This is a genomic window from Butyrivibrio sp. (assembly GCF_015056685.1).
Lineage (GTDB): Bacteria > Bacillota > Clostridia > Lachnospirales > Lachnospiraceae > Butyrivibrio.
Genome location: NZ_SVFW01000015.1, coordinates 1 through 57,671 on the forward strand (window position 1 = coordinate 1; position 57,671 = coordinate 57,671).

49 protein-coding genes (1 of these 49 running past the window's edge) are annotated in these 57,671 nt (G+C 38.5%); 33 read left to right on the plus strand and 16 right to left on the minus strand.

Going from position 1 to position 57,671, the window contains the following annotated elements:
- The first annotated feature begins 237 nt into the window (after nt 1-237).
- Nucleotides 238-1,221: a phosphate acetyltransferase gene (gene pta / locus E7303_RS06995; protein WP_292144485.1), complete on the plus strand. Its 984-nt coding sequence runs from the start codon at nt 238-240 to the stop codon at nt 1,219-1,221.
- A gap of 82 nt (nt 1,222-1,303) precedes the next feature.
- Here pta and E7303_RS07000 read toward each other — a convergent pair whose 3' ends face one another.
- The 5 genes from E7303_RS07000 to E7303_RS07020 all read right to left on the minus strand — a co-directional run bounded on the left by E7303_RS07000 (nt 1,304) and on the right by E7303_RS07020 (nt 7,297).
- Nucleotides 1,304-2,698 (minus strand): sensor domain-containing diguanylate cyclase, encoded by a 1,395-nt coding sequence (locus E7303_RS07000; protein WP_292144487.1) that lies wholly within the window; start codon nt 2,696-2,698, stop codon nt 1,304-1,306.
- 101 nt (nt 2,699-2,799) lie between these two features.
- Nucleotides 2,800-4,074 (minus strand): nickel pincer cofactor biosynthesis protein LarC, encoded by a 1,275-nt coding sequence (larC, locus tag E7303_RS07005; protein ID WP_292144488.1) that lies wholly within the window; start codon nt 4,072-4,074, stop codon nt 2,800-2,802.
- 66 nt (nt 4,075-4,140) lie between these two features.
- Nucleotides 4,141-4,491, minus strand: a complete 351-nt coding sequence (gene hypA, locus E7303_RS07010; RefSeq protein WP_292144489.1) for a hydrogenase maturation nickel metallochaperone HypA — start codon at nt 4,489-4,491, stop codon at nt 4,141-4,143.
- 299 nt (nt 4,492-4,790) lie between these two features.
- On the minus strand, nt 4,791-6,095 hold the full coding sequence (locus E7303_RS07015; RefSeq protein WP_292144490.1) for an ATP-binding protein: 1,305 nt from the start codon (nt 6,093-6,095) through the stop codon (nt 4,791-4,793).
- 35 nt (nt 6,096-6,130) lie between these two features.
- The gene (locus E7303_RS07020) at nt 6,131-7,297 is read right to left on the minus strand and encodes a replication initiation protein (RefSeq protein ID WP_292144491.1); all 1,167 of its coding nucleotides are present in this window, start codon (nt 7,295-7,297) and stop codon (nt 6,131-6,133) included.
- A 3,283-nt stretch (nt 7,298-10,580) separates the two neighbouring features.
- Here E7303_RS07020 and E7303_RS07025 point away from each other — a divergent pair.
- Nucleotides 10,581-11,405, plus strand: coding sequence for a ParA family protein (locus E7303_RS07025; RefSeq protein ID WP_022773376.1), 825 nt, complete (start codon nt 10,581-10,583; stop codon nt 11,403-11,405).
- Nucleotides 11,406-11,407: 2 nt separating this feature from the next.
- On the plus strand, nt 11,408-12,070 hold the full coding sequence (locus E7303_RS07030; protein WP_292144492.1) for a hypothetical protein: 663 nt from the start codon (nt 11,408-11,410) through the stop codon (nt 12,068-12,070).
- Nucleotides 12,071-12,118: 48 nt separating this feature from the next.
- On the opposite strand, the gene E7303_RS07035 is transcribed toward E7303_RS07030, so the two are convergent.
- Entirely contained in the window at nt 12,119-12,403 is a 285-nt protein-coding gene (locus E7303_RS07035; RefSeq protein WP_013282588.1) for an HU family DNA-binding protein, read from the minus strand.
- A gap of 210 nt (nt 12,404-12,613) precedes the next feature.
- Entirely contained in the window at nt 12,614-13,984 is a 1,371-nt protein-coding gene (locus E7303_RS07040) for an MATE family efflux transporter (protein ID WP_292144493.1), read from the minus strand.
- Nucleotides 13,985-14,159: 175 nt separating this feature from the next.
- Between E7303_RS07040 and E7303_RS07045 the strand changes: the two genes are divergently transcribed.
- The 10 genes from E7303_RS07045 (at nt 14,160) to E7303_RS07090 (ending at nt 25,063) form a co-directional block, all read left to right on the plus strand.
- On the plus strand, nt 14,160-15,779 hold the full coding sequence (locus E7303_RS07045; RefSeq protein WP_292144494.1) for a response regulator transcription factor: 1,620 nt from the start codon (nt 14,160-14,162) through the stop codon (nt 15,777-15,779).
- Nucleotides 15,780-15,781: 2 nt separating this feature from the next.
- A complete protein-coding gene (locus E7303_RS07050; protein ID WP_292144495.1) occupies nt 15,782-17,107 on the plus strand; it encodes a sensor histidine kinase in 1,326 nt (441 codons plus the stop codon).
- A gap of 134 nt (nt 17,108-17,241) precedes the next feature.
- A complete protein-coding gene (locus tag E7303_RS07055) occupies nt 17,242-18,237 on the plus strand; it encodes an ABC transporter substrate-binding protein (protein WP_292144496.1) in 996 nt (331 codons plus the stop codon).
- Nucleotides 18,238-18,317: 80 nt separating this feature from the next.
- Nucleotides 18,318-19,832, plus strand: coding sequence for a sugar ABC transporter ATP-binding protein (locus E7303_RS07060; RefSeq protein WP_292144497.1), 1,515 nt, complete (start codon nt 18,318-18,320; stop codon nt 19,830-19,832).
- Between the two features lie 3 nt (nt 19,833-19,835).
- A complete protein-coding gene (locus E7303_RS07065) occupies nt 19,836-20,903 on the plus strand; it encodes an ABC transporter permease (protein WP_292144498.1) in 1,068 nt (355 codons plus the stop codon).
- Nucleotides 20,904-21,944: an ABC transporter permease subunit gene (locus E7303_RS07070; protein ID WP_103868781.1), complete on the plus strand. Its 1,041-nt coding sequence runs from the start codon at nt 20,904-20,906 to the stop codon at nt 21,942-21,944.
- Nucleotides 21,945-21,971: 27 nt separating this feature from the next.
- Nucleotides 21,972-23,003 (plus strand): ABC transporter substrate-binding protein, encoded by a 1,032-nt coding sequence (locus E7303_RS07075; RefSeq protein ID WP_292144499.1) that lies wholly within the window; start codon nt 21,972-21,974, stop codon nt 23,001-23,003.
- A 91-nt stretch (nt 23,004-23,094) separates the two neighbouring features.
- Nucleotides 23,095-23,469 carry a response regulator gene (locus E7303_RS07080; protein ID WP_022773390.1) on the plus strand — a complete coding sequence of 125 codons (375 nt, stop codon included), beginning with the start codon at nt 23,095-23,097 and terminating at the stop codon, nt 23,467-23,469.
- Nucleotides 23,462-23,866, plus strand: coding sequence for an amino acid-binding protein (locus tag E7303_RS07085; protein ID WP_292144500.1), 405 nt, complete (start codon nt 23,462-23,464; stop codon nt 23,864-23,866). Before E7303_RS07080 ends, E7303_RS07085 begins: the two co-directional genes overlap by 8 nt.
- A gap of 9 nt (nt 23,867-23,875) precedes the next feature.
- Nucleotides 23,876-25,063: a MalY/PatB family protein gene (locus E7303_RS07090; RefSeq protein WP_292144501.1), complete on the plus strand. Its 1,188-nt coding sequence runs from the start codon at nt 23,876-23,878 to the stop codon at nt 25,061-25,063.
- 117 nt (nt 25,064-25,180) lie between these two features.
- Here E7303_RS07090 and E7303_RS07095 read toward each other — a convergent pair whose 3' ends face one another.
- Both E7303_RS07095 and E7303_RS07100 read right to left on the minus strand, forming a co-directional pair.
- The gene (locus tag E7303_RS07095; protein WP_292144502.1) at nt 25,181-26,143 is read right to left on the minus strand and encodes an alpha/beta fold hydrolase; all 963 of its coding nucleotides are present in this window, start codon (nt 26,141-26,143) and stop codon (nt 25,181-25,183) included.
- A gap of 4 nt (nt 26,144-26,147) precedes the next feature.
- The gene (locus E7303_RS07100; RefSeq protein ID WP_292144503.1) at nt 26,148-27,638 is read right to left on the minus strand and encodes an MFS transporter; all 1,491 of its coding nucleotides are present in this window, start codon (nt 27,636-27,638) and stop codon (nt 26,148-26,150) included.
- 159 nt (nt 27,639-27,797) lie between these two features.
- On the opposite strand from E7303_RS07100, the gene E7303_RS07105 reads away from it, so the two are divergent.
- Genes E7303_RS07105 through sdaAA form a run of 3 tightly spaced genes read left to right on the plus strand, consistent with a single transcriptional unit; the run spans nt 27,798 to nt 29,865 of the window.
- Nucleotides 27,798-28,301, plus strand: coding sequence for a CinA family protein (locus E7303_RS07105; RefSeq protein ID WP_074884977.1), 504 nt, complete (start codon nt 27,798-27,800; stop codon nt 28,299-28,301).
- Nucleotides 28,301-28,969, plus strand: coding sequence for an L-serine ammonia-lyase, iron-sulfur-dependent subunit beta (gene sdaAB / locus E7303_RS07110; protein WP_022773400.1), 669 nt, complete (start codon nt 28,301-28,303; stop codon nt 28,967-28,969). Before E7303_RS07105 ends, sdaAB begins: the two co-directional genes overlap by 1 nt.
- Before the next feature lie 17 nt (nt 28,970-28,986).
- Nucleotides 28,987-29,865 (plus strand): L-serine ammonia-lyase, iron-sulfur-dependent, subunit alpha, encoded by an 879-nt coding sequence (gene sdaAA, locus E7303_RS07115; protein ID WP_103868773.1) that lies wholly within the window; start codon nt 28,987-28,989, stop codon nt 29,863-29,865.
- On the opposite strand, the gene E7303_RS07120 is transcribed toward sdaAA, so the two are convergent.
- Nucleotides 29,858-30,769: a NifB/NifX family molybdenum-iron cluster-binding protein gene (locus E7303_RS07120; protein WP_292144505.1), complete on the minus strand. Its 912-nt coding sequence runs from the start codon at nt 30,767-30,769 to the stop codon at nt 29,858-29,860. The two genes, sdaAA and E7303_RS07120, sit on opposite strands and share 8 nt — an antisense overlap.
- A gap of 180 nt (nt 30,770-30,949) precedes the next feature.
- Here E7303_RS07120 and E7303_RS07125 point away from each other — a divergent pair, with 180 nt between their 5' ends.
- Nucleotides 30,950-32,455 (plus strand): flotillin family protein, encoded by a 1,506-nt coding sequence (locus E7303_RS07125; protein WP_292144506.1) that lies wholly within the window; start codon nt 30,950-30,952, stop codon nt 32,453-32,455.
- 163 nt (nt 32,456-32,618) lie between these two features.
- On the plus strand, nt 32,619-34,778 hold the full coding sequence (locus E7303_RS07130; RefSeq protein ID WP_292144507.1) for an ATP-dependent helicase: 2,160 nt from the start codon (nt 32,619-32,621) through the stop codon (nt 34,776-34,778).
- 3 nt (nt 34,779-34,781) lie between these two features.
- Here the strand turns inward: E7303_RS07130 and E7303_RS07135 are convergent, their stop codons facing one another.
- Nucleotides 34,782-36,593 (minus strand): carboxylesterase/lipase family protein, encoded by a 1,812-nt coding sequence (locus E7303_RS07135; RefSeq protein ID WP_292144508.1) that lies wholly within the window; start codon nt 36,591-36,593, stop codon nt 34,782-34,784.
- A gap of 200 nt (nt 36,594-36,793) precedes the next feature.
- Here E7303_RS07135 and E7303_RS07140 point away from each other — a divergent pair, with 200 nt between their 5' ends.
- From E7303_RS07140 to larE, 8 genes are all read left to right on the plus strand, one after another.
- Nucleotides 36,794-37,492: an ABC transporter ATP-binding protein gene (locus E7303_RS07140; RefSeq protein ID WP_292144510.1), complete on the plus strand. Its 699-nt coding sequence runs from the start codon at nt 36,794-36,796 to the stop codon at nt 37,490-37,492.
- 10 nt (nt 37,493-37,502) lie between these two features.
- Nucleotides 37,503-39,824 carry an ABC transporter permease gene (locus E7303_RS07145; RefSeq protein ID WP_292144511.1) on the plus strand — a complete coding sequence of 774 codons (2,322 nt, stop codon included), beginning with the start codon at nt 37,503-37,505 and terminating at the stop codon, nt 39,822-39,824.
- A gap of 111 nt (nt 39,825-39,935) precedes the next feature.
- A complete protein-coding gene (locus tag E7303_RS07150; protein ID WP_292144512.1) occupies nt 39,936-40,760 on the plus strand; it encodes a transporter substrate-binding domain-containing protein in 825 nt (274 codons plus the stop codon).
- A gap of 20 nt (nt 40,761-40,780) precedes the next feature.
- Nucleotides 40,781-41,437, plus strand: a complete 657-nt coding sequence (locus E7303_RS07155; RefSeq protein WP_292144513.1) for an amino acid ABC transporter permease — start codon at nt 40,781-40,783, stop codon at nt 41,435-41,437.
- Between the two features lie 19 nt (nt 41,438-41,456).
- Nucleotides 41,457-42,209: an amino acid ABC transporter ATP-binding protein gene (locus E7303_RS07160; protein ID WP_292144514.1), complete on the plus strand. Its 753-nt coding sequence runs from the start codon at nt 41,457-41,459 to the stop codon at nt 42,207-42,209.
- A 96-nt stretch (nt 42,210-42,305) separates the two neighbouring features.
- Nucleotides 42,306-44,357, plus strand: a complete 2,052-nt coding sequence (locus E7303_RS07165) for a HelD family protein (RefSeq protein ID WP_292144515.1) — start codon at nt 42,306-42,308, stop codon at nt 44,355-44,357.
- A 17-nt stretch (nt 44,358-44,374) separates the two neighbouring features.
- Nucleotides 44,375-45,361 carry a DUF3048 domain-containing protein gene (locus E7303_RS07170; RefSeq protein WP_292144516.1) on the plus strand — a complete coding sequence of 329 codons (987 nt, stop codon included), beginning with the start codon at nt 44,375-44,377 and terminating at the stop codon, nt 45,359-45,361.
- A 15-nt stretch (nt 45,362-45,376) separates the two neighbouring features.
- Nucleotides 45,377-46,219 carry an ATP-dependent sacrificial sulfur transferase LarE gene (gene larE, locus E7303_RS07175; RefSeq protein WP_292144518.1) on the plus strand — a complete coding sequence of 281 codons (843 nt, stop codon included), beginning with the start codon at nt 45,377-45,379 and terminating at the stop codon, nt 46,217-46,219.
- Between the two features lie 63 nt (nt 46,220-46,282).
- On the opposite strand, the gene E7303_RS07180 is transcribed toward larE, so the two are convergent.
- The 3 genes from E7303_RS07180 to E7303_RS07190 all read right to left on the minus strand — a co-directional run bounded on the left by E7303_RS07180 (nt 46,283) and on the right by E7303_RS07190 (nt 48,807).
- Nucleotides 46,283-46,927, minus strand: a complete 645-nt coding sequence (locus E7303_RS07180; RefSeq protein ID WP_022773420.1) for a DUF4867 family protein — start codon at nt 46,925-46,927, stop codon at nt 46,283-46,285.
- A gap of 118 nt (nt 46,928-47,045) precedes the next feature.
- Entirely contained in the window at nt 47,046-47,501 is a 456-nt protein-coding gene (locus tag E7303_RS07185; RefSeq protein ID WP_242973749.1) for a hypothetical protein, read from the minus strand.
- 16 nt (nt 47,502-47,517) lie between these two features.
- Nucleotides 47,518-48,807, minus strand: coding sequence for a Y-family DNA polymerase (locus tag E7303_RS07190; RefSeq protein ID WP_292144519.1), 1,290 nt, complete (start codon nt 48,805-48,807; stop codon nt 47,518-47,520).
- 269 nt (nt 48,808-49,076) lie between these two features.
- On the opposite strand from E7303_RS07190, the gene E7303_RS07195 reads away from it, so the two are divergent.
- On the plus strand, nt 49,077-49,454 hold the full coding sequence (locus E7303_RS07195; RefSeq protein ID WP_292144520.1) for a hypothetical protein: 378 nt from the start codon (nt 49,077-49,079) through the stop codon (nt 49,452-49,454).
- A gap of 85 nt (nt 49,455-49,539) precedes the next feature.
- Nucleotides 49,540-52,194, plus strand: a complete 2,655-nt coding sequence (locus tag E7303_RS07200; protein WP_292144521.1) for a hypothetical protein — start codon at nt 49,540-49,542, stop codon at nt 52,192-52,194.
- Nucleotides 52,195-52,197: 3 nt separating this feature from the next.
- Here E7303_RS07200 and E7303_RS07205 read toward each other — a convergent pair whose 3' ends face one another.
- Entirely contained in the window at nt 52,198-52,359 is a 162-nt protein-coding gene (locus E7303_RS07205) for a hypothetical protein (protein ID WP_292144522.1), read from the minus strand.
- A 175-nt stretch (nt 52,360-52,534) separates the two neighbouring features.
- Here E7303_RS07205 and E7303_RS07210 point away from each other — a divergent pair, with 175 nt between their 5' ends.
- The 5 genes from E7303_RS07210 to E7303_RS07230 all read left to right on the plus strand — a co-directional run bounded on the left by E7303_RS07210 (nt 52,535) and on the right by E7303_RS07230 (nt 56,973).
- Nucleotides 52,535-52,966 (plus strand): hypothetical protein, encoded by a 432-nt coding sequence (locus E7303_RS07210; RefSeq protein WP_292144523.1) that lies wholly within the window; start codon nt 52,535-52,537, stop codon nt 52,964-52,966.
- 158 nt (nt 52,967-53,124) lie between these two features.
- Nucleotides 53,125-54,444 carry an ATP-binding cassette domain-containing protein gene (locus E7303_RS07215; protein WP_292144525.1) on the plus strand — a complete coding sequence of 440 codons (1,320 nt, stop codon included), beginning with the start codon at nt 53,125-53,127 and terminating at the stop codon, nt 54,442-54,444.
- A gap of 6 nt (nt 54,445-54,450) precedes the next feature.
- Nucleotides 54,451-55,395: an ABC transporter permease gene (locus E7303_RS07220; RefSeq protein WP_292144526.1), complete on the plus strand. Its 945-nt coding sequence runs from the start codon at nt 54,451-54,453 to the stop codon at nt 55,393-55,395.
- A gap of 57 nt (nt 55,396-55,452) precedes the next feature.
- The gene (locus E7303_RS07225; RefSeq protein ID WP_292144527.1) at nt 55,453-56,136 is read left to right on the plus strand and encodes a hypothetical protein; all 684 of its coding nucleotides are present in this window, start codon (nt 55,453-55,455) and stop codon (nt 56,134-56,136) included.
- 27 nt (nt 56,137-56,163) lie between these two features.
- Nucleotides 56,164-56,973, plus strand: a complete 810-nt coding sequence (locus E7303_RS07230) for an MBL fold metallo-hydrolase (protein ID WP_292144528.1) — start codon at nt 56,164-56,166, stop codon at nt 56,971-56,973.
- Between the two features lie 16 nt (nt 56,974-56,989).
- Here E7303_RS07230 and E7303_RS07235 read toward each other — a convergent pair whose 3' ends face one another.
- On the minus strand, nt 56,990-57,671 hold the 3' portion of the coding sequence (locus E7303_RS07235) for a magnesium transporter CorA family protein (protein WP_292144529.1). Its footprint extends 236 nt past the window's final position; the window shows 682 of its 918 coding nt (coding positions 237-918); its start codon lies beyond the right edge, outside the window — the gene reads right to left on this strand; it ends in the stop codon at nt 56,990-56,992.

Sequence of the window (57,671 nt, forward strand, 5' to 3'; positions counted from 1 at the left end):
AAATATCTGCGATTTTCAAGGTTCATCTGAGCCTATTTTTTTGACTCAGTTTTTTCATAGATCATTTGACACTATCATAAATATACATAATAATATATAAGTAAGTTAAATAATTATCAACCTTTTTTGGTGAATTTTTAGTAAACTTGAGTTAAATCAAGTTTTTTGCACCTCAGAAGTATTATAATCGCAATCGTCGATTAAAAATATATCTGATACATACAAGGAGGATAAATAATGTACGGATTTGGTGATATGATACAAAAGCTTAAAGCTAACCCAAAAACAATCGTTTTCCCTGAAGGATCTGATCCAAGAATTCTTGAGGCAGCTTCAAGATTACTTGCTGGTAACTTCCTTAAGCCTATTCTTTTAGGAAACCCAGATGAGATCAATAAATCAGCTGAGGATGCCGGCTACAACATCAGAGGCGCTCAGATTATTGATCCTGAGAATTTCGATAAATTTGATGAGATGGTAGATATGTTCTGCGAACTTAGAAAGAGCAAGGGAATGACACCTGAAAAAGCTATTCCTATCCTTAAGCAGACAAACTACTTCGGTACAATGCTCGTAAAGATGGGTCTTGGTGACTGTCTTCTCGGCGGTGCTACATATTCAACAGCTGATACAGTTCGTCCAGCACTTCAGATCATTAAGACAAAGCCAGAGAACACAATCGTTTCTTCATGCTTTATCCTTGTTCGTCCTTCAGCAACAGGCGAAAATGAAGTTATCGCAATGGCTGACTGTGGAATCAATATCAATCCTAACGAGGATGAGCTCGTAGAGATCTGTGGCGAGACAGTTAGCTGTGCACAGAGATTCGGTGTTGATCCTAAGGTTGCATTTCTTTCATTCTCAACAAAGGGATCTGCAAAAGACGACACTGTAACAAAGATGCAGAACGCTACTAAGAAGGCTCAGGAGAGATATCCTGAAATCCCTATCGATGGTGAGCTTCAGTTTGACGCTGCTGTATCTCCACGTGTTGCAAAGCAGAAGGCTCCTGGTTCAAAGGTTGCCGGACATGCAAACACATTCATCTTCCCAGATATCAATGCTGGTAACCTTGGTTATAAGATTGCTCAGCGTATGGGTAACTTTGAAGCATATGGCCCTATCCTTTTAGGTCTTAATGCACCTATCAACGATCTTTCTCGTGGATGCAATGCTCTTGAAGTATACTCAATGTCAATCATCACAGCTTCATTAGCTTGATATATGTATTATTGATGTTATATAACAACAGCCCATCGCAATTATTGCGGTGGGCTGTTTGCTTTCTTTAAGGTCTTTGGTCTTAAGATTTGCCATGGCGCCTTTCATGATCCTTATAGTATTTCATCTTATCGTCATACATGGCTTCATCGGCCTGTTTTACTGCTTTATTGATCTCACTGGAATTCTTACTCCATACTGCTCCTATTGCAGCATTTATCTTCTTATTCCTTAGTTTTTCAATCATCTCATTGAATTTTGCTTTTTCAATTTCCGGTATAATTGAGATAAATTCGTCTCCGCCTATCCTATAACAGAATTTTTTCTTAAAGATGCTTCCAAAAACATTTGCAACCTGTTTTATCAGTTCATCGCCTGCTTCATGTCCTTTTTCGTCGTTTATCTCTTTTAAACCATTTATATCCACATAACAAACTCCAACATTTACAGACAAGCCGCTGAGAAGTACCAGTGTCTGATTAAGAGAGTATCTGTTCCCAAGCCCCGTTAGAGGATCATGGCTTCCAAGGTACATCATTTCATTAGTCAATGCCCTATTTCGTAACTCGTATGAAATAAACACTGCCGCAGATTCGATTACATCGGTGACATTTAAGGGAACGTCATTGGCAAAATTATCAGCGATGAGGTATCCTAAAATGTTTTTCTTGTCCTTTACAGCAGCTATTATGAATCTATGGACATGTCCTGCTAAGAACTTATCATAGAACTCCTCATTACGCTCTTTTAGCTTATGGGTATCGTTTACCACCGTAATATCTTTATTCTTGAGCAGTCCTTGCCAAAGAGAAACAAAATCATTACTTTCAAAGTCTTTTTTTGTAGGGAGCTTTGCTGGCGCTGAGCCACTAACCCATTCATGTATAGCTTTTATCTCTTTATCCTGAGTCTCAACTATAAATACTCTGTCAGCCTCGATCGCAGTACCAAGGATTCTTAAGACTTTCTTTATACCTTTTCCAAATTCAGCAGAAGAGAGCTCTTTTGCGCATTCTATTACCAGATTATTACTGTTTCTCTTAAGAATTTTATCGTCTTCATCTCTTTTAGCTGCAGTAACATCGTGGATGATGAAGGCACAGAATCCCTTTTGATAAACAGGTACTGCCCAGAATTCGAACCATTTATCATAATCACTGTTATACGTTCTAATAATTGAAGACTGACGCAAAATCGCAGCCTGATAGCTGTATTTGATCCAGTCTTCATCCCTGTTCGTCACCGTTTCAAAATATGTACTTCCTATCAGTTCTGCTGATGGTTTTTTAACCAACTGTGCATATTTTTCATTTGCAAACAGGAAAAGCATATCCTTAACTGTTCCAAAAGGATCTGTTAAAACCTTGAAAATGCAGCATGCATCCGGCAAATCCTTGAGCATATATAGAATATCATTTGAGGTGAAATTAGTTGTAGAATAATACTCGATTTTCCCATGACTCTCTAATTCTGACATTGTGCATCCCCCATTTAATGTTAGAAATAATACTTTATAACGTTGATTATACAATATATGCTTAAATTATGCACTATATAATTGCTCATAAAAAGGAAGTATCAAAATGATACTTCCAATTCTTTTCTTATCTCCATGATGCTTTTTCCAGTTCTTCTTGCAATTCCTGCGATATCATCATATTCAAGTTTTTTTCGCTTTACGTCATACCCAGTTGCCTCTTTTACTCGTACCTTGCCATATGGCGTCTCAAGCATATCTATTTTCCTGGATAAAACATATCTGTTGCAAATGTTCTCTCGCACACCAATTGTGGTGGTGTTCTTGAATAATTCCTTTAATATATTCTCTCTATCATCAAGTCTGCACATGCAAGTTAATATGACTCCCGGCCTGTTCTTTTTCATACCAACCGGTATTGTATAAACCTCCACTGCACCTACCTCGAAGAGCCTTTCAGTTGCAAAACCAATCTCTTCAGAAGTCATATCATCGATGTTACATGACAGCTCTACTATTCTATCATTCTCATATTCATCGCTGCTTTCGCCATATATAGCCCTTACAAAATTCCCCTGAGGAAAATCCTTTTTCCCCATACCATAGCCTATTTTTTTAACATTCATAACAGGCTGAGAGGCGAAATCAAAGGCAAAATATCTAGCCAAAGCTGCACCTGTAGGAGTACACAGCTCTGATCTTATACTATCGCTCTCATAGCTTGGAATTCCTTCCAGTAAAAGAGCTGTAGCAGGCGCTGGAACCGGTAATATACCGTGTGCACATTTCACTGTGCCTCCACCAACATTTATTGGTGACACAACGATTCTGTCTGGATCAAGCTCATGCATCAAATAGCAAACCGCAGTAATATCAGCTATAGCATCCAAATTGCCAACTTCATGGAAATGTATCTCCGAAACAGGTACTCCATGAACTTTGCTTTCCGCCTGCGCTAGAAGCTCATAAACTTCCCTGACATCACTCTTTATCTCTTTTGAGACATTTAAACTCTCAATGATATCCTCTATGTCATAGAGTTTATTGTGATGATGGTGCCCTTCATGCTCATGGATGTGCTCATCATCATGGCTATGAGTAAACTCATGAGAATGTGCATGGTCATGTTCATATTCATGTGCATGATGATGCTCTTCTTCAGAATCAGGTTCTTCCTGGCCCTTCACAAGAACTCTCATATGCTTACCGACTACGCCGCATTTCGTAGAGTCTTCAAGCACAAATTCTACATTAGGTATTCCTATCTCATTCAGCTCTTTTTCTTTCTTTTTTACATCGTCAAAAAGTGAGATCAGCGCTGCTGTAAGCATGTCGCCCGCTATACCCATCTTGCACTCAATAAATAATGTGTTCAAAACTACCTCCCTGCATTGTGTAAGTCAATAGTTCGGATAATATTCACATTGTATATTATATAAATGTTATATATCTTCTATAACTATATTTTTTAATGTGACGCCTTTTCCTTCGATTATATGTGCTTTTCTTCCTCCGCACGCAGTGCAAAGATATCTGTTCTCACTAGTAGGATAGTACTCACTTCCACACTCTTCACAAAGAGCTTTCACAGGAACTTCCTCGCATACAAGCTCTGCGCCCTCAAGTATTGTTCCCTTTGCTGCTTCCGGGTAATACTTATACATATAGTAAGGCATTACACCACTTGTTTTTCCAATTTGAACTACGATACTTTTTACACTTTTAGCATTGTTTTCTTTTGCTACATCTATAGCCAGAGCTACCATTCGTGAAATATAGCTCATTTCATGCATGATTTATATCCTCTTTATTTTCATTTAATTACAATTTAATTGATTATATAACAAATTGCTAGATAATTATATATAAAGGAGGAAATTATGGCTCATAATGTTGTTCAAACATGCATGGGATGTGGTCGAACATTTGTCGCTAGAAATAGTGGCACTCCTTTTTGTTGCCGTGCTTGCAAGATCCGCTACTCTTACCACTATTCTTTCAGGTGCAGAGACTGCAGAAACGCATCCTGTACTGTTCGAAACGAGTACCTGCAAGGCTGCGCTCCTGATTGTCCTAACCTTAAATGGGATCCTTAATTATTTCCTGATAGATGATTTATGAATTGCTGTGCGCATCTTCCAGAAACACCGCCGTGATTTAGCTCCCATCTGTCAGCTTCAAGCAAAAGCTCGCTTTCATCCATCTTTATTCCATTTCTCTTGGCAAGTTCTTTCACTATATTGTAATATTCCTGTCTCGAAGGCTTATAATATCCTATATTCACACCAAATCTGTTAGCAAGGGACAGTTTTTCTTCCATTGTGTCAGATCTATGTATATCACCGTCCTGCTCAACATCTCTTCTATCTTTCCATGTTTCTTTTATCAGATGTCTTCGATTGGAAGTAGCATAGATAAGAATATTATCCGGCTTAGTTTCAACGCCGCCTTCTATGACTGCCTTCAAGAACTTGTAATCAGATTCATCCTCTTCAAAAGAAAGGTCATCCATATAGATAATAAACTTATAATTTCTGTTTTTTATCTGAGAGATAAGCTGTGATAAAAGCCTGAACTGATATTTATATATCTCTATCATTCTAAGGCCATCACCATAATACTCATTAACAATTGCCTTAATGCTTGTTGATTTTCCTGTGCCACTATCACCAAATAAGAGCACGTTGTTAGCTTTTTTACCTTCTACAAATGCTTTGGTGTTATCAACAAGCTTCTTTTTCTGGATTTCATAGCCTACAAGATCGCTTAAAACGACCTTATCCATATTATTTATAGGATTAAATTCTATTTTCCCGTTTGTAAGCTCTCTTATCCTGAATGCCTTATTTAGTCCAAATTCACCAACACCGATCTTTTTGTAAAAATCAGTAACTATATCAAAAAAGTCCTGGTCAGAATCTGCATTCTCAAGCCTCGAGGATAGATTCCTTACCTTCTCGCTTACATTAGAATTGTACATAAGCTCAGGCTTCTCAATAGCCTTATAATTCGTTATACAGCTAAAACAGTCAATTCCGAGCTTCTCTTCCATTTCCTTGAAATCATACTCAAACAACTGCTTAAAGGCATGAAAATCCGCGGTCGCAAAATGATTAACACTGCCTTTCTTACTTCCAACCTTCTCACAAGTAAGGCTAAATGGATTCTCATCCATTATAAGTAAATAAGTAAGATAGTTATGCCATAGATTATCATCAAAAGCATTAGCTGTACCAAGTTCAAGTAATCTTTTCACCTGCTTGTAAATTCTTGCTATCAGATCCTCTTTGTCATATTCCGGCTTATGCAAATCTTTTGAAACCTTTGCAAGCTGCATCAATATTGATTCTTCAGGCATATCCCCATAGATCAGTAATTTTGCTACAATTTTCTCCATAATCCCCCAATGTTATATAACATATATTTATTATATCAATTATCCAACAGTTGCTTTTCTAATTCTTCAAAGTTTATATCTGTTCTCTGCTCAAAGTTATTAAAGCTGTTTTTCTTTGGAGAGATTGGCTTAGCCTTGTTGTTATAATACTCGTTCTTAATGCAGTCCTTCATAAATGCAATCGGAACATCAACGGTAGTATTATAGGACTGCATGTAATCATAAGCCTGTTTTATCTTATCGATATCATAATCTGCACATTCTGCAATTTCTTTGATCTCTTTTACTTTGAAATAATCATGCATAAGATCAATAAGATCATCTAAAATATCATCTTTATTTATCTGCTTCTCTTTTTTGATGCTATTTCCAACATCTTTTTTATCAACAAAGAACCTGATCCCAACAGTTTTTCTGCCACTTTTAATAGGTTCGTAGTCAACTATCAGGCTGGTTTTCTTATTTAATTCGTCTTTTGCCTTTGATAATACGTTCCTATTGAATATTTTATACTCTTTATACTTCGTCTGGCCTGTTTTCTCGACTAATTCATCGATTTTTTCATAATCAGGAAAGTCTTTTTCAAGCTCAGCCTTGATCTTATTATCGCCTCCGGAAGTAATTATACCAAGCTCAAGCTTTAGCTCTGTCAGATTATAATCAAAAACCTGCTCTCCATCTATTTTTTCAATAGCTTTTTTGTAGTCAAATGCAGATTTTAACATCTCATATAAGCGCAAAGAATACACACTCTTAAGACTAAGAGTATCTGATAAGCTAAGTACCGTATAATCCTTTTGAAGATTGACTATTTTATCCGTTAGTGAGTTATTATAACGAAGTGTTAGAGTACCATTTTTAAAAGATGCGTCTGTAACTACCTGATGTGCTTCTATCTTACCATTGGCCTTATCTTTCATAAGAAGGTTCCAATCAAAAATTGTAGCACCCTTAACCTGTCTATCACATAACGCTTCAATGTGTTCATACAAAGATCCGGAAGTAGACTTAAACATTTTCCTTAAATCTGTACCATATATAGTAGCAACAACGTTGTTTGTTTCATCTATTTTAATATGCTGCATTCCTATGGCGAACAGTTTCTGGCTTAATGCAGTTCCTTTACCCATAGCGTTGATCAATTCATTAGACTTTTTATAACTCTGTCTAGTTATGAGTTGGTCTCGTTTTTCTTCTTTCATAAATCCCCCAGTTCTTTTATATACAGGTTCCCTTTTCATGCACCTTAGATAAGAAATTATCTTCCTATTTTGTACACCTTTAGAATAAGAAGATATAATAACATTCCCTTTTTGTAAACCTTTTATTTTATTATATTCCTTTTTTGGTCACCTTCAAGTATTAATTGCCTATATTTTGGGGTTTTTATCAGCTAAAAGCACAAAGTTTTGTTAACCTTTACAGTCAATTCTAGTGATTCCCTTTTTGTGCACCTTTCCCATTATCTATTCCCTTTCACTTCACTTTTGACTTTTATGGTTTGACTATATTGGTTAATTTTAGTCCCTTTTTGTTCACTTTTAATACCCATTTTAGTACTTAATAATTTCAAAACTGATTTCTAACATTAAAATCCATTCCCTTTTTAGTCACCTTTCATTTATATTTTGAAATTTATGGCCTGATCTAAGCTCATTTTTATTATATTAAGCATTCATTACTCCAAAACATATTTCGCTTTAGTTATCTATTCGTACCTATTTATGTGATTTTTATCATTCCCTTTTTGTACACTTATACGTTCCCTTTTTGGTCACCTTTACTTTTGTGACTATTTGCAACGCCCTATTTATGCGCGTTCTGGCATCTACAGATTTAGGATCTATTAAATATTATATATTCCCTTTTTAGTCACCTATCTTCCCAAATATTGCACTTTACATCCCTAAACAGGTAACTTGGGGCATATTTTCATAGTTCCCTTTTTAGACACCTTATCTTCCCATTCATTCAACTTTATAATCCCTTTTTATCTACTTTAAATTCCTATTTTAGTCACTCATAATAAAACAAATCGCCTATTTGTGCGGTTTTCATAGTCTATTAATTAATAAAAGAATTGTAGTTTTATATTTTTAAATAAACAACTTTTTAAGGTGTCCCTGATAAATACATAAATTTCAAATTAGTAAGATCTAAATATTCTTTATATATAGAACATATAAATACAAAGTATAAAAACAAAATATAAATTCAACATATAAACACTATAGATATTTGAATTCTATTTATATGTTTTATATTTTTTTATGCCGGGATTGTAAATGAAAATAAATAGAAATTGAAAGAGAAACATAGATTCAGACAAAAATTAGAATGCAATTTTGTATTAGATGACTTTGTTTGGATATTTGTAAGATTGTTGATAACATTTTATCTGTTCTATTAATAATTATAGATAGTTTTAATTATTAAAAATTACAATTGATATACATAATTAATATAAGTATTAATTATATAAAATATCATGGGAAACATATGACTTTTATTCAAGGAACAAATAATGTCAGCTGATATCATAAACTCGGCTATGCTATTTAACATTAAATTATTATCTACATATTTACTAACATTTTGACTGAGATTTATTTTTTGACGGTATAAATATTGACTTCTTTAGTCTATAAATTTTGCAAGTTTGACGATCTATTATAGAGAGAACATATGATATTAAAAGCAGATTTAATAATGTATTATATTATCCTAATTTGCAGTATATTTCATTTGCTATATTATTCATTTTTTTTGAGTGGTAATTCAAATTATGCAAGCAATCTTGCAACATCTGATTATGTTTTGCTCTTAATATTGGCATATCACATTGAAATGCCGATATTTACTGGCTTCCAATAATAGAATTGTAACAAAAGTGTTCCTGCATCTTATTGATTGCAAATTTATAATTTATTTATATTCAATTTATTCTATTTTTATAAAGCCAAATCATAGAATATACTTCTAAAAGCAACTTAAAACTTGATAGAAACAAAAATGATTAAAAACGCTGCGATTCTTGATTAAAAATAATCATTTTTTTACTTTTTATCAGGTTTATCTTCTGGGGAGCCATCTGCTTTTACATTATCATCTCACTATGGAGATCTTCATACTTTTGATAAATACCCAGGCCATTTATCCATGATTAATTTACAAATTTATGGCTTGTTAGAGTTTTTAAATGTTGCTTATATAATTCAAATCATTTATACATATATATCATATTTTATATTTATTATATATTATATACATATTATAAATACAAAATATTTAACATATATTATATTAAAAATACATTAAGTATTAAACATAAATTACATATATAAGCAATCACTTCAATATATATTATAACAGATATACATTCTATATTCAACATAAATAATATATTATACATACGAAAAATATATATAATTTAATATAAATAATATATTCATTATGTATTTAATATATTATTTATTAAAAGCATATATGAAATAAAACAAATAATAATTATAAAAAATATACATAATATTGCAAACATATAACGAAATTAACATGTATAACATATATAAGAAACATAATATATTTATATAATATTAAGGATATAGCAAATATGATATACATATAAAATATACATTATATTGCAAAGATATAATGTATATGTATAATATAATATATATTACAATTATATGATATATAACAAAACTGATTAGTTAAATAAGTTATATAACATATAGCATTTTGGGTAGACCAATTTGGATAGAGAGAAAGTATATGCTGGATCCAGAAATACTAGGCCTAGCATATAGGTAAATATAAAAAGATATATATGTTATATATTACTGAGAATAGGATGCTTTAGTTTGAGTATATTGCTGTTAAATAGTGACTTTAAGCACATTGATGTGAAGAATAAATACATAGAGAGTAATTTGCGTTTTTAATAAATAATCAGCAAAAAATACATAAATGCAAAATATACACACATATATATAACATATATAAAAATCAGATATTACTTTGATTATTTAGAACAATATATAGAAGAAATATATATGATATATATAATAATCTAAGAGATAATTATAAATAAGTATAAAATATAACAAATATAAGATATATAACATGAATAGAACTAGTATTTGAAAAAACATTTTCAAAAATGAAATATAACATATATAACATATATTATTATAATAACATTTATATAATGATAATATATGCTGTGCTGCATAAATAAAATATATAGCGTATATAATATATATAACACATAGATAAACAACGACTAAACATAAAAGACATATAACATATATACATATAATAATAGATATACAATATATGAATAATATGTAACAAATATAAAATATAAGATATGGTAAGTATATTAGTCATATTAAATATTGAAAATAGATAATTTAAAAGTTATAATAGCAAAGGAATATAAAAGAGATAAAAGTTATATAACAGATATATGTTATAGGAGGGTATATGCGAATTATTGCATTTAGTAACCAAAAGGGTGGAGTTGCAAAAACTACTTCCAGTTACGCAATGGCAGTAGGCCTTGCAAAGAGAGGATATCAGGTTTTAGTTGTAGATGCTGATCCTCAGGAAAATCTTTCAATGACAGCAGGAATCGATCTTAATGAAGTAGATCCTGATCCAGAGGACATTGAAGCATTAACTCCGGAGCAGAGAAGCTACTTTGAAGAGAATGTACCTGCAAAATTGTTTGAGGTAATGGCTGGCGATAAGGATATAAATAAAGCAATTATTCCTATTGCTGAGAATTTAGATCTCATAGTTGGTGGTATTGATCTTGCGTCTGCAGATATGACATTTTCTATGTTGGGACGTGAAAAGCTTATAAAAGAAGCATTTAAAAAGATCAAAAAAGAGTATGATTTCTGCATATTTGACTGTAGCCCTGCTTTAGGCGTTGTTTTAATGAATATACTTACAGTTGCAGATGAAGTAATTATTCCATTGGAGCCTGGTGCATTTTCATTACAGGGACTTTCAAGATTATACAAATTTATTGGCCAGATCCACGATTTTACCAATGATAAGCTTAAGGTGGATGGAATATTAGTAACTAAGGTTAGAAACACTGCAAACGCCAAAATATGGATAAATGATATAGAAGAGAAAGCTGATCTTCTTGGAACAACAGTTTATAAGTCAAAAATAAGGCTTAATGTCTCAGTTGAAGAGGCACAGACCATGAAAATGGATCTGTTTGAATATGCGGGCGGTTCAAGCGCAGCAAGAGATTATGATGACTTTATTGATGAATTCTTAGGGGAGGATTAATTATGGCAAGCAAGGCTGATATGCTTAAAAAAAGCGTCAGGAAGACAGGAACAGGTCTTTTTGCAGGAATGCAATCAATTAAGGAAGAAGAAGTAAAAGAGGAAAAAACGAAGGCTGTTGAAAAGGCAGAGAAGCCTATTGAAGAGCCTATTATAGAAGTTAAGGAAGAAAAAAAGATAGAGCAGGTTGTTAATCAGCCTGTTCAGAAGCCTGCACAAGCAGTTAATCAAACTCAGGCACCAGTAAATGAGTATGTGGCACCACAGGTTCAGCCAGTATATCAGCAGCCGATTCCACAGCCTGTACAGCCGGTAGTTCAGCAGGTTGTACCTATGCAGCCAGAGCCACAGATACAGCAGGTTCAGCCTCAATCAGTATATATACAGCAGCCCGTTCAGACAGCTCAGCCTGTACAGCCAGTACAAGATGCTGAGCAGCCTGTTCGAAAGGCAGCAAAGGCTGAAAAGAATAGCAGATATGAAAAAGATAAGTTTCTTTTGCTTGATATACGAGGATTAAGGGATTATGTAGAGCACATGGCAAAGGCAGCCAACATGTCAGCTACGAAATACATCAGAAATCTTATAGAAATAGATATGCAACAGAATATGGATATTTATGAAGCTCATAAGGCATTGGAAGAAAGATTAAAAGAAAGAAGATAAAAAATAAAGGTGATTACGAAATCGTAATCACCTTTATATATTTATCAATTATTTCTTCTTGCCGTTTACAGCATCCTTAAGAGCCTTACCAGCTTTGAATTTAGGAACTGTAGCTGCAGGAATCTTGATAGCTGCTCCAGTCTGAGGATTCTTACCTGTTCTAGCTGCTCTCTTAGCAGTCTCGAATGTACCAAATCCAACAAGCTGTACTTTGCCTTTTTTCTTAAGCTCCTTAGAAACAGCTTCTGTGAAAGCCTTTACAGCCTTCTCTGAATCCTTCTTAGAAAGACCAGTTTCCTTTGCGATAGCATCAACAAGTTCTGTCTTATTCATGGTTTAATACCTCCCTCAAATTGAGTATTTTCACTACTAGAAAAAATTTTACACCCATTTTATGCACTTCACAAGTATTTAAAGTCGAAAAATTGCCAAAAATAATAATAATTTTTAGTGCATTATTCTGAAAAAGCGCATATTTATGGCATATTTCAGCAAGAGGGGCTTGACATTGTAGAAAATATGGGCTACTAAACCACAAAAGTATTAAAGAACCGACATAGTAGTTTTATAAAGCTTTCTGAAATAGTATGTTGAGATAGCAAGTGAAGCAATCTCAGCAATAGGAAAGGCAAACCATACTAAGTTTAAGTTTCCAGTTTTTGAAAGAAGCCATGCTACAGGAATAAGAACTACAAGCTGTCTTCCTACGGATACCACAAGTGAATAGAAGCTCTTTGAAAAAGACTGGAAAATCGAACCCATGGCGATACAAATACCAGCAATAGGGAATGAAAGGCTGATTATCCTAAGGGCTGGTATGCCGATCTTTATCATCTCATCTGAAGCATTGAATAGTGACAATAATAAAGCCGGGATGGACTGAAAAGCTATTGTGCCTACGATCATTATAGATACTGCAAGGGTAAGAGCGAATTTTAAAGCCTCTGATATTCGCTGCTTGTTCTTGGCTCCATAGTTATAAGCTAATACAGGAATAAGACCATTATTGAGACCAAATACAGGCATAAAGAAGAAGCTCTGAAGCTTGAAGTAAACACCAAATACAGCTGTAGCTGTGGATGAGAAAGCACCAAGGATCAGATTCATCAGGTAGGTCATAACAGATCCGATAGACATCATAAGTATGGATGGAACACCTACGAAGTAAATGTCTTTTATTGTAGTTACATCAATGGTAAGAATCTTCTTAAGTGAGAAATTGATCTCTTTGTTAAAGTGCAAATTGCAATACAGACCGATGCAGGAACCTACACACTGACCGAAGATAGTAGCATAAGCTGCGCCGGCAATTCCAAGCTGTGGAAAAGGTCCGATACCAAAAATAAGAAGTGGGTCGAAAATAATGTTGATCAAAGCTCCTGAAGCCTGTGAAAGCATACTGTAAAAGGTTTTACCAGTTGACTGAAGCAGTCGCTCAAAAGTTATCTGGAAAAAGAGAGCAACAGAACAGCATGCGATTATCCTAAGGTAAATAGTGCCATATTCTGCGATGACGGGAGTGTCAGTTTGTGAACTGATAAATGCGTCAGCAAAAAAGACACCAATGATAAGAAAGAGTAAATAGTTAAAAAAAGTTAGTAAAATACCGGTATTAGCAGCCGAATCAGACCTGCTGAAGTTTTTTTCACCAAGAGATCTGGAAAGAAGAGCGTTAATACCAACGCCTGTGCCTGAACCAAGAGCAATCATCAAGTTTTGCATAGGAAATGCAAGAGTAACAGCGGTGAGGGCATCCTGACCGGCGTTTGGAGTAGTTCCAACTATCTGAGATACAAAAATGCTGTCCACAACATTATAAAGAGCCTGAACAAGCATTGAGATCATCATAGGTAAAGACATTGATACAATTAGCTTTTTTACGGGCATTACACCCATCTTGTTTTCTTTTGTCATAAAATCATCCTTTTTTAAAATAATTAAGCCGTAAAAGTATAACATATATGATTTTATATGTATATGAGCGAAAATATTCAAAAGCATGAAATAAGTGCGTAATCCATCTTTAGGAATTATTGGTTTAATGATAAAATGAAGCGGGGAAAATGTATTTCATAAAGGGGTTTCTGGTATGGTGAAAGTATTTCTTGTGGAAGACGAATTTGTTGTTAGGGAGGGTATAAAAAACAATATTGACTGGCTTGCAAATGGATTTGATTTTTGTGGAGAGGCTTCTGATGGGGAACTTGCCTATTCAATGATACAGAAAACGCAGCCGGATATTCTTATTACCGACATTAAAATGCCATTTATGGACGGTCTGACTCTAAGCCGCATGGTCAAGGCGGAATTTCCATGGATCGAGATAATCCTGCTTACAGGATATGAAGATTTTCAATACGCAAAAGAGGCTATCAGGATAGGCGTTTCAAGCTATCTTTCGAAGCCTATAAGTGGCAGTGACCTTCTAAGAGAAGTGAGCTCTGTTTCTGAAAAGGTTGAAGAAAGGCGTGCGGAGAGGGAAGCTACTAAACGCTACGAAGAGGAAATGAAAGAGAGGAATGAGCTTGATAAACAGGTCTTTTTTGGAAAGCTTGTCAGCTCAAACTGTGGCGCATCTGAACTTATCGAAATGGCAAAAAAGCTCTCTATTGATATAACAGCTCTAAAATATAATGTTCTCCTCATGAAAGTGTGGTCAAAAAAGCATGAGATAGGGGAGTTTTCGAACAGCATCTTAAAAATTGAAGAAGGAATAAGAACCATCGCAACTAGAAACGGAGCAATCTGTTTTAATCTTGACCTTGAAGGACTTGCTTTGCTATTTAAAGGCGATGATGACAGCACAATTAATACAAATATAGAGTCTACGATCAAGGAACTGCTTGGGCTTTTCGAGAAATACAATAACATACGATATTTTGGTGGAATCGGTCAATCAGTCAACAGAATAACAGAAATTAGTACATGTTTTTCATGGGCCAGCAGAGCTTTTGCTCATATGTACTTAACTTCTGACAATGGTTTTATGGTTGGATCAGAAGAGGGGCTCAAAGTAGAAAAAGAAGACATTATTTTGTCCGAGATCGATCCAAAACATATTGATAGAAGGCTTGTAAAAGAATTTTTGAGACGAGGAGAAGCATCTGAGACAGAGTTCTTTTTGGAAGAATTCTTTAATGGAATGGGAAAAAATGCTATCAGATCTACAATGCTTAGACAATATATATCCATGGACCTTTATTTCTGCGTTACAGATTATATTTTAAATGAATTGGGCCTAAGCAGAGATGAGCTTGATAAGCAGATCTCAGCTCCGAATGCAGAAGTTCTAGGGGATGAGAAAAAGACCTTTGATTACATGAAGGAAATCATGAATAAAGCGCTTCTCATCAAGCAAAGTAACGCAATTGGAAGATATCGCGACATTATGAATGAAGCAGTGGCATATATTGAGAAGCACTACGCAGAGGAGGAACTGTCGCTTAACTCTCTTGCTGCACATGTGAATTTTTCGCCAAACCACTTAAGCGCAGTATTTAAGCAAGAGACAGGACAGCCCTTCATCAAATATCTTACAGATTACAGGATGGAGCATGCAAAAGAGCTACTTTGCAGCACGTCAAAGAGAAGTAATGAGATAGGTCAGATGGTTGGTTACAAGGATCCTCATTATTTTTCATATTTATTTAAGAAGACACAGGGAGTTACTCCTACTCAGTACAGAAATGGTACCCGTGAGGAGGAGTAAAGATGTTCAATGGTCATAGGAAAAAACAGCGATCAAAGCTGGCTTCTCAGATCAGATTATCATACATTATACTTCTTTTGCCTAATCTGATATTTATGGTGTATGCGCTTTACAATCTCTTTTTTGTAAGCGAAAGATATAATACAATGCTGAACTCAGTGGTTGCGGCAAGCGAATTCAGCTTGGATTTTAAAGAAGATTTTGATTATGAGACCTATCTTTTGATTGTTGGGAATGTTGCACCTGAAGACTCGCAGATACCGGTGCTGCTTAGCGATGCACGAGCTGTTGTTGGTGGACTTAAAGGTTATACAAATACTGATGATAATCAAAAGAGATTATTAAGTGCGGAAAAGTACTTAAACAACCTTGAAGTCTACATAGAGAGAATAAAGAGCAATCTCAATTATGAGGATAAGTACGAGGCAAATATGCTCATATGGGAGAATGACGTTCAGATAGTAACAGCTCTTTTGCAAGAGACTATTAATGAGTACATTTATTATGAAAATAAGCAGATACAGGTCGCACAGGCTGAGAATAAGGAAGTATTTTTGGATATTATAAAGATCTCAATGGTAATAACAGTTGCTATTGTATTAGTTATCCTTTTAGTATCCTTTGTAGGCCCTTTGTGGATAACACGACCTATCGAAGAACAGGTAAAACAGGAACAAAAACAACTGCGAAAGGCTGAATTTGAACTATTGCAGGCCCAGATAAATCCGCACTTTCTTTATAATACACTGGATACAATAGTGTGGTCAGCAGAGGCCGGTAACCAGAAACAGGTTGTTAATATGGTTAAGAGTCTGTCTGACTTTTTCAGGGCTTCCCTAAACAGGGGAAAAGAGATTGTTTCTGTAAAAGAGGAGCTTCAGCATGTAAGAAGCTATCTGGAGATACAGCAGATAAGGTATCAGGACATATTGAGCTATGAGATAAACGTTGAAGAAACAATTTTTGATTATAGTATTCCCAAGATCACTGTTCAGCCTGTTGTGGAAAATGCACTTTATCATGGAATCAAGAATAAAAGAGGCGGTGGGCGCATTACTGTGACAGGAAAAGAATATAATACTTACTTTGAAATCTGCGTTGAGGACAATGGAAAGGGAATGACTCCTGAGAGGTTAAATGATGTTAAGCTTGCTCTCGAGGCTGAAAAACTTGAAGAAAGTGCCGTTTACGGTCTTTATAACGTAAATCAGAGAATAAAGCTGAATTTCGGTGAAGAATACGGACTTGATCTTGAAAGTACTTATGAGGAAGGAACGAAAGTAGTGATACGACTTCCGAAAAAATTAACCGAAATCGTAGAAAAATGAAACAAAATGAAATTTTGATAAAAAAACTAACCTAATTTCAATTTTATTGAATTTAAAATTTCCTCCTGAAAATTACAATGTGTTTAAGAGGTGGGGACAACCCAAAACACATAATATTTTAGGAGGAAATTGTTATGATGAGGAAAGTATTGTCAATCGTTATGGCATCAGCCATGACACTTGGTCTTGTTGCATGTGGAAGCACAGCGCCAGCAAGCACAACTACAGAAGCTCCGGCTTCTTCAGGCGGCCTTATTAAGGTAGGTATTATCAATAACGACCCTAACGAGTCCGGTTATCGTACAGCTAACGATGCTGATCTTAAAGCAAAATTCACAAAAGAAAACGGATATGATGCATCTTTTGCTTACAGCTTGAAGAATGATGAGCAGATTCAGTACGCTCAGACATTTATCCAGGATGAAGTTGATTATCTTCTTCTTTCAGCTGCTGATACAGCAGGTTGGGATTCAGTTCTTAAGGATGCACAGGCTGCAGGAATCAAAGTAATTCTTTTTGACCGTACTATCGATGCAGATCCAAGCCTCTATGAAGCTTCAATCGTATCAGACATGGCAAAAGAGGGACAGACAGCTGTTGACTGGCTCGCTGGACAGAACCTTCCTGAGTACAATGTAATCCACATTCAGGGTGTTATGGGTTCAGCTGCTCAGCAGGGACGTAGTGGTGCTCTTGATACTAAGGTTGCTGCAGAAGCAAACTGGAACATCGTTAAACAGCAGACAGCTGAGTGGAATGCAGAGAAGGCACAGCAGATCGTACAGTCAGTTATCGATTCAAACACACCATTTAACGTAATCTACGCTGAGAACGATGACATGGCTAAGGGTGCTGTTGCAGCTCTTGATGCAGCTGGTATCTCACATGGTGTTGGAAAAGACGTTGTAGTTATGGGCTTTGACTGCAATAAGTGGGCACTTGAAGAGCTTCTTAACCAGAACTGGAACTATGATGGACAGTGCAATCCTTTCCAGGCTAGCTACATTGATGACATCATCAAGACATTAGAGAGTGGCGGAACACTTTCACAGAAGACAATCATCATGGATGAGAAGGGCTTCGATGCAACAACAATCACACAGCAGGATGTTGACACATACGGAATTTAATTAAGTAAAAAAGAAAGGACGCGGTGCGGCAGGAGTCCGTAAGGACAACCGCACCGCGTTTTTTAAAAGAAATAGAGGTAATGCCTGTGGAAGAGAAACAAGTGCTAACGATGCGAGGCATCAATAAATCATTTCCTGGAGTTAAAGCTCTTCAGAATGTGGATTTTACCCTGAACAAAGGTGAAATACATGCTTTGATGGGAGAGAATGGCGCAGGAAAATCAACACTGATCAAGGTTTTGACTGGTGTGTATTCCAAAGATGCAGGAACAATCTGTCTTGCCGGGAAAGGAGTGGTTCAGATTCATTCACCTCAGGACGCCCAAAGGCTTGGAATCAGTACAGTTTATCAGGAGATAACTCTTTGTCCTAATCTTACTGTAGCTGAGAATATGTTTATTGGCAGAGGAGAAGGACGATTAGTAGACTGGAAGAGCATAAATGCAGACGCTGAGAAACTTTTAAAGAAACTTGATATTCCTGCAAAGGCAACGCAGCAGCTTGCAAATTGCTCAATAGCAGTTCAGCAGATGGTTGCCATAGCCAGGGCTGTTGATATGGACTGTAAGGTTCTGATACTTGATGAACCGACTTCTTCCCTTGATGAGCAGGAAGTAGAAAAGCTTTTTGGTCTTATGAGAGATCTTAAAGAAATGGGAGTTGGAATAATATTCGTAACTCACTTCCTGGACCAGGTTTATGAAGTCTGCGACAAGATCACAGTTCTTAGGGATGGTCAGCTTGTTGGGGAATATGAGATAAAAGACCTTCCAAGAGTTCAGCTTGTAGCAAAAATGCTCGGCAAAGAGATGGATGACCTATCAGATATCAAAGGCGAGAATGCAGCATATGCAGGAAAAGATGCGGATGAAAAAGTCTTTGAAGCATCAAAACTTCAGAGTGATGCCGGGATTCAGCCTTTTGATTTTTACATTAAAAAAGGCGAAGTGAATGGATTTACAGGTCTTTTGGGTTCCGGACGAAGCGAATGTGTGCGCTCGATCTTTGGAGCAGACAGAGTTATTGGAGGCCATGTAAAAGTACATGGCAAGGACGTTAAGATAAATAAGCCATTGGATGCCATGAAAAATGGCATAGCATATCTGCCTGAGGACAGAAAAGTTGATGGGATCATAGGAGACCTTTCCGTAAGGGATAACATCATACTTGCACTTCAGGTTTTGACAGGCTTCTTTAAGCCTTTCAGCAAGGCAAAAGCCAACGCTTTTGCGGAGGAGTACATTAAAAAACTGAATATTAAGACTGCATCGGCTGATACACCGATAAAATCTCTTTCCGGTGGAAATCAGCAGAAGGTAATCCTGGCAAGGTGGCTTTTAATGCATCCTGAATATCTTATTCTTGATGAGCCTACCAGAGGAATCGATGTAGGAACGAAAGTAGATATACAAAAGCTCGTGTTAGAGCTCGCTTCAGAAGGAATGAGCGTTACGTTTATCTCTTCTGAAACCGATGAAATGCTAAGAACGTGCTCAAGGCTGATAGTTATGCGTGACAGAAAAGTTGTAGGAGAGCTTTCGGGCGAAGATCTTACACAGAACAAGATCATGAGCACTATTGCAGGGGGAGAATAAGGTATGAATAAGCAAATATTAAAAAAGATAACGAGCAATCAGCTCTTTATTCCGCTTATGGCACTTATACTTCTGGCAGTAATAAATCTGATCAATGATCCGGGATTTTTCAAAGTAACTGTTGGAACAAATAATGCCGGAAATCCGGTTTTGTCAGGTTATCTGATAACAATTCTTGATTACGGTTCAGAGCTTGCAATCTTAGCCATAGGCATGACTCTTGTTACAGCAGCATCAGGAGGACAGGATATCTCTGTAGGTGCAACAATAGCTATTGCAGGATCTGCTATGTTAAGGGTTCTGTGTGGCGGTAATTCAAGACCTGAAACCATTCAGGCTCCGATCATTGTGGCATTTCTTGTAGCCTGCATAGTTGGTATGCTATGCGGAGCCTTCAATGGAATGCTGGTTGCAATCTTTAAGATACAGCCCATGATAGCGACACTGATTCTTTTTACAGCAGGTCGTTCAATTGCTGCCTGGATCAACAACAATGAGCTGCCCATAGTTCCAGATCCGAAATTTGCCTACTTTGGAGGCTTTATACCGGGAATTCCAATTCCGACCACAGTGTTCATAGTAATAGCCTGCATTATTGTGATCGCGATTGTCCTTAAATTGACAAATCTTGGATTATATACACAGGCTGTCGGAATCAATGAGAATTCATCAAGGCTAAATGGTATAAATCCAACATTCATAAAGTTCTTAACTTTTGTTATATTGGGACTTTGTGTTGCAGTAGCAGCACTTATCAAGGTAAGCAGATTATCCACGATCAATTACTCAGTTATAGCAAAAGATATAGAGATGGACGCTATTTTAGCTGTAGCTCTTGGAGGAAATACTCTTTCAGGAGGAAAGTTCAACATGTGGGCTTCAATACTGGGAGCATATGTCATTCAGTTTTTGACAACTACTCTTTATAAATTCAATGTGCAGTCTGATGCCCTTGCGGCATATAAAGCTGTTGTGGTTATCCTGCTCGTTATATTCTCAGCACCTACAGTAAGGGACTATATGGCAAAGCTTGCAAAACAGCTTCCAATGAATAGAAAGGAGGCTGCATAAATGAAAAAGATAAAAGAAAACACAAGTATATTCAACAAAATGAGCGATACTAACCTGCTTCTTACAATTACAATTGTTATCTTTTTCCTTATGTATATAGGAGCAGTGCTTTTTCAGGGCGGTGGATTTACAAAGCCACAGATGTTTTTTAACATTTTAAATGCAAATGCGGCACTTATAATTACTGCCTGCGGAATGAGCATAGTTATGATAAGCGGCGGAATTGACATTTCTGTCGGAGGTGTTGTGGCACTCGTGTCAATGTGTTGTGCGGTGTACCTTGACTACCATGATGGAAGCATCTTAGGCTCTATTCTCATAGCTTTGGGAATAGGACTTGCCTATGGACTGGTTCAGGGCTTTTTGGTTGCTTATCTTGATATTCAACCATTTATTGTATCTCTTGCCGGAATGTTTTTTGCCAGAGGTATGACAACAATAGTAAATACAGCGCCATTTAACGTAGAAGATCCTGAGTTTAATGCACTTAAACTGACAAGGATAAATGTTCCGGGACTTGGATCGGTGAACAAAAAGGGAATATATGTACCTGCATATGTAGAAATTGGTGTGATAGTAGCACTGCTTCTTGTGGTATTATTATTCTTAGTACTTCGCTATACCAGGCTTGGAAGGAACTTATATGCAGTTGGCGGCAATAAGCAGAGCGCTTTGATGCTTGGAATCAATGTTAAAAGAACTAAGTTCTTGTCACATCTTATCTGCAGCCTGCTTGCAGGAATTGGAGGATATGTTTATTTCCTTCACGTAGGTTCAGGTGCTGCCAGCCACGCAATGGGAATGGAAATGAACGCCATTGCTTCATCGATCATCGGTGGAACAATGCTCACAGGTGGTGTTGGTAACATCATCGGAACTTTGTTTGGTGTTCTATCACTCAGCACGATTCAGAACATAGTAGCATCTGCCGGCCTTGACCAGGCATGGTGGACAGGAATCACCATTGCAGCTATGCTCTGTATATTCCTGCTCATCCAAAGTATAGTAATGTCTCAAAAAAAGAAAGCTCTTAAAATATAAGGACATTGAGATATGAGAAAAAACGCCATGTTAGCGCTAGTACTGCTCCTGCTTTCGGTTTTCACAGCCGGATGCGGGAGCAGTGCTATTAATAATCAAAATGCAGATGTTGAAAATGAGGTTACAAAAGACCTTATAACAGTAGGCTTTTCACAGCTCGGAGCAGAATCTGACTGGAGAAGTACCAATACAGAGTCCATGCTTGAGGCTTTTTCCCAGGAAAATGGCTATAACCTGATATATAAGAATGGCCAGCAGAAACAGTCTAATCAGATAACTGCCATAAGAATGTTTATCCAGCAGGAAGTCAACTATATAGTTCTTGCGCCTGCAATGGAGACTGGCTGGGACTCAGTACTTGGAGAGGCAAAAGAAGCGGGAATTCCCGTGATAATTGTGGACAGGCGAGTAGATGTTGCAGATAAGAACCTCTATTCATGCTGGGTTGGCTCTGATTTTGAGCTTGAGGGGAAAAAGGTTGCTGCCTGGTTAAAGGCTTTTACTGAAAAACGAGGCATATCAGCCGATGATATCCACATTGTAAATATACAGGGTACTATCGGATCAACAGCTCAGATTGGCAGATCAAGGGGCCTTGCCAATGCTGCAAGAGCAAATGGCTGGGATATACTTGATGAAGTGAGCGGTGATTTTACAGAGACCAAGGGCAGAGAAGTTATGGCTTCGTTCCTTCGTAAATATGACAATGTAAATGTTGTATACTGTGAAAATGATAATGAGGCCATAGGAGCTATTGAGGCCATTGAAAATGCAGGCAAAAAGGTTGGAGCAGACATCACAAACGGTGAGATAATGGTTGTTTCTTTTGACGGTGTAAACCAGGAAGCCATAAACTACGCAAAAGAAGGAAAGATTGCTTGTATTGCGGAGTGTAATCCTCACCATGGGCCAAGGGTCAGTTCCCTTATAAAAACGCTTAATTCAGGGGGGATTCCGGACAAATTTAACTATGTATCGGAGAAACTATATAGCTCTTTTGACGATATAAGTGAAATTGTGGTGGATGGAAGCACATATACGATTGATGAACTCGAATAAAAGTGGTATTTTTATTTATATTTAATTTGTATAGGTTATAGTTTACTGTCATAATAATATTACTAACGTTAATTCGGTTTAGGAGACTATTATGAGGAAAAAGATACTTATAGCTGATGACACTAATTTGATGAGAGAAATGCTTAAGGCTGCCCTTGATCCTGAAAAATATCAGATAGTAGGTGAAGCGCTCACCGGAGAACAGGCAGTTGAGTATTACAAGGAGAAACAGCCGGATCTTTTGATCCTGGATATCAATATGCCTAAGATGAATGGTATTGACGCTCTTACTGAGGTCATGAAGATTGATCCTAAGGCCAATGTTATCATGTGTTCAGATCAAAAGTATGAGAACATGATAGTCCTAGCCCTAAAGAAGGGTGCAAAAGATTTTGTGGTAAAGCCATTTACATCGACTGACGTCGTTGTGGCTGTTAGAAAGGTTTTTGGGGAAGAAGATGCTTAAACAAATTTCAATCTACGCCGAGAATAAGAAAGGATGCTTGCAGAATATTACTGGAATTCTTTGCCAGAATGGAATTAATATACTTGGTTCTGTTACAAACGATTCTGCTGAATATGGAATAATCAGAATGGTTGTTTCAGATCCGGAAAAATGCATCGAGGTGCTTCAGGGAGCAGGTTACCTTTGCAAGACAACACCTGTTTTAGCAGTGGAGTGTCAGGATGAAGTTGGAGCCTTAGATAAGATCTTAAAGACTCTTTTTTCAAGTAATATCAATGTAAATTATACATATCTATCATTTAACCGCGAGTCTGCAAGACCAATCATGGTTATCAGTACAGATGACATTAAGGCAGTTGAGAACATTCTTGTAAATAGAGGTTACAATTGTATTTAAGGAGTAGATATGTACGATTTTGTCACATCCAAAGATGGCATCAGTGAGAACTCTTTTAAGTATAAAGATATGCTGAAAAGAAATCCTGATGTTCCTTCGGGGATAGTCCCAATGTCAATTGCAGACATGGAATTTAGGACTGCTCCGGAGATCACAGAGGAGATAAAGAGATATCTGGACCACAATTATCTTGGTTATACAGACATTTCTGATAGCTATCTTAACTCAATAGTAAATTGGATGGGGAAAAGACATAATTATGAAATAAAAAAAGAATGGATTGCGCCATCAGATGGAGTTGTTACAGCTATTGGAGATTTGATCCTTAGCACAACCGCCCCAGGTGATGGCGTTGTTGTTTTTTCACCTGTTTATAACCCGTTCAAAAGAGCTGTAAAGATGAAAGGCCGTAATCTCATTGAGGTTTCGCTTATCCTTGATGGATCAGGATACAAAATTGATTATGAGTTATTTGAAAAAGAGGCAAAAAAACCGGATACAAAGCTTTTAATATTCTGCAATCCGCATAATCCTGTAGGCAGAGTCTGGACTAAAGATGAGCTATTAAAAGTATATGATATATGCGTGAGAAATGATGTCTTTATCATTGATGATGAGATCCATCATGATCTTATAATGCCGGGATCTGAGCATACAGTGATGGCTCGCGTCAGTGAGGAAGCCGGAATGCATATGGCAGTATGCACGGCTCCAAGTAAGAGCTTTAACCTCGCAGGGCTTCAGACGTCTTATGTGATCATTGAAAATCCTGATATTTACAAAAAATTCAAGGCATCAAGGCTTGATGGCTTTAGATCCGTGACCAATGTGCTCGGAATGGTAGCTTTAGAGGCTGCTTATACTTACGGTGAACGATGGCTTGATGAGTGCATTCAGGTTATTTACGATAATTACAGGTACATTTCTGAATTTATTGAAAAAAACATTCCGGAAATCAAAATTTTCCCTTTAGAGGGCACTTATCTCTTGTGGTGCGACTGTAGGTCACTTGGTCTAAATAAAACCGAATTAGAGGCATTTATGACCGAAAAAGCATATATATTTGCGGACGAGGGTTACATTTTTGGAGATGAGGGCATTGGATTTGAGAGAATTAACATCGCATGTCCAAACCAGGTGATAAAAGAGACCATGGAAAGGTTATATAACGCATATAAGATATATATTAAGAAGTAAAGGAGAAATACGTAAGATATGATTACCAAAAAGAACAAAAAGGTAGTAGCAATAATAGCACTGGCACTTATTCTCGCGATGGTCATAGGAACAGTTGCCAGTGCACTTATCTGAAGATCATAGACGTTCTAGGATTTCAAGGACATCAGAAAAGTATTCTTTTCTGATGTTTTCTTTTGCATTAAAGATCTCATGCTTTGATTCATCAAAATTTATAAATTTGGCAGATGGAACGAGTTTTTCAAATTGCCTGTAGCCCTCAGGATCTATAAGATGGTCATTCCCGGCAGTAAATACAGTGATGGGAATGTGGAGGTTACCTGCGTTTTTCATGATAACCTTGTTAGTCTTAAGGCTTGCCAGTGCCCATCCTATCGAGGCGCCATAGGTTTGGTAATGCTCGTCTTTTAACCTTCTTTCAAACATATAGTCGTAACGCGGCTTTGACATGGCGCTACTGGTTTCAAAAACAGGCTTTCTATCGAATCTCTTTTGCCCCGGAGCAAGAGCTTTTTTCTTACCAAAAAGAAAAGCGTAGATACCCAGAAGCTTTATCAGAATAGGCGAAGTATTGTTCTTCATCTTCAGCATTGGAGAGCTTAAGATGGCTGAGTCGAAGTACTGGGGATACTTTTCAAGAAAAAGTGTGCCCACAGCTCCACCCATTGAGTGTGCAAGAATAGTTTTTTTCATGGAAGAAGCGTTTGGAACTACAATTTTTTCTACAAAAACGTGCAGATCTTCAACGTATGTATTGTAATTATCTATGTAGACAATATCAGGAGCCTTGAGCTTGCCGCCTGAATATCCGTGTCCGCGCTGCTCCATGAAAAAGACAGCATAACCTGCCTCGTATAAATACCAGGCATATTCATGAAACTTTGCCCAGAATTCACAGAAACCGTGAACTATAACGATAGCTCTTTTGGCAGAGTCCGGTATTGCGTAGTAGTAATTCATCTTGGTACCATCAAAAGAATTAAAAACTCCTTGAGAGACATGCTCCCTTCGCCACGCTTTATTCTCGGTATTCATGGTACTGATGAAGTTATCTTCTCCTAAAAGTTCGATTTTTGCCATATGCTTAAGCATCCTTTACCAGTTTTTTTGCATTTTCAGCTTTCCAAAGATTTTCATAGGAAAAACCTGTGACTTTTTCACATATTCTCTTTTCCTCTTCTGTTGTAGAAGAAGTATCTTCGCCCTTTCTGCGGGCGATTTCTTTTTGGATAATATCAAATTCCCTGCCTGTAAGTGGGAATACCACTGCAGTGATGAACAATAAGGTGATAAGTATTGCAGGAACTACAATATAGATCAGAGCAATTCCCTTTTGAGTTGAAAGAGCCTGTCTCTGGCCAGCATTAGCGATATTTTCGTCAAATCCAACAGCAGCTAAAAGGAAGCCGATTCCTGCAGCGGAGAGGCCTGATGAGATTTTTCTTGCAAAAGTAGCCATTCCTGAGACAATTCCAGGGCGTCTTATGGATGTAATAAGTTCATCTACCTCTGCCATATCAGCCATGATCGCGAAAATGCTGGTGAGAGTTGCTGCATTACCAAATCCGATAAATGCTGTAAGTACCAGGACCGGAACAATGCTTGCCCCTTCATATGAGAATGCAAGAAGTCCTAAAGTACCGATGAGTCTTGTAGGTGCACCTATGAGAATAGTCGTTCTTTTTGAAGTCTTGCTCATAATAGGGCCCCAGAAAACCATACCGACAAGCTGAGATACCAGAATTGTGGCCATTAAGTAGATAAAGTAGCCATTTGAATAGCCATTAAGAACATCGTCAACATAGTAGACTGCCATTCCTGAGACAAAGTCCATACCGCATTGGCCAAATAGATATATTCCAAGGAAAAGCTTGAAAGATCTGCTTTTAAGAACGCTTATTGACTGAGGAAAGCTTTCTCTTAAAGTTGTTTTTACAGGTTCTTTTTTCTTTTCCCAGGTACCGATGAAAGTAACAGTAGTTGTAATGAAGAAAAGAATACTGAAAAGAACTGCGCAGGTCATGTACTGAGCAGGTTTAGTGTTGTCTTTTATGATAAAAGACGGAACAAGTCCGCAGACCATAGAACCAAGAGTAGACCATACCATACGAACAGTAGAAAACTTGGAGCGCATAGTATAATCGTCGATCATATCAGGCAACAGGCCATTATATGGAACCATCAGAATAGTAAAACCTGTTGAAAACAGGCAAAACATGATCAGATAAAAAAAGTACATTGCCCATATGGATCTGGATGGAATTGTGAGCCATAGTAGCAAGAAAGTAACTGATGAAGCTATTCCGCCAACGAAGATATAAAAGCGCTTTGCGCCGAATTTAGACACGGTTCTGTCTGTAATGTTACCCATCATAGGGTCAGTTATCGCATCCCAAATTTTTCCTACAAGTGGAATTGTTCCGGCGAGAGCAGCCGGCATGCCAAGTGCTTTGATAAGGAAGACGGTAAAGAACGTATTTATGATGACAAAAGCACCGCCTCCATAGAATTCAGCCATTCCAAACATTATTCTGTGCGCCATGTTGTAGTTTGGCTTTTTTCCGTAGTATTCCATTGATGTAACCCCCTAAAATCCCCAAGTTTGAATATATTTAAGTATAGCATTTTTAATGAATCTCAAATATGGCAATAATAGATAGATTCTTTTTATGTTAATTAGTCACATTTCTATAATCTATGCTATCATTAGATAAACTTATTCGAGGATGAAAAAATGATGAATGATAAGGTAATAAGAGAAAAATACAACACGATCACGGATCTGCTCATATGCAAGGGACTTACTATCACGACAATGGAGAGTTGTACAGGAGGGCTTATTGCATCTCTTTTAACAGATATAGAAGGTTCATCTGCCGTTATCAAAGGCGCATTTGTTACATATTCAAACGAAGCCAAGATAATGGAAGGTGTTCCGCAGGATATTATTGAGGAATATGGAGTATATTCAAAAGAAACTGCTGATGCTATGGCAATAGCCTGCAAAAAATCTTTTGGCGCTGATATCGGAATAGGGGTAACAGGAACCATGGGAAATAAGGATCCTCTAAATGAAGACAGCGCGCTGGGGCAGATATATTATACAATTGCTTATAAAAACGATTGTTATTCCAAAGATACGATTATAATGCCGCAAAAGAGCAGATACGATTACAAACTTGAAGTTGCGGATATTATTGCTGATGATCTTCGTTCAATAATAGAAGAGAGGTTTTAATGAACGTATTTGATATGATCGGGCCCATAATGATAGGACCGTCAAGCTCCCATACAGCTGGTGCTGTCAGACTTGGAAGAGTAGTGAATAAGCTTATAGATAACAGACAGCTAAAAAAGGTTGAAATAACTTTGTCAGGTTCTTTTGCCCAGACCTATAAAGGGCATGGAACAGACAGAGCGCTTTTAGCCGGCATCATGGGATATAAAAGCTATTCTCCGGAAATCCGAAGTGCTCTTGATATTGCTTCGGAGCAGGGGATTGATTATGAGTTTATTACAGAGAATATAAAAGGCGCCCATCCTAATACTGCCAGGATCCATTATTTCTTAAATGATGGAACTGAAGGCGTCATGCAGGGGGCAAGTATAGGCGGCGGAAACATATTGGTTAACCAGATCAATGGCATGAATGTTGAGTTTAACGGTGAAAATAATACAATTCTGGTAATGCATGAGGATAAGCCCGGCGTCATCGCCAGTGTGACCAATATGATGCATTGGGAGCATGCAGAGCTCAATATTTCTAATTTTCATTTGTCCAGGCAGGAAAAAGGCGGCGATGCCATCATGACTATTGAGATTGATAATCAGCCTCCGGATACGCTGGTGGATGATATTAGGAAGATTGATCATGTCACAAATGCGATCTTGATAAGAAGAGTCTGAATTAGAAAAGGATATTTATGCTTAAATACGAATCTGTCAGCGAATTAGTAGCTGAAGCTGAAAAAAGAAATATAAAGATAAGTGAACTGGTTTTGGAAGACCAGGCTAAAAGCATGGAAAAAGAGCCACTTGAACTCTATGAAAAAATGGAGATCAGCTTTCAGGTCATGAAAGATTCAATAAATGAAGGTATGAAAAAAGATCAGAAATCCATGTCAGGTCTTACCGGTGGCGAGGGCTATCTTATGAATGAGTATGCTGCTACAGGTGGTATCAGCGGGAACTTCATGACAAAAGCAATGGCCAGAGCTCTGGCAGTAGCAGGCTGTAACGCCTCAATGGGAAGGATCGTTGCTGCTCCTACAGCCGGAAGCTGCGGCATTTTACCGGGATGTCTTGTGTCACTTTACGAAGACCGCGGTTTTGAAGAAAAAGATGTGGTCATGGCTATGTTTACTGCTGGTGCAATTGGAATGGTAATAGCAGAGAAATCCAGTGTGGCAGGAGCTCAAGGGGGATGTCAGGCTGAGTGTGGAAGTGCTTCAGCTATGGCTGCAGCAGCACTTGTAGAAGTAATGGGTGGAAGGCCATCTCAGTGCGCAGATGCCTGTGCTATGGCTATTTCCAATCAGATGGGACTGGTCTGTGATCCGGTAGGCGGACTTGTTGAGATACCATGCATAAAAAGAAATGTATCAGGCCTTGCGATTGCTTTTTCAAGCGCAGATATGGCACTTGCGGGAATCAGGGCCAATATTCCGGCAGATGAATGCATAGATGCAATGCGAGAAGTCGGTGATGCGCTTCCGGCCTCATTAAAAGAAACCGCTGGCGGTGGACTTGCCACAACGCCAACGGGTCGTAAACTTCGTGATAAAGTTTTTGGTCTTACTTAACTTCTACAAGTTCAATCTTGAAATTAAGCTCTTTGCCAGCCATTTCATGGTTAGCATCTAATGTGATAGTTGTATCAGTCTTACCTACAACTTTAACAGGGAATGGTCTTCCGTACATATCCTGAAGGTAAACCTTCTGATCAACTGTCAGGTCCTCTGAACCGGGAAGCTCAGCAATCTCTACAGTGAAGATAGCTGTAGGATCTGCTTCTCCATAAGCTTCTTCAGGCATGAGATGCACATCGAGTGTCTCACCTACGTTCATGTTAGCAACAGCCTTGTCAAATCCATAGATCATCATACCTGCGCCACATACGAACTCAAGAGGCTCTCCTCTGTCATAGGATGAGTCAAACTTTGTTCCGTCGTTGAAAGTACCAATGTAGTGTGTACGGCATGTCTTGCCAACATTTTTTCCCTCGAATGAAGGAGCTGAATGGCAACCGCTGCATCCGCCACAGCCACCTGAAGCACAACCGCCTTCCTCATCTCCGCAGTCGCTTCCGCAACCACCTTCATCATGGTGTCCACAGCTATGTCCATCTTCGTGGTCGCCGCATGTGTGGCCCTCACCGTGATGGTCGCAATTTACACCAGAGCTCTCAAGGTTTCCGCTAAGGTAAGCTTCAACTACTTCATCAGTATTTCCAGATGTTCCGGCGCATACTTCAATGCCGTTCTCTTCAAGAGCTGAGAAAGCTCCTCCGCCGATTCCGCCGCAGATAAGAACATCAATTCCCTTATCGCCAAGAAGTCCGGCTAAAGCACCATGACCGCTTCCGTTTGAACTTATTACTTCTGAGGATACGACTTTTTTGTCCTCTACTGTATAGATCTTAAACTCGCTTGTATGTCCAAAGTGCTGGAAAACTTCACCGTTTTCATAAGTAACTGCAATTTTCATTATTCTTTTCCTTTCCAAATAAAAAGTCACTAGTGCATAGTAACATAAATTGCCAAAAAAGCAAAATATAGTGAAAAAACACGCTTATGTGCATATTTAAGGCTGATATAGAGCGTTGTACACTTTTTTTATCAACAAAAAAGTATTGTTTTAGGGCAGAGCCCTAAGAAAGGTGGAACAATGACAATTTCAGCTATTATTTTAGTAGCACTTATTCTTCTTGTAGTAATGGTAATTGCTACAGGATATGTAAAGGCTCCTCCAGACAGAGCCTATATTATTTCCGGTATGCGCAAGACCCCACGAATCCTTATTGGTCGAGCAGGCGTTAAGATTCCTTTCTTTGAGAGAGTTGATAAACTCTATCTTGGACAGATGACTGTAGATATCAAAACAGAGCAGTCAGTACCTACAAACGATTTCATCAATGTAAATGTAGATGCAGTAGCAAAGGTAAGAATCGGAACAAACCCTGAATCAATTCAGCTTGCTGCCAAGAACTTCCTCAATAAAGATCCTCAGCAGATCACAGAGGACCTTCAGGATTCTTTACAGGGTAACATGCGTGAGATCATTGGTACTCTTGCTCTTAAGACTATCAATACAGACCGTGACAGCTTTTCAGATCAGGTAATGGAAAAAGCCTCAAGAGATATGAGTAAGCTTGGTATCGAGATCCTTTCATGTAACATCCAGAATGTTACAGATGAAAATGGTCTTATAAATGACCTTGGTATGGATAACACAGCCAAGATCAAAAAAGATGCAGCCATTGCTAAGGCACAGGCAGACAGAGACGTGGCTATTGCAAAGGCTGAAGCTGATAAAGCAGCTAATGATGCAAGAGTTCTTGCACAGACAGAGATTGCTGAAAAGAACAACGCTCTTGCCATCAAGCAGGCAGAACTTAAAAGAGAAGCAGATACAGCAAGCGCTGTAGCTGATGCAGCTTACGAGATCCAGCAGCAGGAACAGCAAAAATCCATTCAGACAGCAACTGTTAATGCTCAGATCGCTAAAGCAGAACGTGAAGCAGAACTCAAACAGAAGGAAGTTCTTGTTAAACAGCAGGAACTTGCAGCTGAAATCGAGAAAAAAGCTGATGCTGAAAAGTATCAGGCTGAAAAGAAAGCTGAAGCAGAGCTTGTTCAGAGACAGAAAAAGGCTGAGGCAGCCAAATACGAGCAGGAGCGTGAAGCTGATGCTAAAAAAGCTCAGGCTGAGGCTCAGAAATATGCAGCTGAGCAGGAAGCTGCAGGTATAAAAGCTAAGTATGACGCAGAGGCTGCAGGTATTGCTGCAAAAGGTAAAGCAGAAGCTGAGGCTATTAAGGCAAAAGGTATTGCAGAAGCCGAAGCAATGGAAAAGAAGGCAGAAGCTTATAAGAAGTACAACGGCGCTGCTATGGCAGAAATGATGATCAAGATCATGCCTCAGATGGCTGCTGAAATCGCAAAACCTCTTTCACAGATTGATAAGATCAATATCTATGGAACCGGAGATGGAACAAATGGTGCAAGCCAGATCTCAGGAAATATGCCAATCGTTATGAAACAGGTATTTGATACAATGTCAGAGGCTACAGGCGTTGACTTTACAGAGATCATGAGAGCCGGAACATATGATGCAAAGGTCAATAAGAATATCAATATTACAGGCGCAGACGTTTCTGTAGAGACTAAGTAAGGTATATAAAGATAAATATATGTGCTATATATGACATGTGGATTATATGTGTTATATATAGCACTTTTTTCTGTTCGGATTTTAGCACTGAGAATGGCTGTTATTATGCAACGTACAAAGTTTTTGGTTCACTTGCATGAACTAATAGTGTATAGTAGTCACCATGAATGAAAACATTTTTATTGAAAATTATGCATCTAAACTTAATGCACAGCAGCTTGAAGCGGTTAAAACCGTAGAGGGCCCCGTGCTTTTACTGGCAGTTCCGGGAAGTGGTAAGACAACAGTTCTTGTCCATAGGCTTGGGTATATGCTTATGGTAAAAGAAATACCGCCGGAGAATATACTTACACTTACGTATACAGTTGCAGCAACAAGAGATATGGCGGAGAGATTTGTTAAGGTCTTTGGAGAAGACGCTGCAAGGAATCTTGAGTTTCGTACCATAAACGGAATCTGCGCCAAGATAATCAGCCATTATGCGAGGCTTATAGGCAAAACGTCTTTTGAACTAATTACAGATGAAAAGATATCCGGAAAAATCCTGACAGATATTTATGTCAAGGTTATGAATGATTATCCCACAGAGAGCGATATCAAGGCTGTAAGGACACTTATAACTTATTGTAAAAATATGTGTCTTGATAAAGAAGACATAGAAAAACTTGGTAAAGATGAGGGACTTGAGCTGCTGAAGATTTATGAGGCGTATAACAGGGAATTAAAAGCCAGAAGCCTCATGGATTATGATGATCAGATGATATATGCTTACAGGATGCTTAAAAGTTCGCCGGATCTACTGAAATTCTACCGCGAAAAATACAGATATATCTGTGTGGATGAAGCGCAGGATACATCTAAGATCCAGCATATGATCATAGCTCTTTTGGCTGGGGAAAGCGGTAACTTGTTCATGGTCGGAGACGAAGACCAGAGCATATATGGATTCAGAGCAGCTTACCCTGAAGCTCTTTTACATTTTGAAAAAGAGCATGTGGGTGCTAAGGTCCTTGTAATGGACAAAAATTACAGATCAAACGCAAAGATTGTTGAGACGGCTGATAAGTTTATTCAGAAAAACTTTAACAGACATAAAAAGCATATGACAGCAATAAGGGACGAAGGTGCTGATATAAGTTATGTCACTTTAAACAGCAGAGAATCCCAGTATAGTTTTCTTTTGGATATTGCCAGGAATATCTCGGTCCAGACTGCAGTTCTTTATAGAGATAATGAGTGCATCTTGCCATTGGTTGACATTCTGGAGAGAGAGAATGTTGATTACAGGATAAAGAGCTCCGATATGGCCTTTTTTAGCCACAGAGTAGTTGTGGATGTTGAGAACATGCTCAAATTTGCATTAAGTCCAATGGATCCGGAGCTTTTCCTAAAAATATATTTCAAGTTCCAAACTTTCCTTCGCAAGCAGGACGCTCTTTTAATGTGCGATATTGCTGACCGAAGGCACTGCGGTATTCTTGATGCTGTAGAAGAGATTGATATAAACAAACGTATCCTTGGAAATGTCAGGTCATTAAGGACTCATTTTATGCATATGGCCCAGGAAACACCTGCCAAAGCGATAGGCAGGATTCAAAAGTTCATGGGCTATGGAGAGTATCTAAAGGATAACAATATAGATGACAATAAGCTGTTTACTTTGAAAATGCTCGCCAAAAACGAAAGTACTATAGCAGGATTCCTTGAGAGGCTTGAAGAACTGAAAAATACTCTTACTCAGAAAAAAGAGAACTATAAAAGTAAGCTAATTCTTTCGACAATTCATTCAAGTAAGGGACTTGAGTATGACACAGTTATCCTGATGGATGTGGTAAATGGCGTATTTCCGGGTAAGATCATTAAATCTTTTGCTACAGCAACTCCTGAGGAGAAAAGAGAAAACGAGGAAGAGAGACGAATATTCTACGTTGGAGTGACCAGAGCAAAGGATAAACTGATTATATTTAAATATAAAGACAAGCCGTCTGTATTTGTTGGTGAGCTATGTCCTAAGGAAAAATGGGGCAACGAAGAGCAGGAAGTACCTGTAAAAAAGAGCAAGAAGAAGGTAGGCAACGAGCTTAAAAAGCCAATTTCCTACCTAAAGCAAAAGAAGGCTCCACTTTCCATAGAAAATGTGCCTTCTAATCTTGTTATAGGTGACCGTGTAGCCCAGACTAAATATGGCGCCGGTACAATCATCGATGTTGATTGGGATGAAGATGAGATCCCAACAAAGTTTGTTGTTGAATTTGATGACAAGACCAGGAAAAAATTCATGTTCCCTGTTGCATTTAATATGGGAATGAAGCTTGAAGATTAAGCATTATTCCTGACTTTCCATGTAATGGTCAATAACCTTATAAAGCGGTAAATTGGGGTCCTCAATGGGCCCTATTTTACTATCTAATTGTAAAAGAAGCTGGGTGTCAGCAGTTACTAAAGGCCACTCGGGAAGCCCTTCTCCATTAGGATTTCCGGTTTTCACAAAATTTATCCAGTAGTTTTGCATTATCTCAGAAAGCTCAAAATCGCTCTCATCATAATTTCCGGCATGTCTGTGAAGATTTCCGTAAGCATAAGGCAATTCTCCTGCGTGATGATTGGAAATTCTGCTGTTTGTTTTTGTGAAATAGTATTCGTAAACAGGCTTATTTTGCTGAATCATGTAATTGGTCCATACATAGTGGGAATAAGTAAACCACATAGCGCTGTAGGCGGCGTTTAGTGACCCTTTTGCTTCGCCTTTCTTGTCGATAATGATATATTCATCTCTTTCAACTGCGTCATAAGGGAGTACGTCAGCCATCTCCTCGGCATAGCTTCCGAGATCCTCTGCAAGAAGTTCAACGTAGTTTTCTTTAGTAGCTTTTGTTCCAAGCATAAATGCATCAGCTTCTTTTAAATTAAAGCCGTTTAAAAGAGCTTTCTCGTGATTATTACCTTTCTCATATGTGAGATAAGGCATTTCTGTTATAGCGTAGCCGTCAAGTGTCATGGCTGAATTGTTAGCTGAAGTCTTAACGAGCTTTTCGGCAGGTATGCTTCTTAACTCATCAGAAGATGAAACAGAGAATTCCTCTTTTACAATATTGCCCTGTTCTACAGCTTCATCGTAGGATCTGAAGGTATGGAAAGGCTTTTTGGCCACAATTCCACTGGACTCAGCGATTGCGTAGTTGAATAATCCATCTGTAAGTGGTGATACGCAGATAGCGTTAACACTGGAAGCACCTGCAGATTCGCCTGCAATTGTTATCCTGTCCGGGTCCCCTCCGAATGCTTCAATATTTTCACGTACCCACTTAAGAGCTGCTACCTGATCTAAAAGACCGTAGTTACCGGTTGTGCCATTTGGAGACTCAGCCTTTAGATCATCAGAGGCATAGTAACCAAAAACGCCAAGGCGATATGCGCAGTTAACGAATACAACACCTTTTTTAGCCAGATCTTCTCCGCGATATTCAGTATAGGAAGGCTGCCCGGTAGTTAGGGAGCCACCGTGAATATAGAATATGACAGGCAGGAGCTCATCGGACTCTTTTTCAGGTGAAAAGACATTAAGATAAAGGCAGTCTTCGCTCATTTCTTCGCGATATTCATCCCCGAATTTTATGCGGTAGTCATTCCATCCAATAATGTGGGAAAGAGAATCATAGAGAGCTGAACTTCTTGGCTGCATAGCCATAGGGCCAAAGTGATCGCATGCAAGTACGCCATCCCATGGCAGGGGCGCCTGGGGCTCTTTAAAGCGCAGATCACCTACAGGAGGTGCTGCGTAAGGAATACCTGCGTAGACTTTTACTGATCTGTCTGCATTGTACACGCCGGTTAAGACACCCTGATCAATAGTTATTTCTTCTGTGACTTCGGGATTCTTGTTGTCAACAGCAGGAACTCTTTTAAATGGAGGAGCAGTAAGTTTGTAGTTCAGTACCAGAATAGCTATAAAAACGAGCCACATAAGGCAAGTGAAAATGGACTTATGTGTTATTTTTTTCATGATCGTGTTTTTTAGTGCAAGCATCAGTACTGCAGCTATTACTGCAATGGCCCATCCTGCAAGTACATTTTTTGATAACTCTAAAATGACGATGTACAGAAGAGTTATCAGTATTATTGCAATATTGAAAATCATGTTGTCTCCTTTTTAGATAATAATTTAAATTGCTTACAATATTATAACACAAAATTATATTACCCAATTCAAAATTTGTACAGCATCAGTTTGTTGACAACAAATTTTATTAGGAATATTCTATGTATTGAGGTTAGCTAAAGCTAACAAAAAAGTAATGGCTTTATATCTAATAGTAATCAAAAAGAAGGAAATGATATATGCAACTGGAATTACAAAACATCAAAAAATCCTATGGAGAAAATGAAAGCAGGATAGAAGTTCTAAAGGACATAAGTCTAAGCGTTGAAAGGGGCGAATTTGTTGTACTCCTTGGGCCATCCGGGTCAGGCAAGTCTACTTTACTTAATATAATTGGAGGAATAGATAATGCGGATTCAGGAAAGATAATAATCCGCGAAAAGAGTATGTCTGATATGGACGAGAAGGCTCTCACAAACTATAGGAGGGAGCATTTGGGATATATTTTTCAGATGTATAATCTGATACCAAATTTAAATGTAAGAGAGAACATCGAAGTAGGGGCATACCTGTCAAAGAATCCCCTTGATATTGATGAGCTGCTTGATGTTTTGGGACTGACTAATCATCAGAATAAGCTTCCAAGCCAGCTCTCTGGTGGCCAGCAGCAAAGATGCGCTATAGGAAGAGCTATAGTAAAAAATCCGGACATACTTCTTTGCGATGAGCCCACAGGAGCTCTTGATTATAAGACGTCAAAAGAAATTCTGGCACTTATAGAAGAAGTAAATCAGAAATATGGGAATACTGTGATCATGGTAACTCACAATGATGCCATCAAGAATATGGCTGATTTTGTGGTTAAGCTAAGAGACGGCGTAATAAGAAAAAGCTATAGAAATGAAGTAAAACAGAAAGCAGAAGAACTTGACTGGTAAGAGGCGTTTAATGAAGAATCCATTAAATAAAAGGCTCTTTAGAGAGCTTAAAAGTGATATAGGCAAATATTTTGTAATCTTTGTGCTGCTGGTTCTGTCAATAGGATTTGTATCAGGGTTTCTTGTGGCAGGAGAGAGCATGATCAAGGCTTACAATGACAGTTTTGAAAAATATACTATAGAAAACGGCAATTTTAGGACTGAAGAAGAGCTTACAGATGCTCAAAAAGAGTGGATTGAGGATAGAGGAGTCTCATTATACGAGAACTTCTATATAGAAAAAGAATTCAGCAATGATACAACCATAAGGATATATTCAAACAGAGAAGAAATCGATAAAATCTGCGTGATGGAAGGAAGACTTCCTGAGGGCAAAAATGAGATAGCTATAGACAGGATGTATGCAGAGAACAATGGACTTTTGGTAGGAGATGAACTTATTTCAGAAGATGTCCCCTACAAAATAGTGGGCTATATTGCGCTTCCTGACTACAGCGCACTTTTTTACAGCAACAATGACATGATGTTTGATGCCTCTGCCTTTGGAGTTGCAGTGGTAGACAAAACGCAGTTCAAGGATTACCTGGATGAGGGCATTAGATACAACTACTCATGGATCTATAATAATGAACCAGAGACACAAGCCGAGGAAAAAGAAGTATCAGACGACCTTATGGAAGCAATAGCCAAGAAGGTATCATTGGAAAGCTTTATTCCAAGGTATTTAAACCAGGCAATCACTTTTACAGGTGAAGATATTGTTGGTGATAAGGCTATGATGGAAGTTCTTCTCTATATCATTATAATCATTACAGCCTTTGTTTTTGGAATCACCATAAATAACACTATACATAAAGAGGCCTGTGTTATTGGCACTCTTCGGGCATCAGGCTACACGATAAATGAGCTTATAGGGCACTACATGAAAATGCCTGTTATTGTGACCTGTTTTTCTGCAGTAATTGGCAATATCCTTGGCTACACAATATTTAAGAATGTTTGTGTTAGCATGTACTACGGAAGCTATTCACTTCCTACATATGTGACAATTTGGAGCGCAGAGGCCTTTTTTAAGACAACCCTGATACCGCTGGCAATAATGCTTGTCATTACTTATGTGATACTGAAAAAGAAGCTTTCTCTTAGTCCGCTTAAGCTTATAAGAAGGGATATTTCAGGTAAAAGAAGGCTCAATTCAATAAAGCTTAATAAATCCATAAGGTTTTTTGACAGATTCAGGATAAGAATACTAATTCAGAATAAAAGCAGCTACATAACTCTTTTCATAGGTCTTCTTTTTGCCAATCTTCTACTGTTCTTTGGAATGATGCTTCCACCTTTGCTCGTGCATTTTCAGGGAATAGTTACGCAGAGTATGCTTGCAAAGCACATCTATATTTTCCAGGTTCCTGCGGGGGCGATAGATACTGATGATCAATTATCAGCTGCATTTTCATATATTTTCTATGAAAACAAGATATCGACAAACAATCCGGATGCCGAGAAGTTTTCTGCTTATAGTCTGAAAACAATAGGTGAAAAGGGCGCGAGAGTTGAAGATGTGACTTTGTATGGTGTCTCTGATGACAGCAGGTACATAGATGCTGATTTCGATGATAAGACTGTACTTATATCATCGGCATATGAGGATAAATATGGGCTAAAAGCAGGGGATGTCATAACACTTAAAGAACCTTACGAAGACAAATACTATGGGTTTAAGATTACCGGTACCTACGATTATGACGGTGGAATTGCGGTATTTATGAGCAAGAAACACCTAAATGAAACTATGGGCCTTGGAGAAGACTATTTCTCCGGATATTTCTCGGACAGTGAGATAACAGACATTGATAGTAAGTATATTGGAACAACAGTTGATGAGGAATCCCTTACAAGAGTATCAAGGCAGCTTATGATATCCATGGGTAATCTTATGTATATGGTTGATGGATTTTCAATCATCCTGTTTATTGTCCTCATATATCTTTTGTCAAAACTGATTATTGAGCGCAACGTACAGTCAATCTCTATGGTAAAGATCCTTGGCTATTCAAGAAAAGAGATAGCTCTTTTATATATCTTGCCCACAGCACTCGTGGTGGTGTTTTCGCTTTTGGTATCGTATCCAATCCTTTCGTATGTGATGGTTGGAATATTCAGAATGATGCTAAAGCAGATGATGAGTGGCTGGATGATAATATGGCTGGATCCTTCGGTTTATATAAAAATGTTCCTTATGGGAGTAGCTACTTATGCAATAACAGCCCTTATAGAGTACCGTAAGATAGGAAATATCCCGATGAGTGAGGCGCTAAAAAACGTAGAATAACCAAAAAGATTTTTCTTTTTTATAAAAAGTCTTCTTTACACGGACAATTTAGTATGATAATGTGGTAAAGTAAAAGCAGAGTAAATATGGAATTCCAAAAAAGGAGACTTTATGAAAAAGAAATTTGTATCTGTACTTATGGCTTTAACTACAGCTATGATGTTTACTGCTTGCGGACAGTCAGCTACTACAGAAAATGCTGAAAGTGCTACAGAGAGCGTATCTGCAGAGAGCGATCTTGAGTACATCAAAGGAAAAGGAAACCTCATTGTAGGCATCACAGACTTTGCGCCTATGGACTATAAAGACGACAACGGAGAGTGGATCGGATTTGACGCCGATATGGCAAAAGAGATAGCAAAAGCTCTTGGTGTAGAAGCAGAGTTTGTAGAGATTGACTGGGACAACAAGGTACTTGAGCTCAATAACAAGTCAATTGATGTTGTATGGAATGGTATGACACTTACACCAGAAGTGACAAACTCAATGACTTGTACTAATGCATATTGCAATAATGCACAGGTTGTGATTGTTAAAGCGGAAGATGCTGATAAATACAGCACACTTGAATCTTTGGCTGACCTTACTTTTGCTGTTGAGTCAGGTTCTGCAGGAGAGGCTGCAGCTATAGAAAACAATTTTAACACAACAGCGCTTAAGTCACAGGCTGACGCTGTTATGGAAGTTGCAGCAGGGACATCAGATGCATGCATTATCGATCTTTTGATGGCAGGAGCAATGGTTGGTGAAGGAACAGGATATGCTGATCTTATACACACTGTTGAGCTTACAACAGAAGAATATGGAATTGGATGCAGAAAAGACTCAGATCTTGCAGCATTTATAAACGATGAGATGAAGAGTCTTTATGCTAATGGCACAATGAAAGAAATAGCCACAAAATATGGTGTTCAGGACGCACTTGTAGAGCAGTAATATCAAAGGAATATCAATATATGTTTTCAGCAGTTACTTTATCACTTCTTGGGGGTTTTTTAGGTACATTAAAACTCTTCATTCTTACGCTTGTTTTTTCATTGCCGCTGGGGCTTTTGATAAGTCTTGGCTCAATGAGTAAACGCGCGATTATAAGACTACCCATTAGGTTCATTATTTGGGTAGTCAGAGGCACGCCTCTCATGCTACAGCTTCTTGTTATCTTTTATGGCCCTGGCATTTTCTTTGGAAATAACCTATGGGGCTCCGGATCAACAGGAAGGTTCACAGCCGCTTTGGTAGCCTTTGTATTTAATTACGCATGTTATTTTAGTGAAATATTCAGGGGCGGAATTCAGTCTATTCCTAAGGGGCAGCATGAGGCTGCAGCTGTTCTTGGTCTTACAAAAACACAGACCTTTTTCAAAATAATACTCTTACAGGTAGTAAAGAGAATTGTGCCACCTATATCCAACGAAGTTATTACCTTGGTGAAAGATACTTCTTTAGCCAGGGTTATTGCGTTCTACGAGATAATTTGGGAGGGAGAGCGCTTTATCAAAAGTAGTGGAATAATCTGGCCTCTGTTTTATACAGGTGTATTCTATCTGATATTCAGCGGACTTTTGACACTTCTTTTCGGATATATTGAAAAGAAACTGGATTATTTTAAGTGATCGTTAGGCGGTGCGTTTTATGGCAATACTCGAAGTAAAAAATATAACAAAAAGTTTTGATAATACAGAAATTCTGAAGGATATAAGCTTTGATCTTGAAAAAGGAAAGACGCTTTCGATCCTTGGAAGGTCAGGAAGCGGAAAAACTACTCTTTTAAGGTGCCTCAATTTCCTTGAAACACCGGACGGCGGCACTATCAGTGTAAATGGAGAGCTTTTATTTGATGGTAATAATCCTGTTTTAGGCGAAAAAGAGCTTAGAGAGAAAAGGCTTCACTTCGGCATGGTTTTTCAGCAGTTCAACCTTTTTCCTCAATACACAGCTCTTGAGAATGTTATCCTTGCTCCGGGGATACTTAAGCCTGAAAAAGACAAGACAGAGCTGCTAGTGGAAGGAAAAGCAATTCTAAGTAAGATGGGATTGCTGGACAGAATGGACAATTATCCCCATCAGCTATCAGGTGGACAACAACAGAGAGTGGCTATTGCAAGGGCTCTTGCTCTTAAACCGGATATTCTATGCTTTGATGAACCTACGTCAGCACTCGATCCGGAACTGACAGGAGAAGTTCTTAAGGTTATAAAAGAGCTTGCACAGCAGGAAACAACGATGATAATCGTTACCCATGAGATAGAATTTGCAAAAGATGTTTCAGATGAGATTATTTTCATGGATGAAGGCGTTATTGCTGAAAAGGGCAGTCCATCCCAGATAATTGATAATCCTCAGAATGAGCGAACAAAGCAGTTTTTACTTAATTATCATATGTGATTTATTTAGACCGGAATCGTTAGTTTCCGGTCTTATTTTTTCTATGGTATACTTAAAAGATACCAGCGACTATTTTGTAATTTTAAGGTGATATTTATGGAAAAAGAAATACTTATTAAAGAACAGGAGCATCTGACATTAGTTTATGATAAGCTCTTGGAAATGAAGAAAAAACTTGAAGATCAGATAGCTGCGCTTGATGAAAAGGCAGTGGATGATAAGAATGATATACGCGATAATATCCGTTTTGATTATGCAGATATAGAGACAACAATGGAAACTCTTGCGGAGATCGAGGTATGGAATCGCTATATCGATACCTATAACGTAGAGAGTTCCTCGTTGGGAAAGCGTTTGGATACAGTGAACAAACTGCTTGAATCCCCTTATTTTGCCAAGATAGAGCTTCAGTTTGACACATCGGAGGAGCCTGAAAGCTACTACATTGGAAGAGCAGCCATTTCTGAGAATGGTTATGATCAGATGGTAGTTGACTGGAGATCTCCTATTGCTGAAGTTTACTATAATCAGGAAATGGGCAACACTCACTATACTGTTGAGGACAGGCAGATTCCTGTAGACTTAAAGCTTCGAAGGCAGTTTGACCTAAAGAAAGATAAGCTTCTTTCTTATTTTGACACTCAGATCGCTATTGAAGATCCTATGCTCCTGCAGTCCTTATCACAGATACGATCAGATAAAATGCAGGCAATTACTTCAACTATTCAGAAAGAGCAGAATACCGTCATCAGATATCCGGATGTTCCTGTTCTTTTAGTAAATGGAATTGCGGGAAGTGGAAAAACTTCTGTTTTGCTTCAGAGAATAGCATATCTCTTTTACCAAAAGAGAAAGACACTTCGCCCTGATCAGGTATGCCTTATGACCTTAAATCCGGTGTTCCGCGACTATATTGACAATGTCCTTCCGGATCTGGGTGAGTCCAATCCACTTACCATAACATGGGATGAGTTCCTTGATATGGTGGGCGTTCCGTTTATTGATAACGACTACGACTACACAGAGGCAGATAACCTCAAAAAGATCCATGATACATTGCCAACACTTATACCGGAAGTGGACGACTTTTTTGATATAACTCAAAAAGAAACCATGGTGATACCAAAAAAAGATGTTCTTTCTGTTATTAACAGATTTAGCCAGTTTCCTATGGGCGTTCGACTTTTCCAGATTGCATCTGATGAGCTTTTGGAAAGAGCTAAAAATATACTGAAAAACTCTGATAATTACGTTGATAATGAGTCCGACAGTGTTGCAAAGTCAGAAAATGCAGATAATAATCGTCTGGAAAATGACTTTGGCGGAGCTATTCGAACCATCAAAAAATGCAGTTTTATCAATGTTATGCATATAGCCCAGCGTATTCTTGGAACATCGCATATTACAGCGGCTGAATGGTTGTATACCAAGATGGAGCTCACAGGTGAATGTGACAGAAATATGCGTTATGTGATGATCGATGAAGTGCAGGATTATACCATGGCGCAAATGATGGTATTTAGAAAATTTTTCCCAAATGCACGTTTTATGTTGCTTGGAGATGAATACCAGTCAATTCGCGAAGGCACGATCTCTTTTGCCGAAATAAAAGAAATGGCAGAAAAAGACGGCAAAGAATTTGTGGAACTACCGCTTATGACAAGCTATAGAAGTTCGCCGGAGATCACAGAGATGTTCTCGTCTTTGTTGCCTGCAGAGAAAAAAATGTCGGTTTCTTCTGTTAAGAGGCCCGGTGAAAAGACAATTGTAAAAGAATGTAGTTCAGAAGCTGAATATTATTCGGAATTAAAGGCTCACATAAATGAGTTTGGCAAAAAAGATGGCATAACAGCTGTTATCTGTAGAAATGCCTATTCTCTTGAAAAAATCAGTGCGTCATTGAAAGGTTTAGATATAAAGATCATATCTGAGCAGGATGCTCTTCCATCAAGCGGAGCTGTTTTAATGGAGTTATCATTGGCAAAGGGGCTTGAATTTGACAATGTTATTCTCGCTGATGTGGACCAGGAATCTTATCCGGACAAAGAACTGGGAAGACATTGCCTGTATACGGCTATGTCCCGTGCTACACAAAGACTTGTTGTATTGTCCTGTGGTAAGTTATCTGATACTTTAAAAAAATTTTAATTTAAGAGGGGAATGTTATGAAATTAAAAAATGTTGTAGCTGTTTTTGCTGGTATTATTGGGGCGCTGACTCTGTCAACCACTGTTTATGCGGGCACATCAGAGCTTACAGGACTTGAGGTGGATGATGCTATTGCTGGTCAGAGACCTGTAGCGATCATGGTAGATAATGAAAAGAAGGCTCTTTCTCATTATGGAACTGCAGAGGCTGATGTGGTTTATGAGATGATGAACAGTACAGCCAATGGTCGCATTACAAGACTTATGTGTCTTTACAAGGACTGGGCTAATCTTCAGCAGACCGGAAGTATTAGAAGCACCAGAACAACTAATATCATGATCGCTGATGAATACAATGCTGTTCTGATCCACGATGGGGGCCCATTTTACATTAAGTCCTATCTTGCACAGCCTTATGCTGAGCACATTAGCGGCGGATTTAGCAGGATCAAGAATGGAAAGCCTACAGAGTACACTGAGTATGTTTTCGGCTCAGAACTTGTGGACAGATTTGCAAAAAGTGGGCTTTCTACAACTTACAATATGCAGATGGAGAGAGGCACACACTTTTTGTTCAATGAAGCAGATACAGAACTTCCAAGTGATGTAGTTGCAGGAACTGTTGATATGTCAGGGGCTTTTGCTCACAATAAGAGCCAGCTTGTATTTAATCCTGAGACCAGAACCTATGACTACTATGAGTATGGCGCTTTGCATCAGGATGCAGAAGATGGACAGGCTATGACATTCAAGAACGTTATTTTACAGAACGTATCTTTCAAGCAGCTTGATAAGAACGGATATCTTACTTATAACGTTATTGGTTCAGATAAAGGTTACTATATAACTAATGGCAAGGTTATACCTATAATGTGGTCAAAGGCCAGCGAAACAGGCATGACGCATTACTATAGCTCTGATGGACAAGAACTCTCAATAAATAAGGGAAAGACCTATATTGGACTTATTCCTTCAGACTCATGGGATAAGCTTGTATTACAGTAAAAATAAGAGGATTTTATGACACAGGCACATTTTGACGCTCCAAGCGAGGAACTTTTGGGCAAGTACAGCCAGCTTAAGGATTATTTAAAAAGTCTGGGGACTGTTGCAGTAGCATATTCTAGTGGTGTTGATTCCACTTTCCTTTTGTATGCGGCCAGCGCTGCGCTTGGAGAAAATGTTATTGCACTTACTGCTTCATCCTGTCTTTTTCCAAAAAGAGAGCTTCATGAAGCCACAGATTATTGTAAAGAACTTGGGATAGAACACTTCGTCGTTGAAGCTGATGTTTTTTCAATTGAGGGCTTTTCGGATAATCCGCCTGACAGGTGCTATCACTGTAAGAGAAGGCTGTTTGAGCGATTTCAGGAAGAGGCTAAAAAGCATGGAATAACAAGTGTGGTCGAGGGATCAAACCTGGATGATATGGGAGATTACAGGCCGGGACACAGAGCGATTGCTGAACTTGGGATACTAAGTCCCCTTAGAAAAATAGGTTTTACTAAGCAGGAGATAAGGGTAATGTCCGCATATTTAGGGATTCCTACCGCAGAAAAGGCTTCTTTTGCCTGCCTTGCAAGTCGATTTCCATATGGAGAGCTTATTTCAGAGAAAAAGCTCAGTATGGTAGATAAGGCTGAACAGTATCTTTTAGATGCAGGATTTAATCAGTTCAGAGTCAGAATCCATGGCACAGATGTTGCTAGGATCGAGGTCCTTCCTGAAGATTTTGACCGTTTTATGGAATCAGGTTTTAGAAATGCTGTATACAGTGCATTTAAAGAGTATGGCTTTAACTATGTATCTCTGGATCTGAAAGGCTATAGAACGGGAAGTATGAATGAAACTTTAGCAAAATAAAAAAAACTGAGCAGTCTGTTGTGGCTGCTCAGTTTTTATTTTGCTAATGAATATGCAGGGAGTTTACTGGATATCTCCGGCAATATCGATGTTCTCACCGGTTATGCCGATCCATGCTCCGTCCTTTGCTTCTTTTGAATCAGCATGAGCAAGAAGCCATTTATTGGTAGCTCTAAGAAGCTTATCTTCCTGGTTTACAGCTGTGTACTCAGGCTTACCAACATTTGTGCCCTGTGGAAGGCCAACAAGAACCTGGAATCCAGAGTCCTTATGAGCCTGACATGGAGCGTAGTGGAGAGCTGTTGCATATACCTCTACCATTACTCCCTTTGGAACGAGGAAAGCCTTAACTTTGCTTGAATCCAGCTTATAATCGGAAATCTCTTCTCTTTTTGCTAAAAGGAGAATAAAATCTGTTGCGCCGAGATTGATCTCGCTTGAACGATGATACTCAAGGCAATTGAGCTTTGTGTTGTGACCGTTGCACCATCCGTACTGCATTGGTGATCCACCAAAGAGTGTGTTTGTCATCTTAGCTGAAGCTTCAAGTTCCTGAAGAACCTTTTCCTCAGCAACATATTCAGTTCCTTCAGGGATTGGTGTGTTGGCACCTAAAGCTTCCATGATCTGTTTCTTTTCTTCTTCGTACCCCTCAATGATTCGTCCATAGTTAGTAAACTCTGGATCTGTAACACTAATTATTTTCATTTCGCCCTCCTTAAAAAGCCAAAAATACATTCTCAAATAATAATATACATCTATCGGGCAAAATTTGCTTATCAATATGCATCTAAAACAATTCAAAAAATGCTATATTTAATGGACTTCAGATTGCAAGTCGCCACGTTGTATTAGTTCTGGGGTCGTAGTAGAGTTTTACAACTCGTTTCATTCCCAAGACAGTGATCATACATTCAAATATGGTGGTGGAATCAGTGGCATAGATCCCATCTGCTGTTGTATAGGTGCTTTTCCTTTTGGACTCACGATATCCCTTAACAGTGAAGGTGTCATATTCTCCGTCCTCATTCATAAATCGGAACTTAAGCGGGATTATGCTACCATCTGACTTGTGTTCGCAGATCACATCTACTTCATTTATAATCTTACTCATAATAAAAATCTCATGCTCCTCATGCTTCTCATGTTCCTGATCGTCTAAAGTTTCATTCGTAAGTGCAATTTTCTTTATCTCTTTTTTCTCGCGTTCTCTCAGTGCTTCCTCAAAGCCTTTCAGGGCGGCAAAGGGTAGGAACTGGCTTGCTCTGTCTGCTCTTGGCATGGCGACCTCCTTTTAGCTAAAATCCGGCCTTGTGGCCTCCAATCTGTACATTTCTTTGTATGGAAGTGCCTGCTTCATACAGATCCATGCCCTTGATCACAGAATTTTTACCGTAGCGGTCCTTGATCTCATTTACAGACTGGAGGACCTTTCTATCTTTTTCCATTACAGACGGGTCAACAAAAAAGCTGTATTGCTCAAAACATTCGTCCAGGACAGCATTGGCACTGACATTTATCCGCCTTATGGGCACATCTCGCATGGCCGACCTGGTATAAAGCTGCACAAATGCATCCATAAGTATTCTGTAAGAGTTGGTTGTTACCTGCAAAGTGGCACTTACTCCGGTGGGAGGAAAGGTTTCAGCACTGTATCCAATGAAAAGTGAGATATTGTTGCTTACCACATGGGCTGCTGTCATATCAAGGGAGAGCTCATCAGCCATTTCCTTTACTATGATCAGCGCTTCATCGAAGTTATAATCCCGCATGAGCACCTGTCCACAGGATAAAGATTTGGACCGGGACTGGTAGTTTTTTATATCCTTCATTGTGCAGGATTCCCGTCCCCAGGCATGATCAATGATGTATTCTGCATTAACGCCGAATTGCTTGTACAGAATGCTTTCCGGAAAGTGAGCTATGTCTTTTTGGGTGTACATACCAAGAGAATTGAGGTGGCGCTGCGTTCCGGGGCCAATTCTCCAAAAGTCTGTAAGCGGGCGATGGGTCCATAGACGCTGTTTAAAAGTGTCTTCGTTTAATTCGGCAATAAAGTCCGGTGAATGTTTAGCAAGGATATCAAGGGCTACCTTGGCGAGGTACAGATTAGTACCGATACCGCAGGTAGCCCTAAGTCCCAGCTTTTCTTTTATGTCGTTCATTATCTTAAGGGCCAGATCATGAGCGGATAACCCATAGAGCCCGAGGTAGTGCGTCACGTCAAGAAAAGATTCATCGATGGAATATACATGTATGTCCTCTTTTGAAACATAGCTGAGATATATCTCGTAGATGTCGGCAGAAATATCGATATATCTCTTCATTCTGGGAGTTGCGATTATATAGTCAAGGTGCTTGGGAATCTCATGGATCCTGCAGCGGTTTTTTATTCCAAGGGCTTTCATTGCCGGGGTGATGGCAAGGCATATAGTGCTCTTGCTCCTGTCCTTGTCAGCGACGGCAAGGAGCGTGGTCATGGGGTCCAAGCCTCTGTCTACGCATTCTACACTGGCAAAAAAGCTCTTGAGATCTATGATGAGATAACAGCGATCATCCGGTTCTATGATCTTGAAATTATTGTCCATAGGCATATCCTTACTTTGAAATCGAATATATGTTCCGAACATATGTTGGGTATTTTTATAATACCCCTATCGAACAAATGTTTCAATCGAACAGATTATAAAATTTTTGTTACAACCAGTACAATCAGAAAAATGCCGTAGAAGTCCAATAAAATGTACTGTACTTTTTATGACTCTACATATCTGCAATTATAGTACCATCAGAAATAAGAACTTTAACTTATTATTTGGAATTGGTAGAGATCAGTGTGTTTAAGGAGGGATTTGTTATGGATCAGGCGTATATGACTTATAGGGAAATCAGGATAGCAGAGAATAAGAAGAGAAGACTGAAAATAGTAAGAAGGCAGCGTTTTATGCTGGGGGCGGTTATAGCAATACTGGCTGTGATAGCCGCATTTATCGCATCTACCCTTGTGACAGAAGCTCGTTCCGAAGCTGTTAAATATAAATACTATACATCTGTCACGGTGCATTCGGGAGACACCCTGGAGAGTCTTGCTGATGAATATATTACTGAAGATTACAGAGACCATACGTCTTATATAAGGGAGGTATGCGGAATAAATAATCTTGAAGATGCAGATTCAATTGTTGCAGGAGAGTGCATTATTTTACCGTATTATTCAGAGGAATTTAAGAAGTGAACTACTAGTTAAAAAGAATTAAATTATTATTATAGTTTTCTAAACAGGGGTCACAGGACCGGGGTCTTCGTATAAACTATACACTATGAAAAGAAAACTTTTTGCACTAATATTTATACTTTGTCTAACTGTAAGTAATTCTGTTCAGCCGGGTAATGTTTCTTATGCAAAGACAGAAGAAAGCCTGGCTGAATGGAATTTTGCGGCTTTTGGACAGGGAGTTTCGGGTAAAGAAGAAAACTCAGGATTTAAATTAAATGACGATGGCTCTGTCACTGTATGGAGTCTTAATGGGAAAGGAAAGATTGTTCCGGCTAGTACAGATGGTCTTTCTTTTTATTATATTCCAATTCCTGCCAATAAGAATTTTACTCTTACAGCAACAGTAAAAGTTGATTCCTGGACCTTTACTAATGGCCAGGAAGGCTTTGGCCTTATGGCTGCAGACAGAGTTGGGGAACATGGTGACAAAAGCTCATTCTGGAATAACTCATATATGGTTATGGGGACTAAGGTCGAATATTATTTTGACCCCTTGAAGGGTGAAGTTGTAAATGATGGAAATTTTGAGAAAATTACAATGAAGAACGGTCTTGGTGCACAGGAGAAAAAAGGTGTTACCAAAGAAAATCTTTCTTTATTTGAATCAAATGATACAGCTACGGTCAATCAGTTCTTTTCATCAACCATGTACACTCTTGAGAATTCCTGCGCGAGAAAGGGATCAGGAGTATACAATCTTTGGGAAAATGAGAAAACTGGCGCTCAAAACACTATTGATGATTCAAAATCTGAGGTCAGATTACGTATTCAGAAAAATAACACAGGTTATTTTTTGAGCTACCTCGATAATAAAGATAATGTTTTTTGCACACAAAAATTCTATGATCCAGAGGCACTAGAGCAGCTGGATGAAGAAAATGTCTACGTAGGATTTTTTGCTGCCCGCACTGTGACAGCAACTTTTAGTGATATAGATATTTCCGTTACTGATCCTAAAAATGATGCGCCGGCAGAAGAGAGGCCTATCACCTATGTAAATCCTGATTACAAAGTTGTTTCAGCCCCATATGCAAATTCTGATCTATATTTGTTAGAGTATGTAGGCAATGCTGACGGGTACCTTACTGTTACAAACTCATACGGAGAAAAGCTGCTTGATGAACAGGAAGTAATTGCAGGTGAGACAGTAGGCATTGAAACAATGCTTAAGGAGGGTATTAATTCCTTTAAAGTTTCTGTAACGCCTTTAGAGGATTATTTACCTGATAATGATGAATATAAGCGTCTTTCGTCATATGAGACGAAAGAATTTAATTATGCAGTGAAATATGAAACTATAAATAACGATGATAGTATATATGTCTCACCGGATGGTACACCTGAGGGAGATGGAAGCATAGGAAATGAAGTAGATATTTATACTGCTGTTAAATATGTTAAACTGGGACGGACAATTGTTCTGCAAGCAGGAGAATACAGTCTCGATGAGACAGTAACTGTGTATAGGGGAATCAATGGAACTGAAGATGCTCCTATAAATATGATGTCTGAAGGTGGAAGGGCGATATTTAATTTTAACAGTGCATGTGCCGGCTTTGTTTTTGCAGGTGATTACTGGCATGTTAAAGGAATAGATTGTACTCATTCAGGTAATGGGCAAAAGGGAATACAGGTCTCCGGAAACAGCAATATTTTGGAAGATGTGTATGCTTATGAAAATGGTAATACCGGCATTCAGTTAAGTAGATTTTTAAACAGCGACAATTATGAAAATTGGCCCTGTGACAATCTTATTACTAATTGCATTTCATATGGTAATGCAGACTCAGGTTTTGAGGATGCTGATGGTTTTGCTGCCAAGCTGACCGTTGGTGATCGAAATATATTTAATGAGTGTATAGCTTATAACAATGCAGATGACGGCTGGGATCTGTTTGCTAAAGTTGAAACCGGAATCATTGGAAAGGTCACAATCCAGAATTGTGTGGCTTTTTCTAACGGATATGGACTTGATGGCTCAGAACAGGGAAATGGCAATGGATTTAAAATGGGCGGATCCAATATGCCTGGCCAGCATATGCTGATAAACTCTGTTGCCTGGGGAAACAAAGCAAAGGGAATCGATTCTAACTCCGGCCCGGATATTCAGATATATGACTGCAAGTCTTTTAACAATGGTGCTAACAATGTGGCTCTTTACACGAATAGCACACAAGATACAGCTTATTATGTGGACGGGCTTATTTCCTATAGGACTGAGAACAAGGATGTTGATGAAAAGATAACGCCTGGAGGGACTCAGAATAACGAGGATATCTATAGAAATAATAATTTCTTCTGGATAAGAGAACAGTCAAGAAATGCTGATGATGTAATAATTGAAGATGACTGGTTTGAATCCCTTGAGGCACCGGTAGCAGATGTTAATGATCCTTTAGCTGTGGCTATGAATATGAGGACAAGCGAGGGGAGTATTGACCTGGGCTCCTTCCTAAAACTCAGCGCCAAGGGTACTTCTGAACTTGAAAATGCAAGCAAAGCTGTGGAAGAAAGCAGTGAAGAAATCTCATTAGATTCGGAAGAGGTCATTCCCGAGAAGGAAGAAGAAATAAAAGCTGAAACGGAAGAAAATGTGGATAATACCACAGAAGAAAAGAGTCCGCTAGTGCCTATAACAATAGCAGCAATGCTTATTTTGGCAGCTGCAATAGTAATAATTAAAGGGAGCAACACGTAAGTGTTATGCTCCCTTTTTTAGCTCATTAACCAGATCTTTGAGTTTCTCTACAGTTTTGTAGTAATCGTACCCATGAACCTTAATATGTGTATCTATATCTTCGGCAATGTATCCGTTTTTACCACCGTTGCATGTAAGAACAATATAATTTAACTCTTCCCCCATAAGATACTCTCCCCAAACAATAAAATCCTTAGACCTATTTTAACCGAATCTAGGGAAAATAATTATAAAAAAACTATAAAAAAAAGAATCCGAGGAAATTTTATTGCCATTTCCACAATGCGATTCGTATATATTATTGCAATCAAAAATACACGATAAGGATGGTGAAAGTATTATGGGAAAGTTTATTAAGATCTTAGCTGGTATAGTTCTTGCATTATCGATGGCATTGAGTGGAAACCTGATGTCTACGAATGTATTGGCGGCAAATGACGCTGCGCTTTACATAAGTGGCGCGAGATTTTTAACTGCACTTCATGGTCAGGCTGATGATAATAGCGAGATAGTCGTAGCCCTTTATGAGAAAAATGGTGAAGACATTGCCTATATCAACGACGGAATATCTCATGTGTACACCGATTATACTCAATCCAATACGACAATTAATGGCATTGGTGCTGTAGAGAGATATGCATTTGAAGGAACACTGGTATTAAACTTCTTTATGGCAGGAGATATTCCATGCCTCATGACAGATGAAGGCAAGATTTATGCTTGTGAGTATCTGAATAATTATTATGTGACACAGATACAGAATCAGGATTAATAAGTTAATAACAGGCCTCTCATTATTAAGCTGTCATTTCAGGTGGTAAATCTGGGATGGCAGCTTTTCATTGCTATTTACGAGCTTGGCGATTGATTTTGTGGATGATAAAATAATAATATCAAAACGTCATATAGTAGATTCAAAAGGAGAACGTCATGTTTGATCCACAGATTCTAAAAGATATATTCCCTACATGTAATAATATTCTCATGATTTTTGGCTGTTGGTTTCTGTTTAAGAAATGTGGTGTTAAAAGAATATGGGCTTTGATCCCTTTTGCCAGAGAGTATCACATGGCTCTATGTGCCGACAAAGAGAAAGAGGGAAGGGTTTTTGCCGTAACTACATTTTTTTATTATCTGATCATGCTGACCCTGCTTGTTCTTGATGGGCCGGAAGAAGTTGAGCTGCTTCTTTTAATTCCGCTTATAGCCTTATATGTAACAAATGTTATTTATACGATCAGAATCTATTTAGGGCTGATCAAGATGTTTGGACTTAAAAAGAAGTGGATAATACCACTGATCATTTTCGATGGCCCGGTACTAATACTTTGGGGAGTGGCTCCAAAGTATGTGCCTGAAAAAAAGGTAGTCCAGGTCGCTAAAAATGGTGCAAAAGAGCTTGGAAAGAACATTGTGGCTGCCTCGGAAGGACTTACGGTCAATATTACGGAGAGGACAGTCATAGACTTTTTTAGGAAAAAGACTCTGCTTAAAGACATACATATGGCAATACCAAGAGGACATATGGTACTTCTTCTTGGAGGGTCAGGAGCAGGAAAAACAACTCTGTTAAACGCAGTTACAGGCTATGAAAAAGCCGATGCCAGCGTAATGCTGGATGATAATGATGTATATAAAGATTACCAGAAAATGAAATATGATATAGGTTTTGTTCCTCAACAGGATCTGATGAGAGGGAATGATACCGTTGAAATGACCCTCACAGATGCTGCTCTTATGAGGTTATCTGCAGATGCATCTATTATGGAAAGAGAAAACCGGATCGCAAATATGTTGGACCAGTTTGGGCTTACGGCTGTTAGGAATTCCTTAGTGGAAAAGCTTTCGGGAGGTCAAAGAAAAAGGCTGTCCATTGCCATGGAGTTTATTTCCAATCCGTCTCTTTTTATTCTTGATGAACCTGACTCAGGTCTTGATGGTGTTGTAGCAAGAAGCCTTTTTGAAAAGCTAAGGGAGATAGCGGATGAGGGAAAAATAGTTTTAGTTATAACGCACACTCCTGACAGAGTCATAGATCTTTTTGACGATGTGATCGTTTTGGCAAAGGATGCCACGAGAACAGGGCGCCTTGCCTGGTATGGACCGGTAAAAGAAGCCTATGAGTTTTTTGGCAAAAACTCAATGGAGGAGATACTTCTTTCCATAAACCAGAAGGATGAAGGCGTAGAAGGAAAAGCTGATGAATTTGTTGAGAAATATGCTGATCGCATCAAAGAAAAGGTGGGGTGACTTTCGATGAAAGAATACAAAGTCAGACATAGAGGAAGGTTTTTCCAGACACTTATTTATCTTGGAAAGTTCTTCAGAATGTTTTTATTCCAAAATGACTGGAAGGTTCTGCCCATGGCGGCAGTGATCGCAGGGCTTGTCGCATTTTCTGTAGGGCAGAATATTTACAAGACCATGGAGGGTACTCTTATGGGTACCTTTGCTATTTCCTGTATATGCATCTGGAATGGATTCTTTAATTCAATTCAGGTTATCTGCAGAGAAAGAGCTATAGTAAAAAGAGAACACAGATCAGGCCTTCACATAAGTTCCTACGTCGCTGCACATATGATATATCAGGCCTTTTTGTGCATACTGCAGGTTGTTATAACAATTGGAGTATGTATGCTTATGAGAGTGGAGATACCGCATAAAAGCCTGATAACCCCTTGGGCAGTGGTTGATTTTGGTCTGACACTTTTCCTTATAACTTATTGCGCAGATATGTTGGCGCTTTTGATCTCAGCTTTTGCCAAGACGACTACAACAGCCATGACTATAATGCCATTTCTTTTGATCGTACAGCTGTTGTTCTCAGGAGCATTTTTCAACCTGCCGCAGGAAGCTATGCCACTTACCAATCTTACAGCTACCAAATGGGGACTGACAGCTCTTTGTGCACAGGGTGAGTATAATTCACTTCCAATGGTAAGTGTATGGAACAGCGCCCTTAAGATGAAGGATGTGGAAGTTGAAGGAGAAAAGCCTCTTTTGACCGTTTTCAGGGAAATAGAGTCCAACAATATGAGGGATGATCTTTTGATGAAAACCGGCGAGCTTAACCAGAATCATGATTATGATTTTGATCCCGCGATCGTATTAAGATGCTGGATATGGCTTTTGATGTGGACAGTAGTCTATGTGATCCTTACAGTTCTTCTTTTGGAGTCGATTGATAAAGACAAGAGGTGAAAAAAAGGATATAGTAAATAAAGGGACAAAAACAATATAAAATGGGTGGAGATTAAAATGATCAGACGTTCACAGTACAGATGCAGTTTCAAATTGCTTACAGCAGATATCTTACCGGACAACATTATAGAAAGATGTCAGGATCAGTTTAAAAAGCTTATAAGAGAGGGGAGAGTCTGCAACGCCTCTTTTTACAAGTATAACAGCATGGGATTTCTTTATCTGGAAGAGATAGTTGATGATTACAGTGAACCATATCTTTCAGTGGATCAGTATATGTATGATCTTCAGCCATATTTAAAGCCATGGCCGGAGGAGGATGGCGACAGATATTTTGCGCCTATGATCAATGTCTATTATCACCATATTCCCGAAGAAGACCTTGAAAAATGGGAGCTTGAGCGCACTACGGATAAAAAAGAACGTGTAGGGCGAGTTGCTTTTGTTTTTCCCAAAAAGCTCCCGTCATATGTAATGCATCACACAGCAATAGTAAATGAAGGCCTCCTTAAAGGGGATAAGTATGCATATATATCACTTCATGAGAATCTTCTTTTCTCATATTATGAAGAACCCAGAAATAATGTGAATATCAAAGGGGTGGACGAAGAGTCTGTTGTCATAAATGACTGGCTCAAAGCTGACCCGGAATCTCATTTTGATCGTGAGAAGGGCAGAGGAAGCAATTTCCTTATTATTCCTTGTCTTTTCACAGTGGACAGAGTGGATGATCTCCAATAATATTCGAAAAGATATTGGCGCGTTGGTATGAATGAATTGGTAAAAAGAATTTTAGATACAAATACACCAAAAGGAACAGCTTCCTTGTGGTGGCTGGGGCAGATGGGGCTTATTGTAAAGATGGGAGATACTGTGCTCTCTATAGATTATTATGCAACGCCGGATCCTTCCAGACAGACTGAGCCGCCAGTTCCGGCCGGGGAACTTGAGGGAATTTCAGCTTTTTTGGGGACTCATGATCATCTTGACCATATAGATCATGAAGCCTGGAGAATATGGGCTAAAACCAACCCAATGGCGAAGTTTGTTTTTCCCAGAAAGCATATGGAAAGCGTTCTTGCGGATGGGATTAGTGCTGATAATGCGCTAGGGCTTAATGATGGTGAAAAGATAAAAGTGGGAGATGTGACAATAACTGCTGTTGCAGCATCTCATGAATTTTTGGACAGGGATCCTGAGACTATGCTTTATCCGCATCTTCAGTACATAATTGAGGGTAACGGAGTAAGGATCCATCATGCAGGTGATACAGTCCGCTACGAGGGAATGCTTGGAAAAGTAAAGGCTTGTGGCAAAATAGATGCCCAGCTTCTTCCAATAAACGGACGTGATTCAGTGCGTTATAGGAGAAACTGCATAGGTAATATGACCTATCAGGAGGCCGCAGACTTTGCAGGTGATTGTGAAACAGGACTTGTTATCCCGGGCCACTGGGATATGTTTGCGGACAACAGTGCTGATCCAAAAGAGTTTTGTGATTATATTGAAATAAAATATGGGGATAAGTTAAAGAGCCTTATCCCCAAGGTTATGGAACATATTGTAGTTAAAGGGTGATCCCTTTTTCAACTATTTACAGGATCTTCTTAATTTTAAAGAATGTCAGACTGCCAGCCACAATAAGGATACTCAGTCCGATGATGACAGGGTAGCCTAAGCGGGATTCAAGCTCCGGCATATATTTAAAATTCATACCATACCATCCGGCTATCAGTGTAAGAGGCATAAAAATAGTGGTAACCACTGTGAGCACTGTCATGATGCGGTTCTGCTTAACATCAAGCTGTGACTGATACAGATCGTTGAGCTGGATCGTATAGTCACGAAGATGAGTTGCAGCATCATAAAGTCTGTCAACGCGGTTAGAGAACATGTGGAAGTATCTCAGGTTTTCTTCACTGAAAAATCCGTTTTCGTTTTCTTCCAGCTCCTGACCAAAGTCCTGTAGCTGTTCATAGTGGATTCGAAGATCTCTTATGTCACCGCGGATTTCGTTGTTGCGTTGCATATGGGCGTCTTCAGCGTTTTCCATGATCTCTTTTTCTATATCATTAAGCTCGCGCTCGTAAAGCTGCATAAGCTGTAGATCGTTATGAATGATCTGCTCAAGGAAATCATAGAGAAATCTCTCAAGAGAGGGCTTGCGCCATTTTTTGTTCTGCTTAATGCGTTTTACAAGATTCAAAGCGCTTTTTCCCTGGTCTATGAATACTATTCCGGTTTCATCAAGAGCAAAAGAGAAGCTTTCCGGCGTT

Excerpts from the sequence above, each read along its gene's own strand:
- pta (WP_292144485.1), top strand. The coding sequence starts at position 238 with ATGTACGGATTTGGTGATATGATACAAAAGCTTAAAGCTAACCCAAAA.
- E7303_RS07000 (WP_292144487.1), bottom strand. The coding sequence starts at position 2,698 with ATGTCAGAATTAGAGAGTCATGGGAAAATCGAGTATTATTCTACAACT.
- hypA (WP_292144489.1), bottom strand. The coding sequence starts at position 4,491 with ATGCATGAAATGAGCTATATTTCACGAATGGTAGCTCTGGCTATAGAT.
- E7303_RS07015 (WP_292144490.1), bottom strand. The coding sequence starts at position 6,095 with ATGGAGAAAATTGTAGCAAAATTACTGATCTATGGGGATATGCCTGAA.
- E7303_RS07020 (WP_292144491.1), bottom strand. The coding sequence starts at position 7,297 with ATGAAAGAAGAAAAACGAGACCAACTCATAACTAGACAGAGTTATAAA.
- E7303_RS07025 (WP_022773376.1), top strand. The coding sequence starts at position 10,581 with ATGCGAATTATTGCATTTAGTAACCAAAAGGGTGGAGTTGCAAAAACT.
- E7303_RS07030 (WP_292144492.1), top strand. The coding sequence starts at position 11,408 with ATGGCAAGCAAGGCTGATATGCTTAAAAAAAGCGTCAGGAAGACAGGA.
- E7303_RS07035 (WP_013282588.1), bottom strand. The coding sequence starts at position 12,403 with ATGAATAAGACAGAACTTGTTGATGCTATCGCAAAGGAAACTGGTCTT.
- E7303_RS07040 (WP_292144493.1), bottom strand. The coding sequence starts at position 13,984 with ATGACAAAAGAAAACAAGATGGGTGTAATGCCCGTAAAAAAGCTAATT.
- E7303_RS07045 (WP_292144494.1), top strand. The coding sequence starts at position 14,160 with ATGGTGAAAGTATTTCTTGTGGAAGACGAATTTGTTGTTAGGGAGGGT.
- E7303_RS07050 (WP_292144495.1), top strand. The coding sequence starts at position 15,782 with ATGTTCAATGGTCATAGGAAAAAACAGCGATCAAAGCTGGCTTCTCAG.
- E7303_RS07055 (WP_292144496.1), top strand. The coding sequence starts at position 17,242 with ATGATGAGGAAAGTATTGTCAATCGTTATGGCATCAGCCATGACACTT.
- E7303_RS07060 (WP_292144497.1), top strand. The coding sequence starts at position 18,318 with ATGCCTGTGGAAGAGAAACAAGTGCTAACGATGCGAGGCATCAATAAA.
- E7303_RS07065 (WP_292144498.1), top strand. The coding sequence starts at position 19,836 with ATGAATAAGCAAATATTAAAAAAGATAACGAGCAATCAGCTCTTTATT.
- E7303_RS07070 (WP_103868781.1), top strand. The coding sequence starts at position 20,904 with ATGAAAAAGATAAAAGAAAACACAAGTATATTCAACAAAATGAGCGAT.
- E7303_RS07075 (WP_292144499.1), top strand. The coding sequence starts at position 21,972 with ATGTTAGCGCTAGTACTGCTCCTGCTTTCGGTTTTCACAGCCGGATGC.
- E7303_RS07080 (WP_022773390.1), top strand. The coding sequence starts at position 23,095 with ATGAGGAAAAAGATACTTATAGCTGATGACACTAATTTGATGAGAGAA.
- E7303_RS07085 (WP_292144500.1), top strand. The coding sequence starts at position 23,462 with ATGCTTAAACAAATTTCAATCTACGCCGAGAATAAGAAAGGATGCTTG.
- E7303_RS07090 (WP_292144501.1), top strand. The coding sequence starts at position 23,876 with ATGTACGATTTTGTCACATCCAAAGATGGCATCAGTGAGAACTCTTTT.
- E7303_RS07095 (WP_292144502.1), bottom strand. The coding sequence starts at position 26,143 with ATGGCAAAAATCGAACTTTTAGGAGAAGATAACTTCATCAGTACCATG.
- E7303_RS07100 (WP_292144503.1), bottom strand. The coding sequence starts at position 27,638 with ATGGAATACTACGGAAAAAAGCCAAACTACAACATGGCGCACAGAATA.
- E7303_RS07105 (WP_074884977.1), top strand. The coding sequence starts at position 27,798 with ATGATGAATGATAAGGTAATAAGAGAAAAATACAACACGATCACGGAT.
- sdaAB (WP_022773400.1), top strand. The coding sequence starts at position 28,301 with ATGAACGTATTTGATATGATCGGGCCCATAATGATAGGACCGTCAAGC.
- sdaAA (WP_103868773.1), top strand. The coding sequence starts at position 28,987 with ATGCTTAAATACGAATCTGTCAGCGAATTAGTAGCTGAAGCTGAAAAA.
- E7303_RS07120 (WP_292144505.1), bottom strand. The coding sequence starts at position 30,769 with ATGAAAATTGCAGTTACTTATGAAAACGGTGAAGTTTTCCAGCACTTT.
- E7303_RS07125 (WP_292144506.1), top strand. The coding sequence starts at position 30,950 with ATGACAATTTCAGCTATTATTTTAGTAGCACTTATTCTTCTTGTAGTA.
- E7303_RS07130 (WP_292144507.1), top strand. The coding sequence starts at position 32,619 with ATGAATGAAAACATTTTTATTGAAAATTATGCATCTAAACTTAATGCA.
- E7303_RS07135 (WP_292144508.1), bottom strand. The coding sequence starts at position 36,593 with ATGATTTTCAATATTGCAATAATACTGATAACTCTTCTGTACATCGTC.
- E7303_RS07140 (WP_292144510.1), top strand. The coding sequence starts at position 36,794 with ATGCAACTGGAATTACAAAACATCAAAAAATCCTATGGAGAAAATGAA.
- E7303_RS07145 (WP_292144511.1), top strand. The coding sequence starts at position 37,503 with ATGAAGAATCCATTAAATAAAAGGCTCTTTAGAGAGCTTAAAAGTGAT.
- E7303_RS07150 (WP_292144512.1), top strand. The coding sequence starts at position 39,936 with ATGAAAAAGAAATTTGTATCTGTACTTATGGCTTTAACTACAGCTATG.
- E7303_RS07155 (WP_292144513.1), top strand. The coding sequence starts at position 40,781 with ATGTTTTCAGCAGTTACTTTATCACTTCTTGGGGGTTTTTTAGGTACA.
- E7303_RS07160 (WP_292144514.1), top strand. The coding sequence starts at position 41,457 with ATGGCAATACTCGAAGTAAAAAATATAACAAAAAGTTTTGATAATACA.
- E7303_RS07165 (WP_292144515.1), top strand. The coding sequence starts at position 42,306 with ATGGAAAAAGAAATACTTATTAAAGAACAGGAGCATCTGACATTAGTT.
- E7303_RS07170 (WP_292144516.1), top strand. The coding sequence starts at position 44,375 with ATGAAATTAAAAAATGTTGTAGCTGTTTTTGCTGGTATTATTGGGGCG.
- larE (WP_292144518.1), top strand. The coding sequence starts at position 45,377 with ATGACACAGGCACATTTTGACGCTCCAAGCGAGGAACTTTTGGGCAAG.
- E7303_RS07180 (WP_022773420.1), bottom strand. The coding sequence starts at position 46,927 with ATGAAAATAATTAGTGTTACAGATCCAGAGTTTACTAACTATGGACGA.
- E7303_RS07185 (WP_242973749.1), bottom strand. The coding sequence starts at position 47,501 with ATGCCAAGAGCAGACAGAGCAAGCCAGTTCCTACCCTTTGCCGCCCTG.
- E7303_RS07190 (WP_292144519.1), bottom strand. The coding sequence starts at position 48,807 with ATGGACAATAATTTCAAGATCATAGAACCGGATGATCGCTGTTATCTC.
- E7303_RS07195 (WP_292144520.1), top strand. The coding sequence starts at position 49,077 with ATGGATCAGGCGTATATGACTTATAGGGAAATCAGGATAGCAGAGAAT.
- E7303_RS07200 (WP_292144521.1), top strand. The coding sequence starts at position 49,540 with ATGAAAAGAAAACTTTTTGCACTAATATTTATACTTTGTCTAACTGTA.
- E7303_RS07205 (WP_292144522.1), bottom strand. The coding sequence starts at position 52,359 with ATGGGGGAAGAGTTAAATTATATTGTTCTTACATGCAACGGTGGTAAA.
- E7303_RS07210 (WP_292144523.1), top strand. The coding sequence starts at position 52,535 with ATGGGAAAGTTTATTAAGATCTTAGCTGGTATAGTTCTTGCATTATCG.
- E7303_RS07215 (WP_292144525.1), top strand. The coding sequence starts at position 53,125 with ATGTTTGATCCACAGATTCTAAAAGATATATTCCCTACATGTAATAAT.
- E7303_RS07220 (WP_292144526.1), top strand. The coding sequence starts at position 54,451 with ATGAAAGAATACAAAGTCAGACATAGAGGAAGGTTTTTCCAGACACTT.
- E7303_RS07225 (WP_292144527.1), top strand. The coding sequence starts at position 55,453 with ATGATCAGACGTTCACAGTACAGATGCAGTTTCAAATTGCTTACAGCA.
- E7303_RS07230 (WP_292144528.1), top strand. The coding sequence starts at position 56,164 with ATGAATGAATTGGTAAAAAGAATTTTAGATACAAATACACCAAAAGGA.